Origin of the sequence: Paenarthrobacter sp. MSM-2-10-13 (genome assembly GCF_011605365.1) — a bacterium.
Taxonomy (GTDB): Bacteria; Actinomycetota; Actinomycetes; order Actinomycetales; family Micrococcaceae; genus Arthrobacter.
The window spans coordinates 57672-114361 of the sequence record NZ_JAAOXO010000013.1 but is presented as its reverse complement, the minus strand read 5'-3'; the positions used below and the strand labels follow the sequence as shown (position 1 = coordinate 114361).

At 62.7% G+C, this 56690-nt stretch carries 58 protein-coding genes (2 of these 58 cut by a window edge); 40 read left to right on the top strand and 18 right to left on the bottom strand.

Annotation, left to right across the window (positions count from 1 at the left end):
• The 4 genes in view from HAV21_RS19745 to HAV21_RS19730 are tightly spaced (at most 30 nt apart) and all read right to left on the bottom strand, a layout consistent with a single transcriptional unit that may run on beyond the window.
• Positions 1–710, bottom strand: the 5' portion of a protein-coding gene (locus HAV21_RS19745) for a Gfo/Idh/MocA family oxidoreductase (protein ID WP_166842845.1). It extends 511 nt beyond the left edge of the window; only the first 710 of its 1221 coding nucleotides appear in the window; it begins with the start codon at positions 708–710; its stop codon lies beyond the left edge, outside the window.
• Positions 711–740: 30 nt separating this feature from the next.
• Entirely contained in the window at positions 741–1640 is a 900-nt protein-coding gene (locus HAV21_RS19740; RefSeq protein WP_142939679.1) for a carbohydrate ABC transporter permease, read from the bottom strand.
• Positions 1640–2578 carry a sugar ABC transporter permease gene (locus HAV21_RS19735; RefSeq protein ID WP_142939678.1) on the bottom strand — a complete coding sequence of 313 codons (939 nt, stop codon included), beginning with the start codon at positions 2576–2578 and terminating at the stop codon, positions 1640–1642. Before HAV21_RS19735 ends, HAV21_RS19740 begins: the two co-directional genes overlap by 1 nt.
• Positions 2579–2582: 4 nt before the next feature.
• A complete protein-coding gene (locus HAV21_RS19730) occupies positions 2583–3902 on the bottom strand; it encodes an extracellular solute-binding protein (RefSeq protein ID WP_142939677.1) in 1320 nt (439 codons plus the stop codon).
• Positions 3903–4182: 280 nt separating this feature from the next.
• On the opposite strand from HAV21_RS19730, the gene HAV21_RS19725 reads away from it, so the two are divergent.
• Positions 4183–5268, top strand: coding sequence for a LacI family DNA-binding transcriptional regulator (locus HAV21_RS19725; RefSeq protein ID WP_166842844.1), 1086 nt, complete (start codon positions 4183–4185; stop codon positions 5266–5268).
• On the opposite strand, the gene HAV21_RS19720 is transcribed toward HAV21_RS19725, so the two are convergent.
• Entirely contained in the window at positions 5239–6717 is a 1479-nt protein-coding gene (locus HAV21_RS19720; protein WP_166842843.1) for a lipase maturation factor family protein, read from the bottom strand. The two genes, HAV21_RS19725 and HAV21_RS19720, sit on opposite strands and share 30 nt — an antisense overlap.
• Positions 6718–6820: 103 nt before the next feature.
• On the opposite strand from HAV21_RS19720, the gene dxr reads away from it, so the two are divergent.
• The 6 genes from dxr to HAV21_RS19690 all read left to right on the top strand — a co-directional run bounded on the left by dxr (position 6821) and on the right by HAV21_RS19690 (position 12476).
• Positions 6821–8005, top strand: coding sequence for a 1-deoxy-D-xylulose-5-phosphate reductoisomerase (gene dxr / locus HAV21_RS19715; RefSeq protein WP_166842842.1), 1185 nt, complete (start codon positions 6821–6823; stop codon positions 8003–8005).
• Positions 8006–8037: 32 nt separating this feature from the next.
• The gene (locus HAV21_RS19710) at positions 8038–9369 is read left to right on the top strand and encodes a site-2 protease family protein (RefSeq protein ID WP_166842841.1); all 1332 of its coding nucleotides are present in this window, start codon (positions 8038–8040) and stop codon (positions 9367–9369) included.
• Positions 9370–9454: 85 nt separating this feature from the next.
• The gene (locus HAV21_RS19705) at positions 9455–9748 is read left to right on the top strand and encodes a YciI family protein (protein WP_142939672.1); all 294 of its coding nucleotides are present in this window, start codon (positions 9455–9457) and stop codon (positions 9746–9748) included.
• Between the two features lie 48 nt (positions 9749–9796).
• On the top strand, positions 9797–10963 hold the full coding sequence (gene ispG, locus HAV21_RS19700; RefSeq protein ID WP_011774258.1) for a flavodoxin-dependent (E)-4-hydroxy-3-methylbut-2-enyl-diphosphate synthase: 1167 nt from the start codon (positions 9797–9799) through the stop codon (positions 10961–10963).
• Positions 10926–11804, top strand: a complete 879-nt coding sequence (locus HAV21_RS19695) for a GNAT family N-acetyltransferase (RefSeq protein ID WP_142939696.1) — start codon at positions 10926–10928, stop codon at positions 11802–11804. Before ispG ends, HAV21_RS19695 begins: the two co-directional genes overlap by 38 nt.
• A gap of 57 nt (positions 11805–11861) precedes the next feature.
• Complete coding sequence (locus HAV21_RS19690) at positions 11862–12476, top strand: hypothetical protein (protein ID WP_166842840.1); 615 nt, start codon at positions 11862–11864, stop codon at positions 12474–12476.
• A 24-nt stretch (positions 12477–12500) separates the two neighbouring features.
• Here HAV21_RS19690 and HAV21_RS19685 read toward each other — a convergent pair whose 3' ends face one another.
• Genes HAV21_RS19685 through HAV21_RS19675 form a run of 3 tightly spaced genes read right to left on the bottom strand, consistent with a single transcriptional unit; the run spans position 12501 to position 14619 of the window.
• The gene (locus tag HAV21_RS19685; protein ID WP_166842839.1) at positions 12501–13121 is read right to left on the bottom strand and encodes a TetR family transcriptional regulator; all 621 of its coding nucleotides are present in this window, start codon (positions 13119–13121) and stop codon (positions 12501–12503) included.
• Complete coding sequence (locus HAV21_RS19680) at positions 13118–13861, bottom strand: ABC transporter permease (RefSeq protein WP_208097211.1); 744 nt, start codon at positions 13859–13861, stop codon at positions 13118–13120. Before HAV21_RS19680 ends, HAV21_RS19685 begins: the two co-directional genes overlap by 4 nt.
• 8 nt (positions 13862–13869) lie before the next feature.
• Positions 13870–14619 (bottom strand): ABC transporter ATP-binding protein, encoded by a 750-nt coding sequence (locus HAV21_RS19675; RefSeq protein WP_166842837.1) that lies wholly within the window; start codon positions 14617–14619, stop codon positions 13870–13872.
• 507 nt (positions 14620–15126) lie between these two features.
• On the opposite strand from HAV21_RS19675, the gene HAV21_RS19670 reads away from it, so the two are divergent.
• Positions 15127–16938 (top strand): proline--tRNA ligase, encoded by a 1812-nt coding sequence (locus HAV21_RS19670; RefSeq protein WP_166842836.1) that lies wholly within the window; start codon positions 15127–15129, stop codon positions 16936–16938.
• The gene (locus HAV21_RS19665) at positions 16935–17732 is read left to right on the top strand and encodes a TSUP family transporter (protein WP_166842835.1); all 798 of its coding nucleotides are present in this window, start codon (positions 16935–16937) and stop codon (positions 17730–17732) included. Before HAV21_RS19670 ends, HAV21_RS19665 begins: the two co-directional genes overlap by 4 nt.
• A 17-nt stretch (positions 17733–17749) precedes the next feature.
• Here the strand turns inward: HAV21_RS19665 and HAV21_RS19660 are convergent, their stop codons facing one another.
• The 4 genes from HAV21_RS19660 to HAV21_RS19645 are packed head-to-tail and all read right to left on the bottom strand — an operon-like array spanning position 17750 to position 21537.
• Positions 17750–18526 (bottom strand): aspartate dehydrogenase domain-containing protein, encoded by a 777-nt coding sequence (locus HAV21_RS19660; protein WP_166842834.1) that lies wholly within the window; start codon positions 18524–18526, stop codon positions 17750–17752.
• 4 nt (positions 18527–18530) lie between these two features.
• Complete coding sequence (locus HAV21_RS19655; RefSeq protein ID WP_347877677.1) at positions 18531–19553, bottom strand: aminoglycoside phosphotransferase family protein; 1023 nt, start codon at positions 19551–19553, stop codon at positions 18531–18533.
• A gap of 34 nt (positions 19554–19587) precedes the next feature.
• The gene (locus HAV21_RS19650) at positions 19588–20316 is read right to left on the bottom strand and encodes a VIT family protein (RefSeq protein ID WP_166842833.1); all 729 of its coding nucleotides are present in this window, start codon (positions 20314–20316) and stop codon (positions 19588–19590) included.
• Positions 20317–20367: 51 nt separating this feature from the next.
• Complete coding sequence (locus HAV21_RS19645) at positions 20368–21537, bottom strand: ferritin-like domain-containing protein (RefSeq protein WP_166842832.1); 1170 nt, start codon at positions 21535–21537, stop codon at positions 20368–20370.
• Positions 21538–21567: 30 nt separating this feature from the next.
• Between HAV21_RS19645 and rimP the strand changes: the two genes are divergently transcribed.
• Together rimP and nusA are read left to right on the top strand one after the other, a co-directional pair.
• Positions 21568–22179, top strand: coding sequence for a ribosome maturation factor RimP (rimP, locus tag HAV21_RS19640; RefSeq protein WP_166842831.1), 612 nt, complete (start codon positions 21568–21570; stop codon positions 22177–22179).
• The gene (gene nusA / locus HAV21_RS19635) at positions 22179–23159 is read left to right on the top strand and encodes a transcription termination factor NusA (RefSeq protein ID WP_142939661.1); all 981 of its coding nucleotides are present in this window, start codon (positions 22179–22181) and stop codon (positions 23157–23159) included. The genes rimP and nusA overlap by 1 nt, the downstream gene beginning before the upstream one ends.
• 100 nt (positions 23160–23259) lie before the next feature.
• On the opposite strand, the gene HAV21_RS22380 is transcribed toward nusA, so the two are convergent.
• Positions 23260–23454 (bottom strand): hypothetical protein, encoded by a 195-nt coding sequence (locus HAV21_RS22380; RefSeq protein WP_243753398.1) that lies wholly within the window; start codon positions 23452–23454, stop codon positions 23260–23262.
• Here HAV21_RS22380 and HAV21_RS19630 point away from each other — a divergent pair.
• From HAV21_RS19630 to HAV21_RS19615, 4 genes are all read left to right on the top strand, one after another.
• Positions 23365–23697: a YlxR family protein gene (locus tag HAV21_RS19630; RefSeq protein WP_243753395.1), complete on the top strand. Its 333-nt coding sequence runs from the start codon at positions 23365–23367 to the stop codon at positions 23695–23697. The genes HAV21_RS22380 and HAV21_RS19630 overlap by 90 nt on opposite strands.
• A gap of 152 nt (positions 23698–23849) precedes the next feature.
• Complete coding sequence (gene infB / locus HAV21_RS19625; RefSeq protein WP_166842829.1) at positions 23850–26735, top strand: translation initiation factor IF-2; 2886 nt, start codon at positions 23850–23852, stop codon at positions 26733–26735.
• Positions 26736–26812: 77 nt separating this feature from the next.
• Positions 26813–27316, top strand: a complete 504-nt coding sequence (rbfA, locus tag HAV21_RS19620; RefSeq protein ID WP_024820333.1) for a 30S ribosome-binding factor RbfA — start codon at positions 26813–26815, stop codon at positions 27314–27316.
• Positions 27317–27403: 87 nt separating this feature from the next.
• Positions 27404–27886: a nucleoside deaminase gene (locus HAV21_RS19615; protein ID WP_142939658.1), complete on the top strand. Its 483-nt coding sequence runs from the start codon at positions 27404–27406 to the stop codon at positions 27884–27886.
• Positions 27887–27893: 7 nt separating this feature from the next.
• Here HAV21_RS19615 and HAV21_RS19610 read toward each other — a convergent pair whose 3' ends face one another.
• Positions 27894–29054, bottom strand: coding sequence for a pyridoxal phosphate-dependent aminotransferase (locus HAV21_RS19610; protein ID WP_208097210.1), 1161 nt, complete (start codon positions 29052–29054; stop codon positions 27894–27896).
• A 34-nt stretch (positions 29055–29088) separates the two neighbouring features.
• On the opposite strand from HAV21_RS19610, the gene truB reads away from it, so the two are divergent.
• From truB to HAV21_RS19570, 8 genes are all read left to right on the top strand, one after another.
• Positions 29089–30006 carry a tRNA pseudouridine(55) synthase TruB gene (gene truB / locus HAV21_RS19605; protein ID WP_223942221.1) on the top strand — a complete coding sequence of 306 codons (918 nt, stop codon included), beginning with the start codon at positions 29089–29091 and terminating at the stop codon, positions 30004–30006.
• A gap of 2 nt (positions 30007–30008) precedes the next feature.
• Entirely contained in the window at positions 30009–30362 is a 354-nt protein-coding gene (locus HAV21_RS19600; protein ID WP_166842826.1) for a hypothetical protein, read from the top strand.
• A gap of 20 nt (positions 30363–30382) precedes the next feature.
• The gene (locus HAV21_RS19595) at positions 30383–30817 is read left to right on the top strand and encodes a hypothetical protein (RefSeq protein ID WP_223942222.1); all 435 of its coding nucleotides are present in this window, start codon (positions 30383–30385) and stop codon (positions 30815–30817) included.
• A gap of 88 nt (positions 30818–30905) precedes the next feature.
• Positions 30906–31928, top strand: a complete 1023-nt coding sequence (locus tag HAV21_RS19590) for a bifunctional riboflavin kinase/FAD synthetase (protein WP_142939653.1) — start codon at positions 30906–30908, stop codon at positions 31926–31928.
• A 120-nt stretch (positions 31929–32048) separates the two neighbouring features.
• Positions 32049–32318 carry a 30S ribosomal protein S15 gene (gene rpsO, locus HAV21_RS19585; RefSeq protein WP_142939652.1) on the top strand — a complete coding sequence of 90 codons (270 nt, stop codon included), beginning with the start codon at positions 32049–32051 and terminating at the stop codon, positions 32316–32318.
• A gap of 243 nt (positions 32319–32561) precedes the next feature.
• Complete coding sequence (locus HAV21_RS19580) at positions 32562–34814, top strand: polyribonucleotide nucleotidyltransferase (RefSeq protein WP_011774282.1); 2253 nt, start codon at positions 32562–32564, stop codon at positions 34812–34814.
• A gap of 81 nt (positions 34815–34895) precedes the next feature.
• Positions 34896–36239 (top strand): pitrilysin family protein, encoded by a 1344-nt coding sequence (locus HAV21_RS19575; protein WP_166842825.1) that lies wholly within the window; start codon positions 34896–34898, stop codon positions 36237–36239.
• Between the two features lie 88 nt (positions 36240–36327).
• Positions 36328–36789 carry a DUF1579 family protein gene (locus HAV21_RS19570; RefSeq protein ID WP_142939650.1) on the top strand — a complete coding sequence of 154 codons (462 nt, stop codon included), beginning with the start codon at positions 36328–36330 and terminating at the stop codon, positions 36787–36789.
• Positions 36790–36819: 30 nt separating this feature from the next.
• On the opposite strand, the gene HAV21_RS19565 is transcribed toward HAV21_RS19570, so the two are convergent.
• On the bottom strand, positions 36820–37086 hold the full coding sequence (locus HAV21_RS19565) for a MoaD/ThiS family protein (RefSeq protein ID WP_142939649.1): 267 nt from the start codon (positions 37084–37086) through the stop codon (positions 36820–36822).
• 4 nt (positions 37087–37090) lie between these two features.
• Positions 37091–38230 carry a GTP 3',8-cyclase MoaA gene (moaA, locus tag HAV21_RS19560; protein ID WP_208097208.1) on the bottom strand — a complete coding sequence of 380 codons (1140 nt, stop codon included), beginning with the start codon at positions 38228–38230 and terminating at the stop codon, positions 37091–37093.
• A gap of 150 nt (positions 38231–38380) precedes the next feature.
• Between moaA and HAV21_RS19555 the strand changes: the two genes are divergently transcribed.
• Genes HAV21_RS19555 through HAV21_RS19515 form a run of 9 tightly spaced genes read left to right on the top strand, consistent with a single transcriptional unit; the run spans position 38381 to position 46053 of the window.
• Positions 38381–39181: a response regulator transcription factor gene (locus HAV21_RS19555; protein ID WP_166842824.1), complete on the top strand. Its 801-nt coding sequence runs from the start codon at positions 38381–38383 to the stop codon at positions 39179–39181.
• A complete protein-coding gene (locus tag HAV21_RS19550; protein WP_166842823.1) occupies positions 39168–40430 on the top strand; it encodes a HAMP domain-containing sensor histidine kinase in 1263 nt (420 codons plus the stop codon). The genes HAV21_RS19555 and HAV21_RS19550 overlap by 14 nt, the downstream gene beginning before the upstream one ends.
• Positions 40427–42007 carry a molybdopterin-dependent oxidoreductase gene (locus HAV21_RS19545; RefSeq protein WP_166842822.1) on the top strand — a complete coding sequence of 527 codons (1581 nt, stop codon included), beginning with the start codon at positions 40427–40429 and terminating at the stop codon, positions 42005–42007. The genes HAV21_RS19550 and HAV21_RS19545 overlap by 4 nt, the downstream gene beginning before the upstream one ends.
• A gap of 59 nt (positions 42008–42066) precedes the next feature.
• Positions 42067–43293, top strand: coding sequence for a gephyrin-like molybdotransferase Glp (gene glp / locus HAV21_RS19540; RefSeq protein ID WP_166842821.1), 1227 nt, complete (start codon positions 42067–42069; stop codon positions 43291–43293).
• Positions 43281–43811 carry a cyclic pyranopterin monophosphate synthase MoaC gene (gene moaC, locus HAV21_RS19535; RefSeq protein WP_166842820.1) on the top strand — a complete coding sequence of 177 codons (531 nt, stop codon included), beginning with the start codon at positions 43281–43283 and terminating at the stop codon, positions 43809–43811. Before glp ends, moaC begins: the two co-directional genes overlap by 13 nt.
• Positions 43808–44305 carry a MogA/MoaB family molybdenum cofactor biosynthesis protein gene (locus HAV21_RS19530; protein ID WP_166842819.1) on the top strand — a complete coding sequence of 166 codons (498 nt, stop codon included), beginning with the start codon at positions 43808–43810 and terminating at the stop codon, positions 44303–44305. Before moaC ends, HAV21_RS19530 begins: the two co-directional genes overlap by 4 nt.
• Positions 44295–44750 carry a molybdenum cofactor biosynthesis protein MoaE gene (locus HAV21_RS19525; RefSeq protein ID WP_166842818.1) on the top strand — a complete coding sequence of 152 codons (456 nt, stop codon included), beginning with the start codon at positions 44295–44297 and terminating at the stop codon, positions 44748–44750. Before HAV21_RS19530 ends, HAV21_RS19525 begins: the two co-directional genes overlap by 11 nt.
• A gap of 51 nt (positions 44751–44801) precedes the next feature.
• Positions 44802–45560 (top strand): 4-hydroxy-tetrahydrodipicolinate reductase, encoded by a 759-nt coding sequence (dapB, locus tag HAV21_RS19520; protein WP_166842817.1) that lies wholly within the window; start codon positions 44802–44804, stop codon positions 45558–45560.
• Between the two features lie 4 nt (positions 45561–45564).
• A complete protein-coding gene (locus HAV21_RS19515) occupies positions 45565–46053 on the top strand; it encodes a hypothetical protein (RefSeq protein WP_014921283.1) in 489 nt (162 codons plus the stop codon).
• Here HAV21_RS19515 and HAV21_RS19510 read toward each other — a convergent pair.
• On the bottom strand, positions 46029–47264 hold the full coding sequence (locus tag HAV21_RS19510) for a heparan-alpha-glucosaminide N-acetyltransferase domain-containing protein (RefSeq protein WP_166842816.1): 1236 nt from the start codon (positions 47262–47264) through the stop codon (positions 46029–46031). The two genes, HAV21_RS19515 and HAV21_RS19510, sit on opposite strands and share 25 nt — an antisense overlap.
• Positions 47265–47314: 50 nt before the next feature.
• On the opposite strand from HAV21_RS19510, the gene HAV21_RS19505 reads away from it, so the two are divergent.
• From HAV21_RS19505 to HAV21_RS19470, 8 genes are all read left to right on the top strand, one after another.
• Positions 47315–48298, top strand: coding sequence for a GDSL-type esterase/lipase family protein (locus HAV21_RS19505; protein ID WP_166842815.1), 984 nt, complete (start codon positions 47315–47317; stop codon positions 48296–48298).
• 112 nt (positions 48299–48410) lie between these two features.
• Complete coding sequence (locus tag HAV21_RS19500) at positions 48411–48746, top strand: hypothetical protein (RefSeq protein WP_166842814.1); 336 nt, start codon at positions 48411–48413, stop codon at positions 48744–48746.
• A gap of 202 nt (positions 48747–48948) precedes the next feature.
• Positions 48949–49881 carry a 4-hydroxy-tetrahydrodipicolinate synthase gene (dapA, locus tag HAV21_RS19495; RefSeq protein WP_142939637.1) on the top strand — a complete coding sequence of 311 codons (933 nt, stop codon included), beginning with the start codon at positions 48949–48951 and terminating at the stop codon, positions 49879–49881.
• A 6-nt stretch (positions 49882–49887) separates the two neighbouring features.
• On the top strand, positions 49888–51579 hold the full coding sequence (locus HAV21_RS19490) for a ribonuclease J (protein ID WP_142939636.1): 1692 nt from the start codon (positions 49888–49890) through the stop codon (positions 51577–51579).
• A 74-nt stretch (positions 51580–51653) separates the two neighbouring features.
• Positions 51654–54524: a DNA translocase FtsK gene (locus HAV21_RS19485; RefSeq protein WP_166842813.1), complete on the top strand. Its 2871-nt coding sequence runs from the start codon at positions 51654–51656 to the stop codon at positions 54522–54524.
• Between the two features lie 24 nt (positions 54525–54548).
• Positions 54549–55151: a CDP-diacylglycerol--glycerol-3-phosphate 3-phosphatidyltransferase gene (gene pgsA / locus HAV21_RS19480; protein ID WP_166842812.1), complete on the top strand. Its 603-nt coding sequence runs from the start codon at positions 54549–54551 to the stop codon at positions 55149–55151.
• Positions 55148–55660, top strand: a complete 513-nt coding sequence (locus HAV21_RS19475) for a nicotinamide-nucleotide amidohydrolase family protein (RefSeq protein WP_142939633.1) — start codon at positions 55148–55150, stop codon at positions 55658–55660. Before pgsA ends, HAV21_RS19475 begins: the two co-directional genes overlap by 4 nt.
• Before the next feature lie 137 nt (positions 55661–55797).
• Positions 55798–56232, top strand: coding sequence for a helix-turn-helix transcriptional regulator (locus HAV21_RS19470; protein ID WP_024820363.1), 435 nt, complete (start codon positions 55798–55800; stop codon positions 56230–56232).
• 91 nt (positions 56233–56323) lie between these two features.
• On the opposite strand, the gene HAV21_RS19465 is transcribed toward HAV21_RS19470, so the two are convergent.
• Positions 56324–56690 carry the 3' portion of a MarR family transcriptional regulator gene (locus HAV21_RS19465; protein WP_142939693.1) on the bottom strand. It continues 182 nt past the right edge of the window, so only the last 367 of its 549 coding nucleotides appear in the window; its start codon lies off the right edge, out of view; its stop codon occupies positions 56324–56326.

The window sequence follows — 56690 nt, the reverse complement described above, 5'->3', positions numbered from 1 at the left end:
TGACCGCCCAGGCCCACAAAGTCGCCGCCTACCGGGCGTTCCTTCACGAACGTCTCCAGCAGGGCGGAGACCCCGGTGATGTTCAGTCCGGTGATCCATTGCGCGGCATCGATGCTGTGCGCGCCGATGTCCCCAAGTGAACCGGACCCGGACTTGGACTTGTCCAGTCGCCAGGTCAGCGGAGCATCAGCGTCACTGAGCCAGTCCTGAAGGTACTGTGCGCGGACGTGCCGGATCTCGCCCAGGCGGCCGTCGTCCACCATTCGCTTGGCCAGTGCCAAGGCAGGGGTGCGCCGATAACTGAAGCCACACATGGATAACACGCCGCGTTCGGCCGCGGCACGGGCCACCTGTGTCATTTTTTCGGCTTCTTCCACCGAGTTGGCCAAGGGCTTCTCGCAGAGGACATGCTTGCCGGCCTCGAGCGCTGCGATCGCTATCTCCGCGTGGGTGTTGCCGGGGGTGCAGATGTCGATGAGGTCGATGTCGTCGCGCTCAATGAGGCGGCGCCAATCAGTCTCGATGGATGCCCAGCCGTATTTACTGGCTGCTGCCCGCACGCCTTCCTCGTTCCTGCCCGCCACGGCGGTCAGTTCCGGAATGAGGGGTAGGTCAAAAAATCGTGGCGCGGTACGCCAGGCGTGGGAGTGGGCGGCGCCCATGAAGGCGTAGCCCACCATGCCCACACGAAGGGGTCGGGTTTCTGTCATGGGAAGTCCTTTCTGGTTGGTGGTAGCCGGCTATTTGCTGAAGCCTGCGGTGAGGCCGCTGAGCAACTGACGGCGGGCCACCACATAAATCACCAGCAGCGGCAGCGTTGCCAGCACCACGGAGGCGAGCACGGCCGGGATGTTGACACTGAACTCGCCTTGGAAGGTCCACAGCGACAGTGGCAGAACCCTTGTGTCCGGACTTTGCGTGAGGATCAGCGGGAACAGGAATCCGTTCCACACATGGAGTGCGTTGTAGATACCAACCGTGATAACAGCGGGCTTGGTCATGGGCAACGCCAGTCGCCACATCATGGCCCAGTCAGAACAGCCGTCCAGTCGCATCGACTCAAAAAGCTCGTTGGGAACATCCCGCATGAAGTTGGAGAGAATGAGCACCGATACGGGGATGGCGAACGCTATGGAGGGCAGGATCAGTGCCAACAAAGTGTCGTACATGTGGGCCTTGGTGATCATCCAGTAGATGGGGATGATGGTTGCGTGCAGCGGAATGGCCAGGCCCAGGAGGAAGAGATTGTTGGTCCAGCTCAGGAACCGGCCCTTGCCGCGCACAATGGCGTAAGCAGCCATAAAGGCAACGAACAGCGCCGGAACAACACTGCCCACGGTGACGATGAGGCTGTTGGCGAAGTACTTTGCGAAGTCGTTCTCCAGGACAAGCTTGTAGTTGTCCAAGGTTGGCTCTACCGGTGGCAGCATCGGGTTGGACGTGAAGAATCCCGCCTGGTTCTTCAAACTGGTGATCACCACGTAGTACACGGGCACAATGATGACGGCCAGCCAGAGCCAGCCGCCCAGGCCGCCCAGGAAGTTTGGCCGCGAACGGCCAATTTTTGGGGGCCGACGGCGGGTGGTCACCTTTTCGGGGACCGCTGCCGGGGCTGTGGGGAGTTGGGTGGTGGAAGCCATTACGCACCTTCCAGTTGGCTGGCGTTGCGGTTCTTGCCGCCGAGTCGTTGCAGGAGCAGTGCCAGGGCCAGGCCGATAACAACGAGGATGACTCCCAAGGCGCTCGCCGCTCCCATGTCATTCGCTTTGAAGCCGGTGAGGTACATGTGCAGCGGCAGGAGCCTGGTGGAGTAACCGGGCCCACCGGCTGTCAGCACGAAGACCAAGTCGAAGTAGGCCAGGGAACCCACCACCATGAGCGTGGAGGACGTGATCATGGTGTACTTCAGCTGCGGCAACGTGATGTTGAAGAACTGCTGGACACGGCCGGCGCCGTCAATTTGCGCAGCTTCGTACAGTGAAGCGGGAATCTGTCGCACGCCGCCTTGGTAGATCAGGGTGTGGAAGGGCACGAACTGCCAGGCGATCACGAAAACCACTACGAACAGCACCAGATCAGAGTTGCCCAGCCAGTCCTGGGCAAGGAAGGGCAGGCCCAGGCCGGGGCCGAGGCCGAAGTTGGGGTCCAGCAGCGCTTTGAAAGCGATGGCTACGGCTGCCGAAGAGAGCAGCAGCGGCACGAAGTACAGGACGGCCAGTGCGGCGCGATACTTCTGGCTTGCAGCTGTGAAGACGCCGAGCAGCAGACTGATGGGTGCCTGGACTATGAAGGAGAAAAACATGATCTTGGCCGTCACCAGCAACGCGTTGCCCGTCACAGGATCGGCCAGGACGGTGTTCCAGCTGGACAGTCCGTCCAGTTTGATTTCGCCCAGGCCGTCCCAGCGGGTGAAGCTCAGGAACAGTACTCCCAGAAGCGGGAGGATGGCGAAGAGCATGAAAAATGCCAGGGCGGGGACGGCGAGCCACCCCGACGGACCCTTTTCAAGGGTCCGTCGGGTACCCGGGGTGCCTCCTGCGACTAACTCCCGTGGTGGAGTGGTGGTAGTTGCGGACACCGTATTACTTCCCGATCGTCGCGTTCATGGTGGATGCGAACTGCTCAGGGGTGATCTTCTTCAGGAAAATCTGGTCCAGGTTGGCCAGCATGGCGTCTCCTTGTGCGGGGCTGAGTGCCTGATCCCAGGAGAGCGTGAAGTCCGGGGCATCCTTGGCCATGCCGTACACGTAAGTCAGGAAGTCTTTGTCAGGTGACGCCGCGAGCTTGTCTTCAATGCCGGTGACCACAGGTACTGCTCCTGAGTTGATCAGGCCCTGGACGTTTTCTTCGTTGAACATTCCGTCCTTGACGTACTCCAGCGCGGTTTTCTTTTGCTCTTCCGTGGCCTTGGAAGAGACGGACCAGAAGTTGGACGGGTTTCCCACAACGTTCGCCGGGTCACCCTTGCCGCCCTCAACAGTGGGGAAGGGGGTGTATCCGAGCTTTCCGCTCGAAACGAAGTCGGCCGCGTCCTTCTTCATGCCTTGGTAGATCCAGCTGCCCTGCAGGATCATGGCGGCCTTGCCCGTGTACAGCAGGGCCTGGTCTGCGTTGCTGTCAGCGGCAATGGAGGAGAAGCCGTTGATGAAGCCGCCGGCATCCACCAGTTCCTGGATCTTGGTCAGCGCCTCGATCACTGCCGGGTCTGACCAGGCGTCCGGCTTGTTGGCTGCAATGTTTGCAAAGACTTCAGGACCGCCGATCCGGTCCACCAGGTATTCAAGCCACATCAGATCCGGCCATTTGGACTGACCACCCAGGGAAAAGGGTGCCACGCCGGCATCCTTGAACTTGGGGACCAACGCCATCAGCTCGTCCCAGGTCTTGGGCGGTTCTGCCCCGATCTTCTCGAAGACTTCCTTGTTGTAGTAGAGCACTACGGGCTGGACCTTGTTGTTGGGGAGCGCGTAGGTCTTGCCGTCGATCACGCCGCTCTCGAGGATGGAGGGAAGGTAGCGGCTTTGGACGTCAGGGTTCTCTTTGAGGAATCCGGTCAGGTCGTCCACTTGGCCGGCATCGACGTAGGACTTGAGGACACCGCCGCCCCACCCGTAAACGAGCGTGGGGCCCTGGCCGGCGCCCACAGCGGTGCGGACCTTGGTCTTGTATGCATCGTTGGCGAAGAAGTCGAGCTTGATGGCGGAGTCGGGGTGCGACTTGTTCCACGAGTCCACGGATGCCTGGAACACAGGCTGGTCACCACCGGTCAGTCCCCACATGGTTGCCGAGTCCGCGGAGGCTCCTGTCCCGGCCGGACCTGAGGATCCGCAGGCGACCAGGGAGATTGACAATGCGGCTGCAGAAACGGCCATTCCGGCGGTGCGCAACTTGAGATTATTCATGTGCAGTTTCCATTCGTCCTTCGGGCTCGACGCTGATCGCCCGGTTGTGCGTGTAAAAGCCGCACTTCGCGGGTCTGAGGATCAACTTCGATCACCAGCACCAGCAACTTTTCGAAATGTTTCGGAAGTCCTTTCCGAAGTGCCCACCAAACTTAGCGGTGACGCACATCACCGTCAAGGCCTGCTGGACAATCAATTCGTTGTGCTGGCTGACGGTTTGACGAGTGCGCCCCTCCCGATGCAGACTGTGAGCAACCGAAACTTTTCGAAAGCGGTACCTGTGAGCTCAGAAGTCCGACCCTCCAAGCTGACCCTTTCTGCAGTAGCGCAGGAGGTCGGAGTGTCAGTTCCCACCGTGTCCAAAGTGGTCAACGGGCGTGGAGACGTGGCCCAAGGCACCCGGGCCCGTGTCCTGGCAGCCCTGCAACGTACCGGATACAAATCACCCCTTCAGCGCAAGGGCAACCCCGTCCAGCGGACCGTCGAGGCGGTGTTCGATTCTCTGAACTCGGCCTACAACATGGAAGTCCTCAAGGGGATCATGGAGCAGGCCAACGTTTCGGACATGGAAGTAATCCTCTCCGTCACCGGACTGCAGGCAGCACCGCCGCTGGGCCCTGAGGAACGCGCGCAGCGCATGGTCGATGAAGGCCGCAGCGGCATGATCGTGGTGACCTCGGCGTTCGGAGCCGCGCAGCTGGAAGCCTTCCAGAGACGCCAGATTCCCATCGTGGTGATCGACCCCCTGAATCCGCCACCTGCTGACCTGTTCAGCGTGGGCTCCAGCAACTGGGCAGGAGGGAAAGCCGCCGCCACGCACCTCTTGGAACTCGGGCATCGACGCATTGCCTACATCGGGGGTCCCGCCACCGCCGAATGCAGCCAGGCCAGGCTCCACGGCTACATGGCCGCACTGATGGCCGAAGGCATCACCGTTGAACATGAATATGTTTCCGCGGGCCCGTTCCGGCCCGAGACCGGAGCGGCGGCTTTCAAGTCCCTGGTGGCCCTGGAAGATCCGCCCACGGCAGTCTTTGCCGCAAGCGACAGTATTGCCATGGGCGTTCTGGCCGAGGCGCGGAGGCAGGACATCCGAATCCCCGAGGAAATGAGCCTCGTTGGGTTCGACGGAACCTATCAGGCGGAAGAATCCACGCCCCCACTGACCTCGGTGAGCCAGCCACTGCAGGAAATAGGGCGTTCCGCGCTGAACTTCATCCTTCGCCAAATGCACGGTGAAGAGATTGACTCCAGGCGCGTGGAACTCGCAACCCACCTGGTGGTTCGTGAATCCACGGCGTCGCCCCGGGAACCAGCCTCACCCCGGGAACCAGCCTCATCCGGAAAGCCGGCGTCCCGGTCTTAACTGCACCGGCGGAACGGCGTCATACAGCAGCACCCGGACCCAACGTTCGCCCGTCCCGCGGAACTCTGCACGGCTGGCGAAACGGTACAGGTAGCTGCGCGCCCGCACCCAACGGGGGCGTTCGCCGTCGAACGGGTCTTGTCGAAGCAGCCTAAGCGTAGCCTTGTCAGCTTCCAGCAGCCGGTCCAGGAAAGCATAAAACCATTCCTCATGGACGGTCCTCAGCGGCAGGAACCACATGAGCCAATCCAGGCGCAGATGGTACGGCGCCCATTGCCGGGGGAGTCGACGAACATCGCCGGGCTTGCCCTTGAATCCATACTCCAACCATCGCTCATCGGGCGCGTGGGGATCCTCGTCCAAGGTTCCCTCAACCACGATCTCAATGCGCTGCTTGGTCACCGTCCCGAAAGCACCATAGGCGTTGACCAGGCGCCAACGGTTAAAGCTGGCATTCATCAATTGCTGGCTGGAGAAGAGGTTGAGGAGCGGGCGGTAGCTGAACACCACCAGCAGAACGGTGACAAGTACGACGACGACGAGCCACCACGCCGGGGTATCGGCACTTGCGTGCCACTCAAGGGGGATGAACGGAAAAACCGCATGGGCCACCGGGTCGCTGACGGCGGCGAACGCCAGGACGATCGCCGCCCAGTTCAGCCAGGCGAAATTACCGGTGCCCACCAGCCACAGCTGCGTCACGATGATGATGCCCGCTGCGATGCTGGCCAGCGGTTGAGGGGCGAAGAGGAAGAACGGCACCACCAGCTGCGCACCATGATTGCCCACCACTTCCACCTTGTGCAGCGGACGCGGCAGGAGATGTGCCTGCCTGCTGAGCGGGCCGGGCATCGGCTGTGTCTGGTGGTGATAGAACATCGCCGTCATGTCCCGCCACTCACGGCCGCCGCGGATCTTGATCATGCCGGCCCCGAACTCAAGCCGAAACACCAGCCACAAAATGAGAATGAGGATGGTTGCCGGTGGGGGAGTCTGGTCCGAACCAAGGAAGGCCACCGTGAAACCGGCCTCAAGAAGAAGGATCTCCCAACCAAAACCATAGAACGTCTGGCCAACGTTCACGATTGACATGTAGAGGAACCACAACGTGAGAAAGGCCAGCATGGGCAGCCAGGGCGGCCCCGTTTGTGGCAGGCCAATGACTAGCAGAATGGACACGCCAATACCCGTCCAGCACACAGCCCGGAGAAGCGGGTCGGAGTAGCGCCACCGGAACAGGGTAGGCCGGCCAAGGCGACGGGCCATAGCCAGGAAGGCCGGTACCGGCAACAGTCCGCGCTCGCCGAGGAGCGCCGGGAACTGGTTCACCGTGGAGAAGAAGGCAATGGCATAAAGCGCCGCTGTGCCACGCTGCAACACCTGCCGGGCAAATTCATAGTCCCGCGCATCAAAATAGTCCCGCGCATCAAACCAGGAGAACCACTCCACGATTCCACGGTACGCAGCGGACGGCACTGGTCAAGCGGCATCGATTTTCCACATACGCCGCCATCCGTTCGCGGGCCCCGGCAGTGGCAGGGATACTTAAGTCATGCAGCCGCGCAAGATCGTCATCCTCGGGTCCACCGGTTCCATCGGCACACAAGCGATTGACGTCGTCGATGCCGCACCACACCGTTTCGAAGTGGTGGCACTAAGCGCGGGCGGCGGGAACCTCGAACTCATTGCACAACAGGCGGTCCACACCAGGGCCCAAGCCGTGGGAATCGCCAAGGGAGATCCGGAAGTCCTTCGGCGGTTGATTGACGCCGCGGCCGCGGCTGAGGGCGTGCGGAATTTCGCTCCGGAGGTCTTTGCCGGACCGGACGCATCCACCCGGATCGCCGCCATTGAGTGCGACGTCGTCCTCAACGGCATTACCGGTTCCATCGGGTTGGCGCCCACTTTGGCCGCGCTGGCTACAGGAGCCACACTGGCTCTGGCCAATAAGGAGTCGCTGATCGTCGGCGGCGCCCTGGTCAAAGCTGCCGCTGGCCCCGGCCAGATCGTTCCCGTTGATTCTGAACACTCAGCCATCGCCCAGTGCCTGCGCTCGGGCACTGACCAGGAAGTTGAAAAGCTGATCCTGACGGCATCCGGTGGCCCGTTCCGAGGCCGCACGCGGGAGCAACTTCACAACGTCACGCCGCAGGAGGCCCTTGCCCACCCCACCTGGGACATGGGCCTCATGGTCACCACAAACTCGGCCAGCCTGGTCAACAAGGGCCTGGAAGTCATTGAGGCACACCTGTTATTCGATGTCCCGCTGGACAGGATCGACGTTGTGGTCCACCCCCAGTCGGTGGTGCATTCCATGGTCCAGTTCGTGGATGGCTCCATCATCGCCCAGGCATCACCTCCGGACATGCGGCTGCCGATCGCGCTGGGACTGGGTTGGCCGGACCGTGTCCCGCAGGCTGCACGCGCTTGCGACTGGACCCAGGCCACCAGTTGGACCTTCGAGCCCTTGGATACCGTGGCATTCCCGGCCGTGGACCTCGCCAAGGACGCAGCTAAGCAGGGCAGCACGTTCCCGGCCGTGTTCAATGCCGCCAATGAGGAAGCAGTGGAGGCCTTCCACGCCGGACGAATCCGCTTCACCGACATTGTGGATACCGTCGAATCCGTCCTCAGCGAACATTCAGGCTCTTCCGAGCTAACGGTGGAGTCGGTGCTGGATGCTGAGAGGTGGGCACGCGCCCGAACCCTTGATCGTTTAGCCAGCAGCGCCCTCTAGCTCACAACCCTTACGGAAGCAGTCCCACCGGCATGAGTCCTGTCCTTCTCTTCATCCTCGGAGTCGTCTTCGTCGCCATCGGCGTGGCCGTTTCCATCGCGCTGCACGAGGTAGGCCACCTGGTGCCCGCAAAGCTCTTCAAAGTGCGCGTCACCAAGTACATGATCGGTTTTGGACCAACGCTGTGGTCCAGGAAAAAAGGCGAAACAGAGTACGGCTTCAAGGCGCTTCCGCTGGGTGGCTACGTCTCCATGATCGGCATGTACCCGCCGAACAAGGAAGACGGCACCGTACGCCCCTCTAGTACCGGCATGTTCCAGACCCTCGCCACCGAGGCGCGTTCAATGGCGCACGAGGAAGTGGGTCCCGGGGACGAGAAGCGCGTCTTCTACAAGCTCCCCGTCTGGAAAAAGATCATCGTCATGCTCGGCGGACCGGCCATGAACATGCTGATCGGCTTGATACTTCTGGCAGTCCTGCTCATGGGCTTCGGAACAGCCCAGGCAACCACCACCATCGCTGACGTTTCCAAATGCCAGGTTGCCGCGGGGGAGACCGTGGTCCCCGATTCGGCGGATTGCAAACTGACCCCAGCCGCAGCCGCGGGCCTGCAGCCAAATGACACCATCACTTCCTTCGACGGAAAAACCGTCACCAGCTGGGACGAGCTCACCAGCTGGATCCGGGCCTCCGCCGGCAAGGAAGTTCCTGTCATTGTGACGCGCAACGGGACGTCAGTGGAGACCACGGTGACTCCGGTTCTCTCGTCCCGGCCCGTGGTGGGCCCCGATGGGCGGCAGGCACAGGACGCCAACGGAGTTTTGCAGTACCAGGAAGTCGGCTTCCTGGGTATCGGAGCCCAAAGCGCTTTGGTTCCCCAACCGGCGTCGGCCGTTCTGCCCATGGCAGGGGAGAACATCAAACAGATTTCCGGTGTGATCTTCAACCTGCCGGCCAGGGTGGTGGGGGTGGCGAAAGCAGCCTTCAGCGAGGAGCCCCGTGACCCAAACGGGCCTATCAGCGTGGTGGGCGTCGGCAGGGTTGCCGGCGAGGTAGCGGCCATGGAACAAGTACCCATGCAGGCACGGATCGGCACCCTGATCGGGTTGCTCGCAGGACTCAACTTCGCGTTGGCCATCTTCAACCTCATCCCGCTCCTGCCGCTCGACGGCGGCCATGTCGCTGGCGCCTTGTACGAAGGCGCGCGCCGCCAACTGGCCAAACTGCGTGGCAAACCGGATCCGGGAGCCTTCGACATCGCGAAACTCCTGCCGGTGACCTATGTGGTGGCGGCGTTGCTCATGGCCATGGGGGCGCTCTTGATCTATGCCGACATCGTTAAGCCCGTGAACATTTTCGGCTGAGCTGTGAACAATGCGGACAGATCTGTGAACAATGCAGGCAAAGCTGTGAACATATTCTGCGCAACCGGCGGGATAGGCTAGCTCCATGACTGTTTTCGCTGTTGAGTACGTATACGTCGCCGATTCAGGCGCCCTCCGCGACGAAGCCCGCCCAGCACACCGTGCTTGGCTCGGGGAACTGGCCGAGCAAGGCAAACTTCTTGCCAGTGGCCCCTATGGTGACGGCGCCGGCGCCCTGCTGATCTTCAAGTCGGCCGACGAAGCCGAACTCAATGACCTCCTCAAGCAGGATCCGTTCGCTGAAGCCGGCGTCATCGCCGGCATCCGCACCACGGAATGGGCGCCAATCATCGGTGTCCTGGCTGCCCACGCGTCCTAGCCCGGACGTCCTCCACCACAACGATTCACCCCAACCCAAGGAGTCCACGTGACCTCGGTCAGCCTGGGAATGCCAGCAGCCCCACCCCCCGTCCTTGCCCCCCGCCGGAAGACCCGGCAGATCAAGGTAGGGTCCGTTGGCGTCGGATCTGACTCGCCCATCAGCGTTCAGTCCATGACAACTACCCCCACCACGGATATCAACGCCACCCTCCAGCAGATCGCTGAACTGACGGCTTCCGGATGCGACATCGTACGCGTTGCCTGCCCGTCTGCCGACGACGCCGAGGCGCTGCCCATCATCGCCCGTAAGTCCCAGATTCCCGTGATCGCGGACATCCACTTCCAGCCGAAGTATGTCTTTGCCGCAATCGAGGCCGGCTGCGCAGCAGTCCGGGTCAACCCGGGCAACATCCGCAAGTTCGATGACCAGGTCAAAGAGATCGCTGCTGCGGCCCGTGACCATGGAACATCCATCCGGATCGGCGTCAACGCAGGCTCCCTCGAACCCGGCATCATGAAGAAGTACGGCAAGGCCACCCCGGAGGCTTTGGTTGAGTCCGCTGTGTGGGAAGCTTCCCTCTTCGAAGAGCACGGTTTCCACGACTTCAAGATTTCCGTCAAGCACAACGACCCCGTGATCATGGTGGCTGCGTACGAGATGCTCGCGGAAAAGGGCGACTGGCCCCTGCACCTCGGTGTGACCGAGGCCGGTCCGGCATTCCAGGGCACCATCAAGTCGGCCACGGCCTTCGGTGCGCTCCTGTCGCGCGGCATTGGTGACACCATCCGTGTTTCCCTCTCGGCTCCGCCGGTGGAGGAAATCAAGGTGGGCAACCAGATCCTGCAATCCCTGAACCTGCGCCCGCGCAAGCTCGAGATCGTCTCCTGCCCGTCCTGTGGCCGCGCCCAGGTGGATGTGTACACGCTGGCCGAACAGGTGACCGCAGGGTTGGAAGGCATGGAGATTCCGCTGCGCGTTGCCGTGATGGGTTGCGTCGTCAATGGACCCGGCGAAGCCCGTGAAGCGGACCTCGGTGTGGCCTCCGGAAACGGCAAGGGCCAGATTTTCGTGAAGGGCGAAGTCATTAAGACTGTGCCTGAGAGCGAAATTGTTGAGACACTGATCGAAGAGGCCATGCGCATCGCCGAAGAGATGGGGGAGGCCGATGGCGAAGATGCTGTCAAGGGTAGCCCCGTGGTTAGCGTCTCGTAACGAGAACGGCTTGGGAGTCAGGGTGCTCGGCAGTGCCGACACCCTGGCCCTTCGCGCGCTTGCAAGCGAGGATGCGGTGGCCAACGTATTTATCCTCGCGCACTTGGAAAGTACCGGTTCAGCGGCGCCCACCAGCGGCGGTGCCAGCATTTTCGGAGTTTTCGAAGGCCAAACGCTCCTCGGTGCGTGTTGGGCCGGCGCCAATCTTGTCCCCGTGCAGCTCGATCCCGGCCTCGCAGGGTATGTGGCCACGGCTGCCCACGAAACGGGGCGCCGTTACGCGTCCATTTTCGGGCCCGCGGAAACCGTGATGGCCCTCTATGCGCGATTCGAGCAACTGGGCCATAGCGCCCACGAGGTACGCGCCCAGCAACCTTTGCTCACCATCTCAGGTCCTCCCGTTATCGTCGCCAACCCGGCCCTGGCCTTCGGCACCATGGCGGACTTTGATCGCATCCTGCCGGCGTGCGCGGCCATGTTCGAAGAAGAAGTGGGTTACTCTCCCTTCCTTGGAGGGCAGGAGTTCTACAGCAGGCGCGTTGCTGGACTCATTCGGGAGGGCCACTCGCTGGTCCACATTGATGCCAACGGCACTGTGGTCTTCAAAGCCGAGCTGGGGGCGGTCACGCGGGAGGTCACCCAGGTCCAAGGCGTATGGATGAATCCCGAGCTGCGGGGCCGCGGCCACAGCGGGGGCTACATGGCCGCCGTCGTAAATCTCTCCAGAACCTTCGCGCCCGTGACGAGCCTCTACGTCAATGACTACAACACCAAAGCCCGGGCCACCTATGAGCGGGTGGGCTTCGAACAAGTGGGGACCTTCGCCACCGTGCTTTTCTAAAGTCGATGGGGAATCCAGTATTCTTGTCCATGTTGGCGACCGCCAGCACCGGAACACTTGACTCCTACGCCCACTGCGGCAAAGCAGTACACCTCGGCTGAACTTACAGACCTGGTCAAGCAGATCAAGCCAGCTGATGGCTCGGAACTGACTGTTACCGCCATTGACGACCTCGCTGCCCAAGCGAATCCGCTCAAGGAACTCATGGGTTCCATGAACATCGAACCGGCCGAGTGCAAGGATCTGGCCATGTCCGGCGCCTCGCAGTCCATTGAAGGCTCCACCGGCGCCACCGGGGCGAAGGTTGATACCGCAACCGGAAGCGTCTCCAGCGTAGCGTTGGTGTCCGGCGTTCCGGCGGAAACCCTGCAGAAGAGCCTCGAGGGGAGTGAGTCCCAGATCACCACGTGCTCCTCCATGAAGATGACCATGGGCGGCACAGCCTTGAGCATGAAAACCGAGAAGCTTGATGGGGTTGGTTCGGTCCCCGGCACTGTGGGACTTAAAACCACCATGACCCTCCCCGGTGGCCAGGCGCAGTCCACCGTGATGGCTTTCGCCGTCAAGGGCGGCGTGCTGATTTCCGCTACGGCATCGGGCCAGAACGGCGGCACAGACGGGGCAGCTGAGGCCGGCACCCTGATGGACCAGGCCGCGGCACTGGTCAAGTAGCCCTCACAGGCGCCAAGGACATCGTCAGGTGGTGGCTCCCGGGCCGTCCAGCTCTCCCGTAAGGTAGCGCTGGATGGTGGGGGCCACCATCTTTATGACGTCCTCCTGCGCTGCGCCGGCCAGCGGCTCAAGTTTGATGACGTAGCGGACCAGCACCAGGCCGATGACCTGGCTGGCCACCAGGTTGCTTCGGAGGCGCCGTTCTTCCGGCGTGCCCGGCAAGCCTGCAACCACCCGGGACAAGATGACCCGGTTGACCATCTCGCGCATGAGCGCCGTCTTGGACTTGGAGCCCAGGGTTCCCCGGACGTAGGCCACCAATCCGTGCTGAGCGGGGCTTTCCCACAACCGCAGTACAGCCCGGACAATCGCCTCCGCCCTCACTGCAGGGTCCAGGGTTTCGACGCCGGCAAGAACCTCCGCGGGGTCGGCGGGCAATTCCACGCTGGCGGCAAAGAGCTCATCCTTGCCCCCGAAGAAGTGGTGCACCATGGCCGGATCCACGGATGACTCGCGGGCTACTTGCCGCAGGCTTGTCCCTTCGAAGCCTTGCTCGGCAAACAGTCTCCGTGCGGCGGTGAGGATGGCTTCGCGTGAATGGTCTCCTGAGCTGCGGCGGCCCCTGCGCGCCTGGGGGACGCTCATCGGGTTTGTCGTCGGAGGGTCAGTGATGCCAGGACCAGAACTCCCAGAACAATCCCGCCCATGATCAGGGCGTCTTGCCACATGGTGGCTGTTGCGTCCGCATGCCCCGCAACCTCCTTCAACGCATCCACGGAGAAGGTGAGCGGCAGAACACCGGATATTGCTTCGAGGACCTCGTTCATGTCCTCCCGCGCCACGAACAGGCCGCACAACAGGATCTGCGGGACCACCACCACCGGCATGAACTGCACGGCTTGGAACTCGGTGCGGGCAAAGGCAGAACACAGGAGTCCGAGGGCGACGCCCAGGACGGCGTTGATGACGGCAATCATCACCACCAGGCCGGGGCTTCCCTTGATATCGAGGTCAAAAACCCAGTAGGCCACAGCTGTCGCCACCAGGGACTGCAGGGCCGCCATGATGGAGAAGGCCAGACCATAACCGAAGAGTAGGTCGGCCTTGTGGATGGGGGTGGTCAAGAGGCGCTCCAGAGTCCCGGAGGTGCGTTCCCTAAGCATGGTGATCGATGTGACCAGAAACATGACCACAAAGGGGAAGATGGCCAACATCATCAGCCCGACGCGGTCAAAGGTTCTGGGGAACCCCGGGGGGAGCGTTTCGTTTTCGAAGAGGAAATAGACGGCGGTCAGCAGTAGTGCAGGGACCACGAGGATCAGTGCAACGCTCCGGTGATCGTGCCGCAACTGCCCCAGGACCCGGAGGGTGGTGGCGAGGGTCATGCGGACATTCATGACGACACCTGACGTTCTTGCCGGTCGCGGTTAGCGGCTCTGATGATGGTGAGGAACGCCCGCTCCAGATCTTCGCTCTGTCCACGTTCGGCCAGTTCGGCGGGAGTTAGCTGGGCCAGGAGGAGGCCATCACGCAGGAGCAGAAGCGAGGAGCAGTGGGAGGCTTCCTCCATCACGTGACTGGAGACCAGCAGGGTTGTTCCGGCAGCCGCCATGGCCGCAAAGCGCTCCCATAGCTCGGCCCTCAGTACAGGGTCGAGCCCGACAGTGGGCTCATCCAGAACCAACAGTTTCGGGTGGGCCACCAAGGCGCATGCCAGGGAGACCCGGCTGAATTGCCCGCCGGATAGGTCAGCTGCCTTGTGGCGGGCAAGTGGTTCGAGCCCGACGGCGGCAATTGCCTCCGCGGTGTCCGCGGCGGTAGCGCCGTGCATGGCGCCAAAGTAGCGCACGTTCGCGTGCACGCTGAGGTCCGGGTAGACGCTGGCACCCTGGGTGACGTATCCGACGTCGTGCCTGAGCGATGCGCTGCCTGCGGGCCTGCCGAGGACGGTCACGGTTCCCTGGGTGATCCGTTGGACTCCGACGATTGCCCGCATGAGTGTTGTCTTGCCGCTGCCGGAAGGGCCCAGGAGTCCTGTGATCCGGCCGGCGTCAACGGTAAAGTCCAGGCCCTTGATGATCTTGCTGCGGGCGCGGTTTATATGAAGCCCCGTTGCCTTTATGGCTGCTGTAAGGGGTGTCATGCGAGCCTCCGATTGGGCACACTTAATTCATCGGATGATGAATTAAACGTAGAACCGGTGGGCAGGGCGGTCAAGGGCACTGCGTGGCGCTGTGGCCCGCCTTGAAAATGTGTCTACGATCACATAGGTTTTTCCCAAGCCGTGTCGTTGGGGTGCGGGTGGTACAGGGGGAATCATGATCAAGACCTTGACGGGCGCCATCGGCGGCCAAGCCATCCGTGAGCTCGGCAGTGACCAATGCTTCCCAGCCGCAGCTGATCCCGTTCCGCTGGAGGGGACGGCGATCTAGTCCCAGGACAGAGTCTGCGGCCGGCCGGCCGCTGAGCCACGCCATCGCAGGATGACCAGCCGGTTGCGGCCAGGGGCTTCCACACGCGACGGCGTGGCTCTTCTGTGTGCAAGCGCGCCGGACGCCAATCCAGGCCTGTTCAAGTGGCCGCGCAGTCAGCCGGTAGATTAGTAGACAGTTGTTTTTGCCACATCTGCCATAGAAACGGATACGTACCCGTGGTCCTTCGCCTTTCCCAGCTGTTCCTGCGCACCCTGCGTGAAGATCCCGTCGACGCCGAGGTCGCCAGCCACAAGCTCCTGGTCCGCGCCGGCTACATCCGCCGCGCCGCGCCCGGTATCTACACGTGGTTGCCGCTGGGGCTGAGCGTCCTGCGCAAGGTGGAGGACATCATCCGCCAGGAAATGTCCGCGATCGGAGCACAGGAAGTCCACTTCCCGGCTCTGCTACCCCGCGAACCCTACGAGGCCACCAACCGCTGGACCGAATATGGCGACGGCCTGTTCCGCCTCCAGGACCGTAAGGGGGCGGACTACCTTCTGGCCCCCACGCATGAGGAAATGTTCACGCTCCTGGTCAAGGACCTGTACTCCTCATACAAGGACCTGCCGTTGAGCCTGTACCAGATCCAGAACAAGTACCGTGATGAAGCACGTCCCAGGGCGGGCCTCCTCCGTGGGCGCGAGTTCATCATGAAGGACTCTTACTCCTTCGACATCGATGACGCCGGCCTGGATGCCAGCTACGCCGCACACCGCGCGGCCTACCTGAAGATCTTTGAGCGCCTCGGCTTGGAAGTCATTCCCGTAGCAGCCACGGCGGGCGCCATGGGTGGTTCCAAGAGTGAGGAATTCCTGTTCCCCACCGAGATCGGCGAGGACACGTTCGTGCGCTCGGCCGGCGGCTACTACGCCAACGTCGAAGCCGTGACCACGGTTGTCCCGGACGAGGTCGACTTCAGCAACGCTCCGGCCGCACAGGTCCTGGACACGCCGAACACTCCCACCATCGAGACTCTGGTGGAGGCCGCCAACCAGCTGGCTCCGCGCAGCGAGTCCGACGGCGGCGCATGGACTGCCGCTGACACGCTCAAGAATGTTGTCCTCGCCGTCACGCTGCCCACGGGGGAGCGCCAGATCGTGGTGATCGGCGTTCCAGGAGACCGCGGAGTGGACCTCAAGCGCGTGGAAGCCAACATTGGCTCCCACCTGCCCATCGCCGGTGAAATCGGCCTCGAGGCCGCCAACGAAGAGGACCTCAAGAAGCTGCCGTGGCTGGTCAAGGGTTACATCGGACCCGGCCTGTCCCTCGACGAGCCCGTTCTGGGCCTGGAAGGATCCTCCAAGGTTCTCTTCCTTGTGGATCCCCGCGTCGTCTCCGGCACCAGCTGGGTTACCGGTGCCAACGCTGATGGCAAGCACGTCTTTGGGCTGGTAGCGGGTCGTGATTTCGCGTGGGACGGCGTTATCGAAAGCACCGATGTCCGTGCGGGCGACCCCGCCCCGGACGGTTCAGGACCGCTGGAAACTGCGCGGGGCATCGAAATGGGCCACATCTTCCAGCTCGGCCGCAAGTACGCTGAGGCCTTGGACCTGAAGGTCCTGGACCAGAACGGCAAGCAGCAGGTTGTCACCATGGGCTCCTACGGCGTTGGCGTAACGCGTGCCGTCGCAGCGTTGGCTGAAGCCAACCATGACGACCGTGGTCTCGTGTGGCCGCGCTCGGTGGCTCCGGCCGATGTTCACGTCGTGGCTGTCGGTCGCGGCGATGAGATCTTCGAAGCAGCAGAAAAGCTTTCCCTTGAACTCGAAGCTGCAGGCCTGGACGTCATTTTCGATGACCGTCCCAAGGTTTCGCCCGGTGTGAAGTTCGGCGACGCCGAACTGGTGGGCGTCCCCATCATCCTGGCCGTTGGCCGAGGGCTCGTGGACGGTGTGGTTGAGATCAAGGACCGCCGCAGTGGCGAAGCCGAGAATATCGCGGTGGACAAGGCCGTGGACTACGTGGTCAACGCTGTACGAACCCGGTGATTTCCGGCTTCGAATCGATCCAGCTCACCACCCTCATCCTGATTGTGGTGGCTGGATTCGCAGCAGGCTGGGTGGACGCCGTAGTCGGGGGCGGGGGACTGATCCAGCTCCCCGCCCTGCTGCTGGTTCCAGGTATCACGCCCGTCCAGGCTTTGGCCACGAACAAAATGGGGTCCATTTTCGGGACCACCACCAGCGCGGTCACGTATTATCGCCGCGTCGGGCCGGATCTGAAGACCGCAATTCCCATGGCGGTGATCGCGCTGGCTGGGAGTTTCGGCGGGGCCATTCTCGCTGCCTCCCTGCCTGCCAGCGTTTTCAAGCCCATCATCGTGTTGGCGCTGATCGCAGTCGCCATCTTCACAGCCCTGCGTCCCAGCGCCGGTGAACTGACCGCCCTGCGCCACGACGGCCATAAGCATTACGTGGTGGCGTGCATGATCGGTGCCGTGATCGGCTTTTACGACGGCCTGATCGGTCCGGGTACGGGCTCGTTCCTGGTCATAGCGCTCGTTTCGGCCATGGGTTATGCGTTCCTGGAAGCCAGCGCCAAAGCGAAGATCGTCAACATGGCCACCAATGCCGGCGCGCTGATTTTCTTCCTCCCCCACGGCTCCCTGCTGTGGGGCGTAGGCCTCATCCTTGGCCTGGCCAATATGGCAGGCGGCTACCTCGGTGCCAGGACCGCTGTGGCCAAGGGAAGTAAGTTTGTGCGCCTTGTCTTCCTGATCGTGGTGGCTGCGCTGATCATCAAACTTGGCATTGACGTCTGGAACGAGAACTTCGCAGGGTAGGGCCGGCGCGGCCTAAGTCAGATAAAACTGCCGTTGGCGTTGGCAAGCGTCCTCAAACCGCGGACGACGGCGTGCGGCACCAAAGCGCTCGACGCCGGGTTGCCGAGGGAAGCCTGGTTGGTGACACGTGTATCGAAGAGCCCCAGGCTCGTCTCGGCCAGGACATGGTGGGTTGTCTGCTTGGCTGCGGGGTCAGCAATCAACACAGCTTCCACCACATCCCAGTCACCGGCTGCCAGCGCCAACGCGGACACCACGTTGGTTGACTTGGGGAAGGCCTTGATCAGCTCGGCCGGTCCGCCCCTCAGGAGTTCAACCGGCCCGGTGGCTTCCAGGAGTGATTCTTTCGTTTCCCCGTCCATCCATGGCTGGATCAAAGCAGCAGGAAGTTTTCGCGATTCCACGGTGATGCGATAAATGGTTCCGCCCGCGGAGGCCGCTGTGATCGCATCCAGGCCGCCCAGCGCACCGGTTGTCAGGAACGTTCGGCCTGGACCGTCGTCGAGCAGTGTTTTCCTCAGCAAGGCCTCACATAAGGCTCCGATCGAGGTGACCAGAAAGTCCTTCCCGGCCGAAATACTCCGCGGACCGAACTCGGCGACTGCTGCAACGCCGGCGCACTCCACCACCACGTCAGCTACGTCCATGGCTTCTTCGAAGCTGAAACCTGTCCTGGGTTTCCCGTGGGGAACAACACCGGCGAGTTCGATGCCTGGGGCGGTCCCGGCGTCGAGCAGTTCCGCCACCCGCGATCCAATGGCGCCCGAACCAATGAGAGCAACTTTCAGGACCACGGTGTCAGGCTGCTTCGCCGGGGTCGGGGAGATCGTGTGCCCGGGGAAGGGCGTCGAGCCTGTGGCCGGCCAGGGTGCTTGCGACCCACAGGGAACGGGCAAGATCACCGGAGTGCCGCGGTTTTGCTGCATACCATAAAGCGTTCTGCACCTCACGGGCTATGCTCCATTGCCGTGCAACGTCAGGATCCAATCCAGCGGCACGGCTGAAGTCCTGGCACCGCTCCAGCAGCCCGGCCTCCGGATCCGTCCGGGGAAGATCGCGGATGCGGTTCCACAGGATCGGGGCGACGGCGAACTCGGCCTCCCCAATCTGTGGTTGCGGATCAATAGCCAGATAGTCGCCGCGCAGGGACAGCTTTTCGGCGCTGGTAGTGGCAAGAATATTCATGAAATGCAGGTCAGTGTGCACGAGGACATCCTTGCCTGAACGGCGCCCTACGGCCCCGCGCGTCTGGCAGACCTCCAATGCCGCTTCCAGCAACCATCGAGGGAAGGGACGGTCCAGGCGGTCCCATTCGGCAGGCAGTTCATCGCTCCATCGCTCGGCGGTTGCGGCGACGTGGTCCAAAACCCGCCACTCCACCCTTCCGTCCGGTTGGATCGAGAGCTCGCGCATAATGGCCCCCCATGCGTCCCTGGCTTCGTCCAGAGGGGCGTCCTGGAGCCAACGGGAGGCGTCCAGGCGTTCGAGCAGCATGGTGCAACTGGCATCGTCCGAGGCCAGGAGGCGGACAGCGCCCCGGCCGTTCCACAGGGCCAGTGCATAGCGCTCCACCAGTGCTTCTTCGTGGGGATAAGCGATCTTCAGCGCTGCGGGGGTGGAGCCCTGAAGGACTGGCACCACCAAGGCTCCGTGGCCATTCCAAGGCTCATCGCCTGGCACCAAATCCACTGAGAGCCCCCAACGGTCCAACGCCTCGGAGATGAGCCCCGGGAGGCTTGCGAGCCAATCCCTGCCCGCGGAGTCGCGGTTGTACCGGGCGTGGAGGTCGCCCGGTATGGGAATCATCGCGTGAAGGTTCACGGCAACAGCCTAACTCCGCACTGCCACGCGTCCCTTAGAAAACGCCGCTGGCCCCCAACAGGGTTCCGATGGAGAACGTGGCAGCCAGCGCGAGGGCCCCGCCCAGCACCACCCGGACCGCTGCACGGAAGCGGGAAGCACCGCCGAGCCACGCACCAACCGCGCCAGTGATCGCCAAGGCAAGCAGGACTGCGACGAACGTTAGGGGAACCCGCATCCCCGGTGGCGGCAGCAAGATGGCCAGCATGGGAAGAATCGCTCCCAAAGTGAACGCTACGGCCGAGGCAAAGGCTGCGTTCCAAGGGCTGACGATGTCATCTTCATGGATATTGAGCTCGGCCGAGAGGTGTGCGGCCAAGGCGTCGTGCTCGGTCAGCTCCTGTGCAACGGTCCGGGCGGTCTCTGCACTGAGCCCTTTGGACTCGTAGATCGCGGCCAACTCGTTGAGCTCATCTTCCGGCTGCTCCGCCAGCTCACGTTTTTCTTTTTCGATGAGGGCTTTCTGGGTGTCACTTTGGCTGCTGACGGACACGTACTCGCCCAAAGCCATGGAGATGGCGCCACCCACCAGGCCAGCGGCGCCCGCGGAGAGAATCAGGCCGGTGTTGGTGGTGGCACCGGCAACGCCCACCACGATTGCCGCGACGGACACGATTCCGTCATTGGCGCCCAGGACGCCCGCCCGCAGCCAGTTCAGCCGATGTGCCAGATCGTCACGGTGCGGTTCATTCTCGTGCGTGGTGGCAGTTTCTGTGGAAGCCATGCATCAAGCCAAGCACCGGCAGGCTGTCCTGACCAGCATGGCTAGGCTCGCCTATCCGCCCTGGGAAGCTGGCGTGCTAGTGGGCGTAGGCAAGGAAGGCAGTTCGCCGGCGTCGAGCATGAGTCCCGGCAGCGCAGGCAGCTGCGCGCCCCAAGCGAGGCTCCTGCGGGCGGCTGCCACCAGGTTGTCCAGGGCCCATGTGCGGGTCTCGCCCGTGGACAGGGCAGCAAGGTCACCGAATCGAGGCAGCGAGGCAAGCTCTACCGAGCCAAGGAATGTAGCGGGATCCTGAGTGAAAGTATCCGGCAGCCGGTAGCCCGCCTCGCCCGTGGGTGCATCCGCGCAGTTGGCGCTGGTGACTGCTTCAGCCTCCCGGAGGAGCGCTTGGTGAACTTGCAAGTGCTTGGCAGCGGCCGCCGACTTCGTCTCGTCCAGCCTCTTCAAGGCCACTTGGTATACGTAGATCGCCTCCTGCTGTGAGCGAACAACCGCAGCCAGGGCTGTGTCGGTGGTCGCGGACATCGGCTCCGGGGTGGGGTTTGCTGAGGGGCATGAGGCAGCCAAAGGTGTCGCCGTGGGGGCCTTGGTCTCCGACGCCCGTGTCTGCTCCGGCAGGGGCAACTGCCATGCGGCAGCCAACTTTTCGGCCTGCAGCACCTGCGCGGTTCCGACGGCGGCGAGCAGCCGGGCGATCCCGCCGTCGGCCTTGCGCGCGTCGTCCAAGCGCTTCCAGCCGCTGCCGGCCAGCCCGGCCAGGAAGGATGCACGGCTGCTTTGTTCCGCTGCAGCCGAGGACTGACGGGGTGAGGGGGCTGCCCCTGACAGGGTGGCACTGGATGTCGTTCCGCGAGGGTCGAATAAGGCCTGAGCGTGGGTTGTCAGCAAAGTCACAGCGCTGCCGGACATGGGCTTTCCGGCCTCGGGAGCCGCGGACTTCGCCAGCGTCGTGGCCGATTCCCGCAGCAGCAGCGTGTCCTCCAACGCCGTCAAACGTGCTGTTTCGGTGAACGAGACAGCCGGGGGAGTGCCGGAATCACGCGGAAGAAGGACCATTCCGGTGCCTGCAACAAGCAGTGCCACCACGGCAACCAGTAAAACCCGGCCCCAAGGTGGTGTTCGTCGTTTTTCGCTTGTTTCCCCGTTCACAACAGACCATGGTGTCACGTGGATGAGGAAGTCCGTGCACCATGTTCCCGGGAAAATCGTTAGGCTAGTAGTCACAACAACATCTATCGGGAGGCGGCGGGCAACGTGAGTGACTCGGAAGCCACGACTTCAACAGACCGTTCTGAATCGAACTCAACGGCCACCATCCACAACCCGGAAGAGAGCAGGCTTAGGGCGCTGCTTGAACCGGCTGTCCTTGCCAACAGGCTCTACCTCGAGGATGTTTCCATCCACGTTGCCGGTTCACACCGCACGGTCCACGTCGTGGTGGACCTTCCCCAGGAAGAGACCGGAGGCGTCAGCCTTGACGCCATCGCAGAGGTCTCACGCGGACTGTCCGATATTCTGGACAACGATCCCCATGACGACGGCCGTCCCTACGACCTTGAGGTTTCATCCCCTGGAGTAAGCCGTCCTTTGACCGAACCGCGTCACTGGCACCGCGCCCGCGGCCGTATGGTCAGGGTCAACGTCATCCAGGGAGAAAACCTTCTGGGCCGCATTACCTCCGTGGGGGAAGATGCTGTGACGCTCATCCCCGAGCACGAGGTCAAGAAGGGCATGAAGCCCAAGCAGGGCGAACCCATCACTATTCCTTTCGACAGGATCCGCCAAGGAAAAGTCGAGATTGAATTCAGCCACCTCCACGAGGCTGCGCTGGAAGACGAGCACAACGGACCTTCCGAGGAGGCCTAATGGATATTGACATGAGCGCACTGAGACTCCTGGAGCGTGAGCGTGAAATCCCGCTGGATCTCCTGATTCCCACCATCGAACAAGCGCTGCTGGTGGCGTACCACAAGACGCCCGGCGCCTTCGAAAAGGCCCGTGCCGAGTTGGACCGCAAGAGCGGTCACGTGACCATTTGGGCTACGGAAATCGACGACGACGGTGAGCCCATCGGCGAGTTCGAAGACACCCCTGCCGGTTTTGGCCGCATCGCCGCCAGCACGGCCCGCCAGATCATTCTGCAGCGTCTTCGCGACGTGGAAGACGACAACGTGCTGGGCGAGTTCAAAGGCCGTGAAGGCGAACTTGTGGCCGGCATGATCCAGCAGGGCAACAACCCGCACATGATTCAGGTCAACCTCGGATCCGTGGAAGCATTGCTGCCCCCGCCCGAGCAAGTCCCCGGTGAGAAGTACCTCCACGGAAGCCGCTTGCGTGCTTTTGTGGTGGACGTCCACCGCGGCGCCAAGGGTCCGTCCATCACTTTGTCCCGTTCGCACCCCGGGCTGGTCCGCAAGTTGTTCGAAATGGAAGTTCCGGAAATTGCGGATCACTCTGTGGAGATCGTCGCACTGGCCCGTGAAGCCGGCCACCGTACCAAGATCGCGGTCAAGGCCAACACTGCCGGCATCAACGCCAAGGGTGCATGCATCGGCGAAATGGGTTCCCGCGTCCGGGCAGTCATGACCGAACTCAACGACGAAAAGATCGACATCGTTGACTTCAGCGACGACCCCGCAACCTTCATTGCCAACTCCTTGTCGCCGTCGCGAGTGAATTCCGTCACTATCACGGACGAAGCAACCCGCTCGGCCCGCGTAGTAGTGCCCGACTACCAGCTTTCCCTGGCGATCGGCAAAGAGGGCCAGAACGCGCGGCTCGCAGCCAAGCTGACTGGCTGGCGCATCGATATCATCTCCGATGCCGCTCCCGCTAAGGCTGACTAGCTCTTGAACCGGCGGTTGTGCCGCCCGTTTAGCGCCGCGCTGGCGGCATCCTTGGTTTCGGGAGACCGGGGCAGGGGGGCTAGACTAGATGGAACCGGGCTTACGTCCGGTATCCACGCGCTTTGGCGTGCCTCAGCTGCATGCGCAGGACCGGGGCCCGTCGGGTGCCAGTAGCGTAAGGCAGGTTGGACACGTCGTGGCTGAACTGCTTGAACATGGCCATGGGCCTGTTCGCACGTGCATCGGATGCCGGAAGCAAGGCTCCCGGTCCGAGCTTGTCCGGCTGGTCGCCCAAGGCAGCGGTTCTTCCGCAGTCCTGGTCGACGTTCGACGCCGGATGGCTGGCAGGGGTGCATGGCTTCACCCCAGCGAAAAGTGCTTGACATTGGCAATCAAGCGGCGAGCTTTCGGAAGGGCCCTTGCGGGTGCTTCCGATGCAGGCGCCGTGGAACGATACCTGATGTCCGGTGCGCCCCTTGTGGAGGCCCAGGCCGCCGCAGGAAAACCGTCCAAACCTGAAAGCGGGTCAGAAAACTGATGGAAACCCGATGAGTTCCCAGCGATGAGTGCGTAACGATGACAACTTTGTTGCGCTCTGCAATGGGCCTTTCAATCGCGCAAGCGGCGAAGGCCCGCAGTAAGAAGTAGACGGTTCGTGCCTGGCTCGGTGCGGACCGAGACAGGAGAAATGTGGCCAAGGTCCGCGTACATGAGCTCGCCAAAGAGCTCGGTATTACTTCCAAAGATGCAGTAACCAAACTGCAGGAATTGGGCGAATTCGTTCGCTCCGCCTCGTCAACAATTGAGGCCCCCGTCGTGAAGAAGCTTCGCGACGCATACCCGGGTGCCGGCGCTGCCAAGGCCGCCGCTCCCGCAGCAGCTCCGGCGGCAAACCGCCCAGCAGCATCCCGTCCGGCCGCTCCGGCACCGGGTCCTGCAGCTCCGAAGGCTCCGGCCCCGGCACCTGCAGCCCCCGCTCCGGCAGCCCCTGCGGCTGCTGCACCGGCAGCTCCTGCAACACCGTCAGCACCTGCCCCGGCAGCACCTGCAGCTCCTGCTGCGTCCACTCCGGTTTCGGCCAAGCCCGGCGCCCGTCCTGCCCCCAAGGCAGAGACTCCGGCTCCGGCACGTCAAGGTGGCCAGGCTCCGCGTCCCGGCGGTCCCCGTCCGGGCAACAACCCGTTCGCTACGTCCCAGGGCATGCCCCGCGGCCGTGGTGGCGACGGAGACCGTCCGCCGCGTCCGGGCAACAACCCGTTCGCACCGTCCCAGGGCATGCCCCGAGGCGAACGCCGTAACGACGGCGAACGCCCCGGCGGTCCCCGTCCCGCAGCTGGTACGGGTGGACCCCGTCCCGCAGCAGGTACCGGTGGTCCCCGTCCGGGCGCTCCGCGTCCCGGTGCACCCCGTCCGGGCGCTCCGCGTCCCGCTGGCGGTCCCGGTGCAGGAAACCGTCCTACTCCGGGCATGATGCCCAACCGCACTGAGCGTCCGGCTCCCGGTGGCGCAGGCCGTCCGGGTGGCGCAGGCCGTCCCGGTGGCGGACCCGGTCGTCCCGGTGGCGCACCTGGTGCAGGTACCGGTGGCGGCGCTCCCGCCGGCGGTGGCTTCGGCAAGGGTGGCCGCGGTCGCGGTGGCACCCAGGGTGCCTTCGGCAAGGGCGGCGCCGGTCGTGGCAAGCAGCGCAAGTCCAAGCGTGCAAAGCGCCAGGAACTGGAGCAGATGAGTGCTCCGTCGCTGGGCGGCGTATCGGTACCCCGCGGTGATGGCGAGACCATCATCCGCCTGCGTCGTGGCTCGTCCATCACGGACTTTGCCGAGAAGATCGATGCAAACCCCGCGTCGCTGGTGACCGTGCTGTTCCACCTCGGTGAAATGGCAACGGCTACGCAGTCCCTCGACGAAGACACCTTTGGCCTGCTTGGCGCCGAACTTGGCTACAAGCTCCAGGTTGTTTCCCCTGAGGATGAAGAGCGCGAGCTGCTGGATCAGTTCGACATCAACATCCAGGACGAACTCGACGCCGAAGGTGACGACGTTCTCGAGGCCCGCGCACCGGTTGTTACCGTCATGGGCCACGTTGACCACGGTAAGACCCGCCTGTTGGACGCCATCCGCAACTCGAACGTTGTGGCCGGCGAGCACGGTGGCATCACCCAGCACATCGGTGCTTACCAGATCAGCCACGTCCACGAGGGCACGGCCCGCGACATCACCTTCATTGACACCCCCGGTCACGAGGCCTTCACGGCCATGCGTGCACGTGGTGCCAAGGTCACTGACATCGCGATCCTGGTTGTTGCAGCCGACGACGGCGTTATGCCGCAGACGGTGGAAGCACTCAACCACGCCCAGGCAGCCAACGTGCCGATCGTCGTCGCAGTGAACAAGATCGACAAGGAAGGCGCCAACCCTGACAAGGTCAAGGGCCAGCTGACCGAGTACGGCCTGGTTCCGGAAGAATACGGTGGCGACACCATGTTCGTTGAGGTCTCTGCCCGCCAGAACCTCAACATCGACGAACTGATCGACGCCGTCCTGCTGACGGCCGACGCTGCCTTGGACCTGCGCGCCAACCCGGACAAGGACGCTCGAGGCATTGCCATCGAAGCGAACCTGGACAAGGGCCGCGGTGCTGTTGCAACCGTCCTGGTTCAGTCCGGAACCTTGGCAGTGGGCGACACGATCGTTGCCGGTACGGCTCACGGCCGCGTCCGCGCCATGTTCGACGAGAACGGCGAGGCACTCGATGTCGCACTGCCGTCCCGCCCGGTTCAGGTCCTCGGCCTGTCCAACGTGCCGCGTGCAGGTGACACCTTCCTGGTGACCCCTGACGAGCGTACGGCCCGCCAGATCGCTGAGAAGCGTGAAGCTGCCGACCGCAACGCCGCACTGGCCAAGCGCCGCAAGCGCATCAGCCTGGAAGACTTTGACCAGGCCGTTGCCGAAGGCAAGATCGACACCCTCAACCTCATCCTCAAGGGTGACGTATCCGGTGCTGTTGAAGCCCTTGAAGACGCCTTGCTCAAGATCGACGTCGGAGACGACGACGTTCAGCTTCGTGTCATCCACCGCGGTGTGGGTGCCATCACGCAGAACGACGTCAACCTGGCCACGGTTGACAACGCCATCATCATTGGCTTCAACGTCAAGCCGGCCGAGCGTGTTGCTGAACTGGCCGATCGTGAAGGCGTGGACATGCGCTTCTACTCGGTCATCTACGCAGCAATCGATGACATCGAGATGGCTCTCAAGGGCATGCTCAAGCCGGAATACGAAGAGGTCCAGCTCGGTACCGCCGAGGTTCGCGAAGTCTTCCGTTCTTCCAAGTTCGGAAACATCGCCGGTTCGATCGTCCGCACTGGCATCATCCGCCGTAACTCCAAGGCACGTGTCAGCCGCGACGGCAAGGTCATCGGTGACAACCTCACCGTTGAGACGCTCAAGCGCTTCAAGGATGACGCCACCGAAGTCCGTACCGACTTCGAGTGTGGTATCGGTCTTGGCTCCTTCAATGACATCACTGAAGGCGACATCATCGAGACCTTCGAAATGCGCGAAAAGCCGCGTAACTAGGTTCCGTATGGGACGGGTCCGTCGGGTAACCCCGGCGGACCCGTTCCGTTCCCGTTTCTACTTTCCAGGAGGAAGTCATGGCTGATCCCGCACGCGCCGCCAAGCTGGCACAGCGGATAAAGGTGGTTGTTGCTGAGGCCCTCGGACGCCGGGTCAAGGATCCGCGCGTCGAGTCCATAACGGTCACTGACGCCCGCGTCACCAATGACCTTCAGCACGCCACCATCTACTACACCGTTTTCGGTGATGATGTAGCCCAGGCAGATGCCGCCAGGGCATTGGAGAAGGCCAAGGGTGTGCTGCGGCAGGAAGTGGGCCGCAACATCACTGTTCGCCTGACTCCCACCCTTGAGTTCGTGGCTGATCAGATTCCGGTCAATGCCTCCAATCTTGAGGAGCTGCTCCGTGAAGCCAAGCGTCGCGACGCTGAGGTAGCCGCGTTGGCTGCCAGCGCCAAGCACGCAGGCGAAGCAGACCCCTACAAGGGCGATGCTCCGGAGGACATCGACGAGGACGACTTCGACGAAGAGGACACAGACCTCTCCGGCGACAACGAGCTCGACGAAGACTCCAACCGCTAGACCACTCTTCGAGTTTTTGTACAGCTAATGCCCTTAAGAAGCCTTCTTAGGGGCATTTGCTGTACAAAAACTCGTTAGGATCAGTGCATGTCGGCGCACAGTCCCCAGCAACGTGATGAATACCTGAACCTGGCCATCCAGCTGGCCGTGCGTAACGTTTCCGACGGCGGCGGCCCTTTCGGTGCCGTTGTGGTCACCCCGGACGGAACTGTCCATAAGGGAGTGAACCGGGTAACGCTGGACCACGATCCCACGGCACATGCCGAAGTGGTGGCCATTCGACGCGCCGCAGCAGCTACCAAGAGCTTCGACCTGAAGGGTTCCGTTCTCTACACAAGCTGCGAGCCATGCCCGCTCTGCTTGTCCGCCACGCTCTGGGCCAGGATCGGGCGTGTGTATTTCGCGGCCGATCGGCACGGTGCGGCCAGGGCCGGCTTCGACGACGCCGTGTTCTATGAGTACTTTGCCGGCACCCGGCCGGAGCTGCTGCCGGTGGAGCATGCCGAACTGGCCACCTCCGATGAGCCGTTTGACGCCTGGCGGAACCACGCGCGCCGCACTGCCTACTGACGACCCGCTACAACTGGACCTTGGCCGGGAGGCGGGTGACGCCGTCGAACAGGTCCTGCTGCCCGCCGCACAGGGCAATCCTGATCCAGCCCTCGCCGATCGAACCGAACGCCGTACCCGGAGCGAAGGACACGCCGAACTCCGCGAGGAACGCCCGCACCCAGGACCTGACGTCCCCGCCGCTCACATGGGAAACATCAGCCCAAAGATAGAAGGCCCCCTGGGCGCCAAGGAACGGAATTCCCTTCTCCGCCAGCACCGCCGACGCCGCATCCCGGTTGCTCCGGTAATGGTCGCGAGCCTGCGAAACGTAGTCCTGCGGCCCCGTCAGCGCGGCCAAAGCTGCGTACTGCGAAGGAGACGCGACGCAGGACACGATTGATTCCATCACGTTGTTCATTTTTTGCTCCAAACCCGGAGGACAGATCAGCGCCCCGATCCGGAGGCCAGTCAGTCCGTAGGTCTTGGACAAGGTCAGGGACGTGAAGACCCGGGCTTCGCCGGGGACATCGCTGTCGAAGCGGGCGGGACTCACATGGGGCACATCAAAAGTGAAGGCTTCATAGCACTCGTCCGAGATGATCCAGAGGTCGTGCCGGACTGCCAGTTCCACCAGCTCGCGCGTGGCTTTCTCACTGATCACGGCGCCCAGGGGATTGGACGGGGAGTTCAGCACCATCACGCGGGTCCGTGGCGTGATCAGGGCCTCGATGTCCTCAATGTGCGGCTGGAAGTCGTTCTGTGGATACAACGGATACTGCACAGGCACGGCGTGCAGCAGCCGGCTGGTCATGGCGAAGGTGGGGTAGCCGGGGTTGGGAATCAGGATCTCGTCACCGGGGGAGAGGAGAAGGCTCATGGCAAAGTGCAGTCCCTGCTGGGCGCCGTCCACCACATAGACCCGCTCCGCACCAATAGTGACCTCTTGTTGCTCCCGGAAGCGAGCGGCGAAGGCCTCGCGGAGGGCAGGGATCCCGGCGTTGGGTGTGTAGTTGGTCTCATCCCGGTCCAGGCAGGCAATGCCGGCGTTCAGGACGTGGCGGGGGAGGGCAAAGCCCGGCTCGCCGATGCTGAGGACGATAGCTCCGGGGGTGGACCAGGCAGCTTCGGTGATCTCACGGATCTGGTTCACGGGGACGTCGCGGACGTGTGCGGCAAGCTCAGGCATGGGAGCCATCCTAGCCACCCATATACTGGTAAGCGTGCTTTCTGGACTGGTAATCGTTGACAAACCGCAGGGATGGACCAGCCATGATGTGGTTGGCCGGATGCGGCGGCTGGCCGGCACCCGAAAAGTGGGGCATGCGGGCACGCTGGATCCCATGGCAACCGGTGTGCTGGTGCTGGGCATTAACAAGGCGACGCGTCTTCTGACCTACATCGTGGGCACCTCCAAGACGTATACGGCCACCATCCGGCTGGGCGAAACCACCATCACTGACGACGCCGAGGGCGAGGTCACGGAGGCCCGCAGCGCAGCGGCCATTACCGACGATGCCATAGCTGCCGGCGTCGCTGCCCTCACCGGGCCCATTCAACAGGTTCCGAGCAGCGTGAGTGCCATCAAAGTCAACGGCGAACGCTCCTATGCCCGCGTTCGCTCGGGTGAAGAGGTCAAGCTCGCGGCCCGCCCGGTCACCATCCACCGCTTTGATGTCCACTCCATCACCAGGATCGACGGCGGCCGGGTAGTCGACGTCGAGGTCACCGTGGAGTGCTCCTCCGGAACGTACATCAGGGCGTTGGCCCGGGACCTCGGCGGTGCCTTGGGCGTCGGGGGACACCTCACAGCCTTGCGGAGGACCCAGGTTGGCCCATACTCCCTGGACCAGGCCCGCACGTTGGAGCAGCTGGCAGAAGAGCTTGAGGTTCTGGAGATGTCCTTGGCGGCACGTGCACTCATGCCCAACCGGGAGCTCAGCGAGGACGAAACCACCGAAATTTCCTTCGGCCGCCGCATCGCTGCCGGTCCGGGAGCAGGAACGCCCGACGCCGCCACGGCCGAAAAGCCTGCCGCAGCCTTCGCGCCGTCGGGAGAGCTGGTGGCGTTGCTTGCAGATACAGGCAACTTCGCGAAACCCGTGCTGGTCTTTGCGCCGGGAACCGGGCAGGCAAAGTAACCATGGACGGATACTTTTACGCCATCCTGATCGTCGGATTGGTGTCCACGTTCATGTGCATCGTGGCTGGTTTGATGAAGAAGGCCCCGAACGACCCCACCATCTTTTCCGTACTCGCCGTTGAGCTGGTTCTGGTGGTGTATCTGGTGGGCTCGATCGTCAGGGTGGCCATGGGCGAACAGATGGCCGGTGAAGCCTGGGAGTTCTGGGGCTACCTCATTGTTGCCATGATGATTCCCTTGGGAGCCGTCTATTGGGCCATCCTTGAACGAACCCGCTGGAGCAACTTTGTCCTGGCAGCAGTGGGCGTTACTGCCCTGGTGATGGCCGCCCGCATGAATCAGATCTGGTACTGACCTTGAAGAAAGAACACAACGTGACTGGAACCGAGACCAACCCGGCCAACCGGCAGCCGCAGCGGAAGGACACCCGGAACACCGGCCCTGGACGCCTGCTGATCGCGGTCTACGCAATATTTGCGTTGTCGGCCACAGCTCGTGCCGGTTACCAGATCGCCACCAAGTTCGCCGAAGCTCCCTTGGCGCATATCTTGTCGGCGTTCGCCGCCGTCGTCTACATTGTGGCGACTGTCTCGCTTGCCAAGCCGGGCCGCACTTGGTTCAAGGTTTCCCTGGCTGCTGTGCTCACTGAGCTTGTGGGTGTGCTGGTGGTAGGAGCGATCAGCCTCTTTGATCCAATTGCTTTCCCGCATGACACCGTGTGGTCCCTGTTCGGACGTGGATACGGCTTTGTTCCGCTGGTCCTGCCGATCCTGGGCCTTTTGTGGCTCAACAAACGCCGACCGTCCTGAGTCAAACACCCTAGCGGGTAACCTTAGATTGTTCCGGCGCCGGGAGGTTGCCGGGCAGAACGAACATCTGCAGTAAAAGGCGAGGTTGATGGTCCACATCTGGAACGATCCCACTGAAGTCCCCAAGGACTTCGGACCTACTGTCGTTACCATCGGGAACTTTGACGGCGTGCATCGGGGTCATCAGCATGTTCTGTCGCAAGTGACCGACACAGCCAAGCGGCACAACATCCCCTCGGTTGCCGTGACCTTCGATCCCCATCCCGCTCAGGTCCACAGGCCGGATTCTGCTCCTGAACTGATCATGGGGCTCCGGGACAAACTGGACGCCCTGGGCGACACCGGGGTGGACGCTGTGTTGGTGATGAAGTACACCCTCGACCTCGCCGCCATGACGCCCTTGGAGTTTGTCCGTGAAATCCTGGTTGAGGGACTCCACGCCGCGCACGTCGTTGTTGGTCACGACCTCCGCTTCGGCGCCGGCAATTCCGGCGACGTTCTCACTATGCAGGAACTGGGCGACCAGCTCGGTTTCGGGGTGCAGGTTGTCCATGAATACGGCGCAGGAGGCTTCCCGGTCCATGACGACGGCGATGCCGACCGCCGCTGTTCCTCCACCTGGGTGAGGGAGGCCTTGAGCGAAGGCGATGTAGTTACAGCTGCCGCGGTGTTGGGCCGCCCCCACCGCATGCGCGGTGAAGTGGTGCACGGAGCGGCCCGGGGACGGGATCTCGGCTTTCCGACGGCAAACCTTTCCCATGATTCCACCGGATACGTACCAGCTGACGGCATTTACGCGGGGTGGCTGATCGACCAAGCCGGCACGCGCTGGCCCGCCGCAATCTCCGTTGGTTCGAACCCCACCTTCGACGGCGTCAGCCGGCAGGTGGAAGCGCACGTGATCGACCGCCCCGAAGAGAACGTGGAAGACTTCGACCTCTACGGGCAGAATGTTGCCGTCGAATTTACGCAGCGCCTGCGCGGCATGGTGGCCTACCGTGGGCCGGAGGCTTTGGTCGAACAAATGTGCCTCGACGTAGCCCAGGCGCACGAACTGTTGACCCGGCGCCAGGGGCATTTCGACAACACTGCTGACGTGCCGGTAAACTGATCAGTGGATCCGGCTGCAGTCCGTGGCGGCTGGACCTGTTTTTGTGTGCGGCAACGTACCAGGGACAACCCGTCAGCGAGGCGCTGTTGCGGGAGGCACGGCACAACTCTAGGAGTTCACGTGGCACTTGACGCCGCTGTAAAGCAGTCCATCATCAAGGAATACGCAACCACTGAAGGCGACACCGGTTCACCCGAGGTCCAGGTTGCAGTCCTGACTCAGCGGATCAAAGATCTGACTGAGCACATGAAGGAGCACAAGCACGACTTCCACACCCAGCGCGGTCTGCTGGCCATGGTTGGTCGTCGCAAGCGCATGCTTACCTACCTGAAGAACACTGACATCGCCCGCTACCGTGCGCTCATCGAGCGTCTCGGCCTGCGCCGCTAGTCTGACTTAGGGGCGGCCCGGTCCCCAGCGGAACGGGCCGCCTTTTTCACCAACAACTAAAAACAGGAATCAACCGCATCGCGCATTCGCGGTCCTCGGTAGTGATTCCCGGGAACATCATCTGTGACGATGCCAACGCCCGTGGATCTCGATCGATGACCGGGTGTAGTACAGGCCAGGAAAAAAGAAGAGGCCTGGGTTGATGCGGCGGACTTCCGCTAACAGAAACGGAGGTGACTCTCTATGGAGGGTCCCGAAATCCAGTTCTCCGAAGCCATTATCGACAACGGCCGTTTTGGCAAGCGCGTCATTCGCTTCGAAACCGGCCGCCTTGCCAAGCAGGCAGCTGGCGCCTCGATGGTCTACATCGACGAAGACACCGCACTGCTCTCGGCAACCACGGCAGGCAAGCAGCCGCGCGAAGGTTTCGACTTCTTCCCGCTGACGGTTGACGTCGAGGAGCGCATGTACGCTGCCGGCCGTATCCCGGGCTCGTTCTTCCGCCGCGAAGGACGCCCGTCCACCGAAGCCATCCTGGCTTGCCGCCTCATGGACCGCCCGCTGCGCCCCGCCTTCGTGAAGGGCCTGCGCAACGAGGTCCAGATCGTGGTGACCGTTCTGGCCATCAACCCCGATGAGCTCTACGACGTCGTCGCCATCAACGCGTCCTCGATGTCCACGCAGCTTTCCGGCCTCCCGTTCTCCGGCCCGATCGGTGGCGTCCGCGTCGCCCTCATCGCCGACGAACAGGGTTCGCAGTGGGTCGCTTTCCCCAAGCACTCTCAGCTCGAGAACGCCGTGTTCAACATGGTTGTTGCCGGCCGCATTGCAGGTGACGACGTCGCCATCATGATGGTTGAAGCCGAAGCCACGGACAACTCCTGGAACCTCATCAAGGAACAGGGCGCAACCGCTCCTACCGAAGAGGTTGTTTCCGAGGGCCTCGAGGCTGCCAAGCCGTTCATCAAGGCACTCTGTGAAGCACAGGCTGACCTGGCAGCACGCGCTGCCAAGCCCACGGTTGAGTTCCCGGTCTTCCTGGATTACCAGGACGACGTCTACGCCGCTGTTGAAGCCGCTGCTGCTGACAAGCTGGCCGCTGTCTTCCAGATCGCTGACAAGCAGGACCGCGACAACGCCTCGGACGAGCTCAAGGACGAAGTCCTGGGTGCACTTGCCGGCCAGTTCGAGGGCCGCGAGAAAGAACTGTCCGCAGCTTTCCGCTCGGTCACCAAGCACGTTGTGCGCCAGCGAATCCTCAAGGACCAGGTCCGCATCGACGGCCGTGGCCTGACGGACATCCGCCAGCTGACTGCCGAGGTAGAGGTTCTGCCCCGCGTTCACGGTTCTGCAATCTTCGAGCGCGGCGAAACCCAGATCATGGGCGTCACCACGTTGAACATGCTCAAGATGGAGCAGCAGATCGACTCGTTGTCGCCGGTAACGCGCAAGCGCTACATGCACAACTACAACTTCCCGCCGTACTCCACCGGTGAAACCGGCCGCGTCGGTTCCCCGAAGCGCCGCGAAATCGGCCACGGTGCCTTGGCAGAGCGCGCTCTGGTGCCGGTTCTGCCCACCCGTGAAGAGTTCCCCTACGCGATCCGCCAGGTATCCGAGGCCCTCGGTTCCAACGGTTCGACCTCCATGGGTTCCGTCTGTGCTTCCACACTCTCCATGCTTAACGCAGGTGTGCCGCTGAAGGCAGCTGTTGCCGGTATCGCCATGGGCCTGGTTTCCGACCAGGTTGACGGCCAGACCCGCTACGCAGCCCTGACTGACATCCTCGGCGCCGAAGACGCTTTCGGTGACATGGACTTCAAGGTGGCAGGTACTTCCGAGTTCGTCACAGCTATCCAGCTGGACACCAAGCTCGACGGCATCCCCGCTTCCGTGCTGGCAGCAGCACTGAAGCAGGCCCGCGAAGCCCGCCTCCACATCCTCGAGGTCATCAACGCAGCGATCGACACCCCGGACGAGCTCTCCGAGTTCGCGCCGCGCGTTATCGCCGTCAAGATCCCCGTGGACAAGATCGGCGAGGTCATCGGCCCCAAGGGCAAGATGATCAACCAGATCCAGGAAGACACGGGCGCGGACATCTCAATCGAGGATGACGGCACTGTCTACATCGGCGCCACCAACGGACCGTCTGCCGACGCAGCACGCTCCGCCATCAACGCCATCGCCAACCCGCAGGTACCGGAAATCGGTGAGCGCTACCTGGGTACGGTCGTCAAGACCACCACCTTCGGCGCTTTCGTTTCCCTCACCCCGGGCAAGGACGGCCTGCTGCACATCTCCGAGCTCCGCAAGCTGGCCAATGGCAAGCGCGTGGACAACGTGGATGACGTCGTCTCCGTGGGCCAGAAGGTCCAGGTCGAGATCACCAAGATCGATGACCGCGGAAAGCTTTCCCTCTCCCCGGTTGTTGCCGAGGAAGAAGGAGCAGCCTCAGAGGACGCTCCGGCCGAGGCCGCTGAAGAGTCCGCAGAGTAGTCTGTAAGCAGTACACCCGGCAGGGCCGGTGGGCTTGAAAAAGCTCCACCGGCCCTTCCGGCCTTAACCTGAAAGGCCTTAATGACTGTCGTACCCTTGCCACTGGAACAGACCCTTCCCGGCGGCGAATTGATCCATGGTGCCGAGGGCGGTTCCGTCGTGCGGCGCTCGGTCCTGCCCGGCGGCGTGCGCGTCCTCACCGAGGCAATGCCCGGTCAGCGTTCGGCCACCATAGGGTTCTGGGTGGCAGTGGGTTCGCGTGATGAAGCGGACGGCCAGCATGGTTCCACACACTTTCTTGAGCACCTGTTGTTCAAGGGCACCAAACGGCGCACAGCCTTGGAAATCGCGTCCGCCTTCGACGAGGTGGGCGGTGAATCAAACGCGGCCACAGCCAAGGAAAGCACCTGCTACTTCGCCAGGGTCCTGGATACAGACCTCCCCATGGCCATCGACGTCATCGCGGACATGATCACCGGTGCGGTCTTGGATCCTGCCGAATTGGAGCAGGAACGCGACGTCATCCTTGAGGAGATCGCCATGGACAGCGACGACCCCACGGACGTCGCCCATGAGAAGTTCGTGGCCGCTGTCCTGGGCAACCACGCGCTGGCACGGCCTATCGGGGGAACGCCGGATGCTATTAGAGCCGTGGCAAGGGATTCGGTGTGGGCGCACTACCAGCGCTACTACCGACCGGAGGAACTGGTCATCACCGCAGCCGGCGGACTGGATCACGACGTCGTCTGCCAGCTGGTTGTGGATGCCCTGACAGCTGCTGGATGGCAGCTGGACGCCGACGCCGCGCCGGTAGACCGCCGGGGCACGGACCGTGCCGTCATCACGGGCACGGCCGGACTGCACGTAGTAAAGCGTCCTGTGGAGCAAGCCAATATCATCATGGGTTGCCCAACGATCGTTGCCACCGATGACCGCCGGTTTGTCATGAGCGTGCTCAATGCCGTACTGGGCGGAGGCATGTCCTCACGCCTGTTCCAGGAAATTCGTGAAAAGCGCGGCCTGGTGTACTCCACCTACTCTTTCACTGCCGCGTATGCGGACGCTGGCTACTTCGGAATGTATGCCGGCTGCACGCCTTCCAAGGTCCGCCAGGTGTTGGAACTCCTGGGCCTTGAGCTGGACAAGCTCGCCAAGGAAGGTATCACCGAGGAAGAGCTCCGGAAGGCTGTGGGGCAGCTTAGCGGCGGGATTGTCCTCGCGCTCGAAGACACGGGCTCCCGGATGTCGCGTCTTGGCCGGGCGGAATTGGTGTCCGGGGAGTTCCAGGACATCGACGAGACCCTGGCCCGCATCAAGGCCGTCACCGTGGAGGATGTCCAGGACCTCGCCCGTGAACTCGCAGCGGCGCCCCGGACCATCACTGTTGTTGGTCCCTTTGAGGAAACCGAAACTTTCGGGCTCTAGGTTCCCGTCCGGAACCTCTGGACTCCCGCACTGTAAACAGGGCAGCATGATCACACGATGATGCTGCCCTGACTACTTTGGAGCCCTGATGGATGCGCCCTCAAGCGGCCAAGCCGCGGAGATGCTGCGGGATTTCCTTGGTCATTGGCGCGGCATTACGGAGATCGCAGCGTCTCCTTGGGGAACTGCTCGGACTGCAGAAGCCGAGGCGGTGTTTACCAAGGCTGCGGGCGGATATGCCGTGGTTCAGAGCTATAGGCACCGCGAAGCCGACGGCACGCATTTCGAAGGTCATGGCATGTTCACTGTTGACCGGGACCACGGCGACACGCTGTGGTACTACGTGGACAGCATGGGACGGCCACCGGCGAGCCCGGTCCGTGGGACATGGAATGCAGGCACGTTGACCCTGGACCGGCGGACAGCCGACGGCGTAGCCCGGCACACATTCCGCGTGGACGATGGCGTCCTGGTGCACACCGCAGACTTGAGGCTTGAAGGATCCGCTGAGTTCAGCCCGTTGTTGAAGAGCGTGTTCCGGAAAGCGTGAACCCGCGCAGCGCTGGCGCCCTGTGCGGTCCTAGCCTCCGGCGAACGGCGGCAATACGTCGATGACGTCGTCGCTTCCCAAGGGAGCTGTACGGTCGCGGACGGCCACCTCGTTGCGAAGGAAACTGCTGCGTGCCACGATCCTGGCGAGCGGCGGCGTGCCTTCGGGGGGAAGCGGACGTTCGACGGCGAGGGCAGCTTCCAGCAGCGCCTCCAGGCTGGTTCCTTCCGGGAGGGAGTGAAGTTCTTCTTCCACCCCGGCGGCCGCGCGTGCGGCAGCGAAGTAACGGACAAGCAAAGGTTCAGCCTCCGATTGCGCTCATGCTGCGGTCCGGCTGGACGAAGTCCGCTGCGCCGAGACCTGTGTGGTCCATGCCGTGGGCTTTGGGTTTGACCCACATGGCGTCCTGCCACCGCGACGCCAATTGGTCATCCGTGGCACCTTCACGAAGGAAGCCCAACAGGTCGAATTCTTCGCGGGAGAAAAGACAGCTCATGATCTTGCCCTCCGCGGTGATGCGGGTACGGCGGCAGTCGGAGCAGAACGGCTCAGTGACTGATGCGATGATGCCGACTGTACCGAGGACCGGCCCTGTGGCGACGCCCGTTGCCGCGTCCCGGCGTCGTACTTCAAACCGTTCGGCCGGTGCGCCGTCCCGCTCGCGGGGGTCGTTGTCCAGCACGAAGTCTCGGGAGAGCAGTCCACGAATCTCGGCGGCCGTGATCATGTTGCGTCGGGTCCAGCCGTGGTCCGCGTCCAAGGGCATTTGTTCGATGAAGCGGAGTTCGTAGCCGCGGCCCAGGGCCCATTCCAGAAGATCCGGCGACTCGGCGTCGTTGATGCCGCGCATCAGCACAGCGTTCAGTTTTACCGGGCCCAACCCGGCCGCCCAAGCGGCATCCACGCCGGCCAGGACGCGATCCAGGAAGGGGCGACGGGTAAGTTTGGTGAAGGTCTCCTCATGGAGGGAATCGAGCGAGACATTGATCCGGGTAAGGCCCGCGGCTTTCAGTGCTGCGGCCTTCTTATCCAGTCCCACGCCATTGGTGGTCATGGAGATGGGGAGGTCCGGGTGGTCCGCGCGGATGCCGGCAATGATGTCCACCAAGTCGGCGCGGACCAGGGGCTCGCCACCAGTCAGGCGGAGTTCCCGCACGCCCAGGGAGTTGACGCCGACACGGACGATTCGGACTATCTCGTCCCTGGTCATCACTGCCTGTTTCGAGAGCCATTCCAGTCCCTCGGCAGGCATGCAGTAGGTGCAGCGCAGGTTGCACTTGTCCGTCAAGGAAAGGCGCATATCCGTTGCGCGGCGGCCATAACGATCCCACAGCCCGGTGGGCGTGCCGGCTGGACGTGGTGGCGGAACTGCAACGCCGCTTTCCGGGCTGCCTGCCGCGCCGCCCGGAGGGGGCACCGGCATGCCTAGCTGAACACTCATAAATTCAGGCTACGCCACCGTGGCTGGATCAGTGACACCCGTTACAGTCGCAGAGTCCTTAACCCACACAGTTCTTACGGATTCCAAACGCTTGTGCACTTTGGGCCAGGAACGCGTGCCGGCCACCGTCAGCAAACCTATGCTGAAAGCGTGACCACAAATGCGGCATCAGCAGCGGAGCCGGGGAATCGTCGGATCCTCCTGGTGGAGGATGAACAGACCATTGCCGACGTCGTCCGTGACTACCTGCTCAAAGCCGGTTTCCAGGTGGACATGGCGGGGGATGGTTTCACCGCACTCGACCTTGCAGCCACGCGGCAACCCGATCTTGTCATCCTGGATCGTATGCTGCCAGGACTGGACGGCGTGGAGGTGTGCCGCCGGCTTCGTCTAAGCATGAGCGTTCCCGTCATCATGGTCACAGCCTTGGGAACCGAAGATGACCGGATTTTGGGCCTGGAGATGGGCGCGGATGACTACGTCACCAAACCCTTTTCCCCGCGTGAACTGGTCCTCCGGGTGAAGTCGGTACTGCGCCGGAGTATCAAGGAGTTCACTCCGGAACCGCCGGTGGAAGCCGCAGGACTGGAACTGGATCCTGCCTCCCGGACCGTGACGCACCACGGAGTTCCGCTGGCTCTGACGGTCCGTGAATTCGACCTCCTGGCTTTCCTGATGCGAAGGCCCAACCAGGTCTTCAGCCGGGAAGAACTCATCAAGGCCGTATGGGGCTGGGACTTCGGTGATCTGTCTACCGTCACCGTCCACGTCCGGCGCCTACGGGAGAAGATAGAAGCCAACCCCACCAAACCCGAACTGCTTAAGACAGTTTGGGGCGTTGGCTACCGCTTCGATGGCAAGCGGTCTGAGACCGAAACTGTGCGGCCCGACGTGTCAGGGCCAGACGTGTCGGGGCCCAACGTTTCAGGGGGTGACCATGGAAGGCAGTGAGCTGTGGATCATCCTGGCATGGGTCCTGTTCTGGGCTGTGGTCATTGGGGCCGCCACGTGGGCGCTTCTCAGGCTGCTCCGCCGGGCCTCGGTACTCGCCCAGATCTGCCTGGTGGTGGTTGCCACTGTAGCTGTGCTGGTGGCAGGAATGGTCAGTGCCTTCAACGCGATGTTCATTTCCGCGCGGGACCTTGAGGTCATGTGGTACATCCTGGCCACTGCCTCAGCCGTCGCCGTGGCTCTGTCACTGATGCTCGGTGCCGGCGTCTCACGCAATGCGGCCCACCTTGTTGACGCTGCCCGACGCCTTGGTCGTGGCGAAACACTGGAACATACCGTGGCCGAGGGTCGGGGGAGCGCTCCCGCCATGACATCCGAACTCGCCGAATTGGCCCAGGAACTTGAGGCCAGCAGCCGCAGCCTGGCCGAATCGCGGGAACGCGAAGCTGCTATTGAGGCCGCCCGCCGGGAGCTGGTGTCATGGATATCCCATGACCTCCGTACACCATTGGCCAGCATGCGCGCCATGACCGAGGCCCTTGAAGACGGTATGGCATCAGATGTGCAGGGCTATTACCGGAAGATCATCGGGCAGACAGAGCAGATGACGGCCATGGTCAACGACCTCCTGGAGCTGTCCAAGATTCAGGCCGGCACCCTCCGCCTGCGTGCCGAACCGCTGGACTTGTACGACCTCGTCAGCGACGCGATCTCTGACCTGGCGCCGCTAGCCGCCAGGAAAGGCATCAGGCTCGACGGCGGCGGTGACCGTGAGTGCATGGCCGTCGCCGACGGACCAAGCCTCGCCCGGGCCGTGCGGAACATACTTCTCAACGCCATCATCTACAGCGAACCCGGCAGCGACGTCCACATCAGCGTCGGCGGCGAACGCGTTGGAGGTTCCGGCGGGAACGCCGTGATCGCTGTGGAGGACCAGTGCGGCGGCATCCCGGACGAGGACCTTCCGCACCTGTTCGAAACGGGATGGCAGAAAGACCCCGCCCGTCGCACTACGGAAGAGATGCAAGGCAGCTACAGCGGGGCAGGCATCGGCCTGAGCATGGTGGCTGGCATCGTCAAGGCGCATGGGGGAGCGGTCACCGTGGATAACGTCGACGGCGGTTGCCGCTTTGCGCTGTCACTTCCGGCCAAGGCGCCCTCATCGGAATCGCGGATGCCGTCCATGACATCAATGACTCCCACCCATCAACCCATCGCCAGAGAACACCGCCATGGAGGCATCTCATGAGTACGCTCGCACCCGGTACCACCCAGCAGCGAGGCACCATGGGCAGGCCCGCGCTGTGGGCGGCAGCCGCCGGCGTAGCAGCCGGCGCCGCGGGGATCGCGGCGGGCGAACTGGCTGCCGGTCTCCTGAGCCCCCTGGTATCGCCTGTTACAGCCCTCGGTGGTGCGGTGATCGATGCCGTACCGCCCGGGGTCAAGGATCTGGCGGTGCAGTTGTTCGGTACTGCAGACAAGATCGTGCTGGTGGCCTGCATTGTGAGCGTCGCAGGAATTCTGGCGGCGCTTGCTGGCATCCTGGAACGTCGCCGCACCGGCTGGGGCCTGGCACTGGCTGGACTGGCGGGCGCAGCCGGACTGACCGCCGTCGTGACCCGAGCCCAAGCGAGCCCCCAAGCGGCCCTTGCACCGATCGTTGCCGCCATTGTCACCATGCTGCTGCTGCGAACGCTCATACGTCGGCTCGCAACCTGGGTTCCCTCCGAAGAAACCCCCGGCCGTGAGGAGGCACCACTGGCTCGGCGGAGCTTTCTGAACGCCTTGGCTGGAACCTCACTCGCCGCCGTCGTGGCCGGAACAGTGACCACTGTCCTCACCAGGGCTACAGCAGTGGCGTCAGGTTTCCGCGGTTCCATGACGCTCCCGGAACCCGCCACGCCGGCGCAAGCCATTCCCGCAGGTGCGTCCCTTCCCGTGGATGGCATCAGCCCCCTGGTCACCCCGAACGCGGATTTCTACAGGATCGACACCGCCTTGACGGTGCCGGCCATCGATCCTCCTGCCTGGAAACTGAAGGTCACCGGAATGGTGGAACGCGAAGTTGAAATGGACTTCGCCACCCTCCTGGCCAAGCCCATGACAGAACGCCACATCACCATCGCCTGCGTGTCCAACAATGTAGGTGGCGACCTCATCGGCAATGCCCTCTGGCTGGGCTGGCCCGTACGGGAACTCCTGGCCATGGCAGGACCCAAGGCCGGCGCGGACATGGTCCTCTCCACCAGTAACGACGGCTGGACGGCCAGCACTCCCTTGGAGGCCCTCAATGATGACCGTGACGCGCTCCTGGCCGTAGGCATGAACGGAGAGCCGCTCCCGCTGGAACACGGATTCCCCGTGCGGATGATCGTGCCGGGACTTTATGGCTTCGTCTCGGCCACCAAATGGCTCACTGAACTCAAGGTCACACGCTTCGCCGACGACACCGCGTACTGGACGCCCCGTGGTTGGAGCGATCGAGGTCCCATCAAGACGCAATCGCGCATCGATGTACCCCGCAGCGGCCGGAGCGTCCAAGCAGGCAAGGTGCAGTTCGGCGGCGTAGCCTGGGCCCAGCACAGGGGAGTCAACCGCGTAGAGCTCCGCGTCAACCGCGGACCATGGCAGCAGGCAGCGCTGGCCAGCCCGATCTCCTCAGACACCTGGTATCAGTGGCAGTTGGGCCTCGATCTCACGCCAGGGGACTACGAAGTGCAGGTCCGGGCAACCGATTCCACCGGTGTTCCTCAGACTGAAGACAAAGCGCCGGTAGCCCCGGATGGTGCCACCGGCTATCACACCATCAACGTCAAAGTGGGCTGAGGCCCTAGTCTGGGTACGTCCGGAGGTTTCGCCGGAAGCCAGCGTGTCCACACAGGAGGATGTCCGTGCCCAGATCTGTTGCAGCCCACCGCCAGGCAGTGGTGGAACTGCTGACCGGTGTCCTAGCCGACAAAGGGCACCTCCGCATGCCATTACTGGAGGCACTGGGTAGGGCGCTCGCCGTCGACGTCCACGCGCCACTGTCACTGCCCCCGTTCGCCAACTCCCAAATGGACGGATTCGCCGTCCGCTCAGCAGATATCCCCGACGGCGGTGCGGAGCTCCGGGTAGCGGAGCCGGTTCCGGCAGGTGCCGCGCCGGCAGCTCTCAAGCCCGGCTTTGCCGCCCCCATCATGACCGGAGCCGTGATCCCCGAGGGGGCCGACGCCGTCGTGCCCATTGAAAAGGCCACGCCGAACACTTTCCCGGACCCTGCAGCGGGCGAGGCTACCGTGGTCCTGCCTTCAGTCGCCTCCGGCACCTACGTCCGGGACAGCGGCAGCGACATCGGCAAGGGTGCGCTGGCGTTGGCCGCCAGTACGCGGATGGGGCCTGCACAATTGGGCTTGCTGGCCGCCTTGGGCCTGACAACCGTTCAGGTCCGCCAACCCTGCCGTGTCCTCCTGGTCACCACCGGAGATGAGGTAGTGGAGCCGGGGTCCGAACTCACAGCAGGCAAGATCTTCGATTCCAACGGGACACTGCTCGAAGCGTCCATGCGACAGGCCGGCCTGGACGTGGTCCGCACCGGGATTTCCGAAGACGATCCCTCCAAACTGCTGGCGGTCCTTCGTCGTCATACCGGGCCGGCGGAGGACCGGGTAGATCTCATCGTCACCACCGGGGGAGTGAGCAAGGGCGCCTACGAGGTAGTCCGGCAAGCCATGGCGAACCAGCCGGTGGAATTCCAGCCGGTCGCCATGCAGCCAGGCGGACCGCAAGGATTGGGCACCTTTGAGGGCGTGCCCTTCCTGGGCTTTCCGGGGAACCCGGTCAGTTGCCTGGTCTCCTTCGAAATGTTTCTCCGGCCCGCCCTTTCGCAGGTACAGGGAACCCCTGCCCCGAGGCCGGTGGTCAGGGCACGCCTGAGCGAATCGCTGACCTCCCCGGAAGGAAAACACCAGGTTCGCCGCGGAACCATGGGCACCGATGGCACGGTCCGGATGGAAGGTGGCGCAGGTTCCCACCTGGTCCATGCCCTGGCCCGGGCAAACGCCCTGGTGCAGATCCCCGGCGACGTCACGGAACTCGCCGAAGGGGACGAAGTGGAAGTATGGATGCTGTGAACCACACTCCCGAAAATTCCGGTGGCCTGACCCACCTCAGGCAGGACGGCACCGCGCAGATGGTGGACGTCTCCCAAAAAGCCGTCACTACTCGTGTTGCGACTGCCACGGCCACTGTCCGCAGCACGCCCGCGGTGCTGGCCCTGCTGGGTGCCGGCGAGCTGCCCAAGGGCGATGCCCTCGCCGTGGCGCGCGTCGCAGGGATCATGGCGGCAAAGAAGACCCCCGATCTGATTCCGTTGTGCCATCCATTGCCGATCTCCAAGGTCACCGTGGACTTTGAGCTGGACACCGACTCGATTGGCATCCTGGCAACGGTCAAGACCAAAGGCGTGACCGGCGTCGAAATGGAAGCCTTGACGGCGGCCTCGGTGGCGGCCTTGAGCGTCTACGACATGATCAAGGCCGTGGACAAGCATGCAGTGCTGACCGATATACGGGTCTTGGCCAAGAGCGGCGGAAAAAGCGGGGACTGGAACGTCTCTGGAGTATCAATGCCACGTGAGGCCGGCGCGTGAGTGCGTGCGAGCCGAACACGCTGCGGAAAGCCGGCATCGTGATCGCGTCAACCCGCGCGGCCGCTGGAGTCTACGCCGATGAGACAGGTCCGATCATCCTCGATTGGCTCAGCGAGCACGGCTTCGATACGTTCCCCACCATGGTGGTGCCGGACGGTGAGCCTGTTGGAGCTGCCCTAAGGGCTCTCCTGACCCAGGATCCAGCCGTAGTGATCACCAGCGGCGGCACGGGCCTTAGCCCGGATGACCGCACACCGGAAATGACGCTGCCGCTGCTTGAGCGCGAGATTCCGGGCATCATGGAAGGCATTCGCCGCGCCGGCGCTGCCAAAACCCCCATGGCCATGCTCAGCCGTGGCCACGCCGGAACAGTAGGGAAGACGTTTATCATCAACCTGCCTGGATCCCCGAAAGGCGTCATGGACGGCTTGGCTGTCCTGGACCCTGTGATCGGGCACCTTTGTGAACAGTTGGAAGGAAATCATGGGCACTGAAACAAACTTTGAAGTGGTCAGCGCCGTTCTCAGCGCCGAGCCGATTTCCGTGGACCAAGCCATCAAGGCGGTCGAATCGGATACCGCGGGAGCCGTTGTCAGCTTCAGTGGCGTCGTCCGAAACCACGACAGCGGCAAGGCTGTGGACCGGCTGAGCTACAGCGCGCATCCCACAGCCCAGCAGGTGATGTCAGAGGTCGTGGCGCAGCTGGTGGCAGAGCACTCCGGAGAAGCTGCACAGCCGGTTCGGATCTGGGCAGCCCACAGGATCGGCATGTTGGAGATCGGGGACCCCGCGCTGGTATGTGCGGTGGCTGCTGCCCACCGCGGCCAGGCGTTCGCTGTGTGTGCCGAGCTTGTGGACCGGGTCAAAGAGCAGGTCCCCATTTGGAAGGAACAGTTCTTCACTGATGGCACTGTGGAATGGGTCGGGGCAGGGGAGTAGGCCCGAGTCACGGTTCCTCCCGGGCTCCGACCCGGCGGTAGGGTTAACGGCATGACCGAACAACTTGCTGTTGCAGTGCTGGGTGCCCACGGGCGTATGGGAATGGAAGCCGTCAAGGCTGTTGAGGCAGCCGGAGACATGAAGCTGGTGGCCGCTTTGGGCCGCGGCGATTCCTTGGAGAAACTGCTCGACGCCGGTGCACAGTATGTTGTTGACCTCACCGTTCCGGACACCACGGAGGCCAACGTCCGGTTCGCCGTAGAGCACGGCATCCACGCAGTTGTGGGTACCACCGGCTGGGACGCCCACCGGCTCGATTCCTTGCGGAGCCTCTTGGAGCAAAAGCCGGACACCGGTGTTCTGATCGCCCCGAACTTCGCCCTTGGTTCCGTGCTCGCGTCCGCCTTCGCGGCGAAGGCTTCGCAATACTTCGAGTCCGTGGAAATCATCGAACTGCACCACCCCAACAAGGTTGATGCTCCCTCCGGCACCGCTGTGCGCACAGCGCAGCTGATCGCTGAAGCGCGCCAGGATGCCGGTGTCCCGGCGAGCCCTGACGCCACGGAAACATCACTGGACGGTGCAAGAGGCTGCGACGTGGACGGGGTTCGAGTCCACAGCGTGCGCCTGCGCGGTTTGGTGGCTCACCAGGAAGTGCTTTTCGGTGGTCCCGGTGAGCAGCTGACGTTGCGCCACGACTCCTTCGACCGAGCCTCCTTCATGCCCGGAGTCCTTCTGGGGCTTCGTAAAGTTGCAGCCAACCCCGGCCTTACCGTGGGCTTGGATGGCTACCTGGACTTGGGTCTCTAAAGCCATGGGTAATTTCTGGACGTCCCTGAAGAAGAACCGCACCAAAATCTGGGTAGGTGCCATCACCTTACTGTTGGTCCTATACCTGGTGGTTTCGGTGCAACGCTCCTTCCTGTTGCTCGGTGACCCCAATCTGGTTGCCAAGGGAATCGGGGCCGCTTACTTGGTCCTGCCGGTTGTTGGCGCGTGGGCACTCATCCGCGAGCTGCTTTTCGGTGCGCGCACCGAGCAGATGGCCAAGGTCCTGGAAGCCGAGGGCGGTTTGCCCGTTGATGACCTTCCGCGCACCCCGGGCGGGCGCATTGTCCGAGCGGCCGCTGACGCAGAGTTTGAGAAGTACCGCGCCGAAGCAGAAGCCGCACCCGAGGACTGGCGGTCCTGGTTCCGATTGAGCTGCGCGTACGATGCCTCCGGGGACCGCAAACGTGCCCGCGCGTCCATGCGCGATGCCGTGAAACTCTTCCGCTCTCAGCCCACTGCCGCAGGCCGGTGACTGCCAAGGCGTGATGCGGTGTGGGCTACCCATTCCAATGGTCCGCGGTGCTGCAGCACCGCGAAACAAACGCCAATCGCAACGGCAGTGAGGGCTTGGGCCCAGTACATCCCTTCGTCCGTCCACCCCGAAGGCAAAGGCTGGTTGGTGAAGGCGGACACCACCCAGACGTGGGCAGAGTAGAGGCTCAGGGTCATGGCACCCGGCCCGCTCAGCAGGACCAGGAAATTGATCCTGATCCGCTCCGCCAACGTGCCAAGCAGCAGGAACAACCCCACTACGGCCGCAGCAACGCCGCCGCTGTGCAGCAGGTCCAAGGTGGTCCCGGCATGCGGGGCTGCCGTTGCCAGCCACCACCAGGAGCCGGTCTGTTCCAAGCCGGTAACGTTCACCTGAAGCATGCTTTCCAAGGGATAGCCCCTGGTGACAGGGAGGGCTGACAAGGCAGTGCGGCCACCCCATGCCTCCATGGCCAGGATCCCGACGACTTTCGCCACGCCGGCCACCGCGATCCCGCACATCACCAGCAGCAATTGGATCCTCGCGGTGGTCAGCGCCAAACGGCCTATCACCAGTCCGATCAACAAGTAGGAGATCCACTGGAACACAGGGTAATAGCCGGTGAAAAAGAGGTCGGCGAGGAGGCGTGCAGGAGTCCCGAAATCCTCCCAATTGGGGTTATGGCCCAACGTCAGGGGAGGTGCGGCGTCCAGCAGCAGCGGCCAGACCAGAAACGCAAGCAGCGGAGAGAAAAAGACCCAGCCGAGGGCCCAGAAGCAAAGTGCCTTGAGTCGGAGGCCCAGAAACGGCAGGATGCACAGGAAAAGGACGGCGTAGTGAACCAGGATCACTGCGACGTTGACGTCAAGGCCTCCCAACATCAGGCCGACGACGGCAATCACCAAGGCGCGCATGGCAACTCCTCGCCGGGCAGCCCACAATTCCGTGCCGCTGCGGGGCTCCTGTTTGCCCGTACTGAGCGCCAGCCCGATGCCGGCGAGGACTGCGAACAGCGCCGCCGACCTGCCTGAGAACACCAATCCCACAAAGGTCGGTTCCCACTGCGGGGACGGTCCGAACGTGGGCATCAAGTGCGTGGCCATCATTCCCAGCAAAGCCGCGCCTCTTGCGGCATCGATTCCCGAGAGCCGAGAGGAGACCGTGCGTTTGCCGGGGGCATTTCGCGGAGGCGCCGTCTCTTGCGAAGTCATTCAGCGATCGTCTCATAATCAACCGCGCGCTGGCGGTAGAGTTCCATGCCATGGAATCTGTGAACGCCCAGTGGGCCGGAGCTTTCGAGGTCGTTCACGACTCCGATGGATGGCAGCAGTTCAGACGCCTTGATTCGGCGCTGTTCATGCCCCCAGCCACGAATGGGCTGGAGGAGCGTGCCAGGATGTGCGCCGGAATCCACGCGACGTGGACGGCAACGTCGGGGCATGTGGTGATTGAAGCCGAAGGTCCGGAGGACGGATCTCCCTTCGACGTCCTGGTAAATGGAGTTCTCCGGCATCGGGTCCCTGGGGCTGGACGTGTCAGTCATGACCTTGACCTTGATAATATGCCGCCTCACTCCAGAGTCCAGTTGTGGCTGCCGCACTATGGTTTCCTGAGGGTGCTGGAGGTTTCCCTGAAAGGTCAGGACGTGAAGGTTGCCGCGGAAACGGGTAGGAGGTGGATCGCCTACGGAAGTTCCATCACCCAATGCCGGACGGCAAATGGTCCCTCCGAGGCGTGGCCGGCGTTGGTGGCCAGGGAACTCGGCTGGCGATTGCAGTCCTTGGGCTTCGGGGGCGAATGTCAGCTGGACCCCGCGGTCGAGAGCACGATCTCGCAACTTCCGGCAGATATCATTTCCCTGTGCCTGGGCATCAACAGTTACAACGTCGCCGCCTTCTCGGGAAGGACGTTCGCAAGCCAGGTCCTGGGGTTTGTCAGCAATGTTCGTCGGGCACACCCTGGCGTGCCCATTGCGGTCATTTCTCCTGTGTTGTCGGTTCCCCGGGAAAATGTGCCCAACTCTGCAGGCTGGACGCTGGCTGACTACAGGAAAGCAGTAGCCGACGTCGTCCGGACGGTCCGAGAACGCGGGGATGCAAACGTTCACCTGCTCGACGGTGCCAGCGTCTTCGCGATGGAGGAAGCCGTTGCTTTGATGCCCGATACGTTGCATCCCAACAACGAGGGCTACCGGCTGATGGCTGAGCGGCTGGGGCCGCGCCTGGCCGCAGTAGCCACCGGCTGAGCCGTTTTGCTGGAGTGAGTGCTCATCAAACGCACGTCACTGTTGGGGTTTGTGGCCACAACTGTAAAACGAAGCTCTTGTGTTCGAATATATGTTCGAATAATATGGCTGCATGAACGATGCTCCCAAGCCGCCAGAAGGTATTCAAGGACCCATGAAAGCGATGAGCCCCGGGGTCGTCGATTTCCTGTTCAGGCAGCTCGTGGCCGGCGAGCCTCCGGAAGACACCCAGTGGCGGCGTGAAGGTACTGTCCTGGCTGAGCAGCAACCGGGGGCCGAGCTCGCCCGACGCCTGTCCGAGACGGATTTGGCTTCACTGACGCCCCTGGAACTCTTCGAGTACGTTCGCGCCTCGCAGCGCCTGGTGGCTTGGGCGGAGCAACTTAAGGAGCGGGCCGTTGCTCGGTATTGCGCAGAAGAGCCAACGCGGGCGCCTAAGCCAGCATGACTGGAAGGTGCCACTCCCGGCGGCGCGGGAGTCGCACCTGCACGGAAGCTATCTTGCCGCGTTTGGAGCCCCCGCGCCTCGATCACTACAGGTAGCCGCGCACTACAGGTAGCCGCGGTTATTGAGGACCATCGCGGTTAATGGGGACCATTAGGCGGGATCCATTCTTCCAACAAGCCCGTCACAGGGTAACGTTTTTTATATGTCTGACTTGCGCGCTAACGTTCCCGCCCTTGGTACCCTGCTGACCGCCATGGTCACCCCGTTCACTGAGGACGGCAAGGTGGATTATGACCAAGCCGCGGCACTGGCGGAAAAGCTTGTTCAGGATGGTTGCGATGGACTCGTGGTCACCGGCACCACTGGAGAAACCTCAACCCTGACAGACGACGAGAATCTCGGCATGTTCCGGGCGGTCAAAGAGGCCGTTGGCGGCAAGGCTGCCATCATTGCCGGCACCGGCACTAACGACACCGCCCACTCGGTGCACCTCTCGCAGCGTGCGGCTGAACTGGGCGTTGATGGTCTCCTGATCGTCACCCCGTACTACAACAAGCCCAGCCAGGCGGGCGTTCGCGCACACTTTGAGACGATTGCCTCTGCCACTGACCTGCCCGTTATGCTCTACGACATTCCGGGCCGTTCCTCCATTGCGATCGCTCCGGAGACCATGATCGCGCTGGCGAAGCACCAGAACATTGTGGCCGTCAAGGACGCCAAGGCCGACTTCGCCGCCGCGACACGCGTCATGGCTGAGACGGACCTGCTCTTCTACTCCGGCGATGACGGATTGACGCTGCAGTGGATGGCCCTCGGAGCCGTCGGCCTGGTGGGCGTTACCACGCATGTAGCCACGCGCCGCTTCCGTGAGCTGATCGACGCCGTCAACGCCAACGACCTCGCCAAGGCCAGGGCCATTAATTTTGAACTGGAACCCGTCATACGTGCAACCATGACGCGGGTCCAAGGCGCAGTAGCCGCCAAACAGATTCTCAAGTGGCAGGGAGTCCTGCCCAACTCGGTTGTCCGTTTGCCCCTCGTGGAGCCGGACGTGGCCGAGATCGACATCATCCGCGGGGATTTGGCGGAAGCCGGAATGGACTTCGACGTCCAGGACGGTTCCGCCGGAAAGTAGCAAAACATGACCCAAACCGCCCTTCCCGGACTGGTTACTCCGCCCAAACTGCCCAAAGGCACGCTACGGATTGTCCCGCTCGGTGGACTGGGAGAGATTGGCCGCAACATGGCGGTCTTCGAAATCGATGGCAAACTGCTGATCGTTGATTGCGGTGTGCTCTTCCCCGAGGAGACCCAGCCGGGCGTCGACTTGATCCTGCCTGACTTCTCGTACATCGAAGACCGGCTGCAGGACGTGGTGGGCGTTGTGCTGACTCACGGCCACGAGGACCATATTGGCGCCGTTCCCTACCTCCTGCGCCTCAAAGCCGATATCCCGCTGATCGGATCCCAGCTGACTCTTGCGTTGGTGGAAGCCAAGCTTCAGGAACACCGGATCAAGCCGTACACGCTGACCGTCACTGAAGGGCAGGTGGAACAGTTCGGCCCGTTCGAGTGCGAGTTCGTTGCAGTCAACCACTCCATTCCGGACGCTTTGGCAGTCTTCATCCGCACCGAGGGCGGCACTGTGCTTCACACGGGCGATTTCAAGATGGATCAATTGCCGCTGGATGGCCGTATCACCGATCTTCGGCACTTCGCGCGCCTTGGTGAAGAGGGTGTGGACCTCTTTATGGCAGACTCCACCAACGCGGACGTGCCGGGCTTCACCACTGCCGAGAAGGAAATCGGCCCCACGCTGGACCGGCTGTTCGGCCAGGCCAAGAAGCGCATCATCGTGGCTTCGTTCTCGTCCCACGTTCACCGTGTCCAGCAAGTTCTGGATGCGGCCGCCAAACATGGCCGCAAGGTGGCCTTCGTTGGCCGTTCAATGGTCCGCAACATGGCTATCGCCGCCAAACTCGGGTACCTCGACGTCCCGCAAGGCATCCTGGTGGACATCAAGAACATCGACACCATGCCGGATGACCGCGTGGTCCTCATGTCCACAGGCTCGCAGGGTGAGCCGATGGCAGCGCTTTCCCGCATGGCCAACGGTGACCACCGTGTGATTGTTGGCAAGGGCGATACCGTCATCCTTGCCTCCAGCCTCATCCCGGGCAATGAGAACGCCGTGTTCCGTATCATCAACGGCCTCCTGAAACTCGGCGCCGATGTGATCCACAAGGGCACAGCCAAGGTTCACGTATCCGGGCACGCTGCCGCTGGGGAACTGCTCTACTGCTACAACATCCTTGAGCCCCTCAATGCGATGCCCGTCCACGGTGAAACACGCCATTTGATTGCCAACGGCAATATTGCTGCCGAGTCCGGAGTTCCTTCGGACAGCATCATCCTGAGCGACAACGGCACGGTGATTGACCTCAAGGACCACATGGCGAACATCGTCGGCCAAGTAGAGGTCGGGTTCGTCTACGTGGACGGCTCCAGCGTGGGCGAAATCACCGACGCCGATCTCAAGGACCGACGAGTCCTGGGGGACGAGGGCTTCATTTCCATCATCACGGTCATCAGCCGCACTACTGGCAAGATCGTGTCCGGCCCTGAGATTCACGCCCGTGGGGTTGCCGAGGATGACTCAGTGTTCGACGAGATCATTCCCAAGATCAACGCCGCGCTCGAAGAAGCTGTGCTTAACCACGCAGATCACACCAACCATCAGTTGCAGCAGGTGGTCCGCAGGATCATCGGTACGTGGGTCAACCGGAAGCTTCGCCGCCGCCCCATGATTATCCCGGTAATCCTGGAAGCGTAGCCAGCCAGCAACATGAATGCCAAGGGGGCCTGAAATCCGCGGATTTCAGGCCCCCTTGGGGTAGCGTGGCACTTATGGCGACCCGTACTACCTCCACGCCACGAGGCAGCTCCAGCAGCAAACCCGGCGGCACAGGCCGGAGCACTGCCGCATCCAAAACCAGCGCAGCCGGCGCCAAAAGCGGGCGTGGCAGCACTGCCCGCACCAAGCAAGCGGCCGCCGTCGAGCCCCAAGCGCCGCTGCCCCTGCGCATGCTGTCAGGTTTCTGGCAGGGGGTCGGCCACGTTGTCGGCGCCGGGGTTCGGCGAATCGGCTATGACGTCAGCGATCTCGACCCCGCAGACCGCAGGGACGGCGCGGCACTTTTCAATTTGGTGTTGGGCATCACCATCGCCACCTTTGCGTGGTGGGGTCTGACCGGCTGGCTTCCGGACATGGTCTACAGCGTCGTCAACGGCACCTTTGGATGGATGTCCCTCCTTCTGCCCTTGATGTTGTTCGTCTGTGCTTTCCGCCTCTTCCGCAAGCCCCAGGACGGACGCGGCAATAACCGTGTGGGCATCGGCTTCATGATCATGACGCTGGCAGGCTCCGGTTTGGCCCATGTCATTGGCGGCTTGCCCACTGTTGCAGACGGTTTTGACGGCTTGCGCAAAGCCGGCGGAATGCTGGGTTTCCTCGCAGCGGCTCCTTTGGCTGCAATCCATGTGGCTGTCCCGATTGTTCTCTTCGGATTGCTGGCGTTTGTCTCCCTGTTGATCGTCACAGCCACGCCGTTTGGTGCCATCCCATCCCGCATCCGGGGCGCCTACGAGCACCTCATGGGCGTCGACCTCATGGACGGCTCCGGTAAGGACGCCCATGACCGCAGCTACCTCTATGAAAACGAGGCTGCCGCCAAGCCCAGGAAGAAGAAGCGCATGCGCTTCTTCGGCAAGGACGAGGAAACAGATACCAGCTTGGAAGGTTACGTCGGGGACGAGGCCTTCGAGCACGCCATAGTGGACGACGACGAAGATCCGGAGACGTCTGCGCCGCGGGTTCCGCCGGGCGTGCGTCGTCCAACACAGGCGGAGATCGCCGTCGGGAAGATCAAGGCAGCCCAAGGCCTGGGCGGTGCCACGCCAGGTATCGACAACCCCACCGAGGCCATCCCGATACTTACGCCGGAGATGACCGCGCCTGTGGCTCCGGTTGCGCAGGTTCCCGCAAAGCCCGCAGGTGCGCCCCTCCCTCAGGCGCCCATCCCACAACGCACCGAGCAACTGTCCTTGGCCGGCGACGTCACCTACACCTTGCCGGCCTCGGACTACCTGACACCGGGCTCCATCCCGAAGGAACGCACGGAAGCCAACGACGCCGTCGTCGCCGCCCTGACGGATACCCTCACGCAGTTCAACGTGGAGGCTGCGGTGACCGGCTTCAGCCGTGGTCCCACGGTGACCCGCTATGAGATCGAGCTGTCACCTGGTACCAAGGTGGAGCGCGTCACCGCTTTGTCAAAGAACATTTCCTATGCCGTGGCGTCCAGCGACGTACGAATTTTGAGCCCTATCCCCGGCAAGTCAGCCATCGGCATCGAGATCCCCAACACGGACCGCGAAACGGTGTCCCTGGGCGACGTCCTGCGCAGCCAGAACGCCCGCCGCACGGACCACCCCATGGTGATGGGTGTGGGCAAGGACGTCGAGGGCGGCTACGTCGTGGCCAACCTCGCCAAGATGCCCCACCTGTTGGTGGCCGGTGCCACGGGCGCCGGTAAATCCAGTTTCGTCAACTCCATGATCACTTCCATCCTGATGCGTGCAACGCCGGATGAGGTCCGCATGGTCATGGTGGATCCCAAGCGCGTGGAACTCACGGCCTACGAAGGCGTCCCGCACCTGATCACGCCCATCATCACCAATCCCAAAAAAGCTGCCGAGGCACTGCAGTGGGTTGTTCGCGAGATGGACGCCCGCTACGACGACCTCGCCAACTACGGTTATAAGCACATTGACGACTTCAACAAGGCGGTCAGGGCAGGCAAAGTAGTCCCTCCTGTGGACTCCAAGCGCATCATTAAGCCTTACCCCTATCTGCTGGTGATCGTGGACGAGCTCGCCGACCTCATGATGGTGGCCCCACGCGACGTCGAAGACTCGATTGTCCGCATCACCCAACTGGCCCGTGCGGCCGGCATCCACTTGGTGCTCGCAACCCAGCGACCCTCCGTCGATGTCGTGACCGGCTTGATCAAAGCCAATGTGCCGTCCCGAATGGCCTTCGCGACGTCGTCCGTCACGGACTCCCGCGTGGTCCTGGACCAGCCTGGCGCCGAGAAGCTCATTGGCCAAGGTGACGCGCTGTTCCTGCCGATGGGTGCATCCAAGGCAATGCGTGTCCAGGGTGCCTGGGTGACGGAATCAGAGATTCATAAAGTGGTGGAACACGTCAAGGGGCAGCTGCAGGCTGTCTACCGCGATGACGTCGCCGCCGAGGCACCGAAGAAGCAGATCGACGACGACATCGGAGATGATCTCGAGGTCCTGCTTCAGGCAACGGAACTTGTGGTGACCACGCAGTTCGGTTCAACGTCCATGCTCCAGCGGAAGCTTCGTGTGGGCTTTGCCAAGGCCGGCCGCCTCATGGACCTCCTGGAATCCCGCGGGGTGGTGGGCCCTTCCGAGGGCTCCAAGGCGCGCGACGTCCTGGTAAAGCCTGACGACCTCGCTGCCGTTCTTGCCGCGATGAAGGGTCAGGAGTCACCCGCTGCGCCGGACGCCCACACAGCGGCACTGAGCGATAACGCGAACTCGAACATCGCCGTCGGCGGTTATGCCGAAGACCTTGTTCAAGCGGACCTGGACAACCGAACGCAGGCCGTCGAATATTACGACGGCGCGGATGTCCCGAACGATGACGAAGAGGGCGGCGAGGACGCCTGGTCGCTCACTGGAAGATAGCCCTCAAGAGGGTAGCCTTGTGGGGTGACTAAAGCCGAGGGTGATAACGCGACTTCCAGCAGCTCCGATGTCTGGAACCTGCCCAACATCCTCACCATGCTCCGCATCGCCCTGGTTCCGTTCTTCGTATGGTTTCTTCTGGCCGACGACGGCGAGTACGGAATCTGGCGGTGGGCGGCCGTTGTGACCTTCGCTGTTGCCATCTATACGGACAAGCTCGACGGCGACATCGCCCGGGCGCGTGGCCTGATCACTAATTTCGGCAAGATCGCCGACCCCATAGCCGACAAGCTGCTGATCGGTTCGGCGCTGGTACTCCTGTCCATCCTGGGGGACTTGCCGTGGTGGGTGACCATCCTCATCCTTGTGCGGGAGTGGGGAATTACAGCCCTTCGCTTCGTTGTTATCCGATACGGCGTGATGCCGGCTTCCCGGGGCGGCAAGCTGAAAACAGTCGTTCAAACCGTGGCCATCTTCCTCTACATCCTTCCGCTGAAGGCTATCGCACCGTGGCTGGGTGACGTCGCCTTCTGGGTCATGATGGTGGCTCTCGCCATCACGCTGTGGACCGGAGTGGAATATGTGGTCCAAGCACTGAAGCTGCGGGCGGCCGGACGGCGCGCATGAGGCCCCCTGAAGGCGTATCCGCAGCCGCCCAGACCTCCACGGCAGCCGTTGCCATAGCAATCGGGAACAAACTCACCGTAGCTACGGCTGAGTCTCTGACAGCCGGAATGGTTGCCGCCACGCTGGCCAATACTCCGGGCGCGTCCGGGATGCTGCAAGGCGGGGTGGTTGCCTACCAAAACTCGGTGAAGGCCGGTGTCCTGGGTGTTTCGCAGGAACTGCTTGCAGCGGTGGGCTCCGTTGACGGGCAAGTGGCCGAAGCAATGGCCGATGGCGTCCGGCGGGTCTGCGGGGCCGACCTCGGAATTTCCACCACGGGTGTGGCGGGACCTGATCCGCACGATGGTAAAGCAGTAGGCACCGTGTTCATCGGCATTGCCGGAGAATCCGGTACCGAGTCGTTTGAATATAGTTTTTCGGGGGACAGGCATTCCATCAGGGAACAGGCCTGTGAGGCCGCGTTGGCGCGTCTGCTTGCTGCGCTGAGTGACGTTGGTTACCGTTCGTAAAGTAGTCGGGAACAAAAACTGATTGCCAATAGTTGTGTCATTGTGTCGCTTCGGAAGAGCCGGGGCGCCTAGGATGTAAAAACCAACCCGGTCCGCCAGCCAGCGAACCGGATGACTGAGGGAGCAAGGCGATACAGATGGTAAAGCAGCCCGTATCCGTGAACGGCGTTGTCCGCTGGAAGGATGTGGGCTTGGCTGATCAGACACAGAGCGAACAGAAGGAGCGCAAAATGGTTGTACTACGCCACGAGATCGGTGATGTACTGCGCGATGTCCGCCAGCGTCAGGGCCGCACCCTCCGCGAGGTTTCGCACAGCGCCCGCGTTTCACTCGGTTACTTGAGTGAAGTTGAACGCGGCCAAAAGGAGGCTTCTTCCGAGCTCCTGTCTTCTATCTGCACAGCCCTGGATGTTCCGTTGTCCCACATGCTTCGCGAAGTCAGCGATCGCGTGGCCGTCGCAGAAGGTGTCGCAGTTCCGGACACTGTTCCGCAGGAATTCTCCCAGCGTTACGGACGCGATCTGGACCTCACGGACGACTTCCCGCAGGGAATGCTCTCCGGAGCCCGGTAAACGTTCCGTCAGAAATATGGAAAAGGTCCCCAGCCTCAGGCTGGGGACCTTTTTCGTTGAGATCGCGGGATGTGCTTGAACGAGCGAACTGCTACGCGGCCCCGGTTTTGTCCTCGACGTCGAGTCCTGGTTCCTTTACATTGAGGGCGCCATCGCCGTAAATGGCGTTGAGGCGGCCCATGTAGTCAGCCAATATCTGGACATCCTCCAACGGCCATTCGCCGAGTCGTTCCCGGAATACCTGCCTCCGCGCATCCTGAACCTGGTGCATCTTCTCTTCGCCCTTGTCCGTCAGCCGGATGGATTGGGCCCTACCGTCCTGGGGGTCGGCCTCCTTATAGACGAGCCCGATGCTCTCAAGGAACGCGATCTGACGGCTCACGGAAGGCTTGCCAACCCCAATGCAGGTAGCAAGGTCCGTGAGCCGGATGGGACCCTCCCTGCGGATGATGGTCAGG

Coding starts and splice junctions, on each gene's coding strand:
- HAV21_RS19740 (WP_142939679.1), bottom strand. CDS start 1,640: ATGGCTTCCACCACCCAACTCCCCACAGCCCCGGCAGCGGTCCCCGAA.
- HAV21_RS19730 (WP_142939677.1), bottom strand. CDS start 3,902: ATGAATAATCTCAAGTTGCGCACCGCCGGAATGGCCGTTTCTGCAGCC.
- dxr (WP_166842842.1), top strand. CDS start 6,821: ATGCAGCCGCGCAAGATCGTCATCCTCGGGTCCACCGGTTCCATCGGC.
- HAV21_RS19710 (WP_166842841.1), top strand. CDS start 8,038: ATGAGTCCTGTCCTTCTCTTCATCCTCGGAGTCGTCTTCGTCGCCATC.
- HAV21_RS19705 (WP_142939672.1), top strand. CDS start 9,455: ATGACTGTTTTCGCTGTTGAGTACGTATACGTCGCCGATTCAGGCGCC.
- HAV21_RS19695 (WP_142939696.1), top strand. CDS start 10,926: ATGCTGTCAAGGGTAGCCCCGTGGTTAGCGTCTCGTAACGAGAACGGC.
- HAV21_RS19685 (WP_166842839.1), bottom strand. CDS start 13,121: ATGAGCGTCCCCCAGGCGCGCAGGGGCCGCCGCAGCTCAGGAGACCAT.
- HAV21_RS19680 (WP_208097211.1), bottom strand. CDS start 13,861: ATGACCCTCGCCACCACCCTCCGGGTCCTGGGGCAGTTGCGGCACGAT.
- HAV21_RS19675 (WP_166842837.1), bottom strand. CDS start 14,619: ATGACACCCCTTACAGCAGCCATAAAGGCAACGGGGCTTCATATAAAC.
- HAV21_RS19650 (WP_166842833.1), bottom strand. CDS start 20,316: ATGGCTTCCACAGAAACTGCCACCACGCACGAGAATGAACCGCACCGT.
- nusA (WP_142939661.1), top strand. CDS start 22,179: ATGGATATTGACATGAGCGCACTGAGACTCCTGGAGCGTGAGCGTGAA.
- rbfA (WP_024820333.1), top strand. CDS start 26,813: ATGGCTGATCCCGCACGCGCCGCCAAGCTGGCACAGCGGATAAAGGTG.
- HAV21_RS19615 (WP_142939658.1), top strand. CDS start 27,404: ATGTCGGCGCACAGTCCCCAGCAACGTGATGAATACCTGAACCTGGCC.
- HAV21_RS19610 (WP_208097210.1), bottom strand. CDS start 29,054: ATGCCTGAGCTTGCCGCACACGTCCGCGACGTCCCCGTGAACCAGATC.
- HAV21_RS19600 (WP_166842826.1), top strand. CDS start 30,009: ATGGACGGATACTTTTACGCCATCCTGATCGTCGGATTGGTGTCCACG.
- HAV21_RS19590 (WP_142939653.1), top strand. CDS start 30,906: ATGGTCCACATCTGGAACGATCCCACTGAAGTCCCCAAGGACTTCGGA.
- HAV21_RS19580 (WP_011774282.1), top strand. CDS start 32,562: ATGGAGGGTCCCGAAATCCAGTTCTCCGAAGCCATTATCGACAACGGC.
- HAV21_RS19575 (WP_166842825.1), top strand. CDS start 34,896: ATGACTGTCGTACCCTTGCCACTGGAACAGACCCTTCCCGGCGGCGAA.
- HAV21_RS19570 (WP_142939650.1), top strand. CDS start 36,328: ATGGATGCGCCCTCAAGCGGCCAAGCCGCGGAGATGCTGCGGGATTTC.
- moaA (WP_208097208.1), bottom strand. CDS start 38,230: ATGAGTGTTCAGCTAGGCATGCCGGTGCCCCCTCCGGGCGGCGCGGCA.
- HAV21_RS19550 (WP_166842823.1), top strand. CDS start 39,168: ATGGAAGGCAGTGAGCTGTGGATCATCCTGGCATGGGTCCTGTTCTGG.
- HAV21_RS19545 (WP_166842822.1), top strand. CDS start 40,427: ATGAGTACGCTCGCACCCGGTACCACCCAGCAGCGAGGCACCATGGGC.
- glp (WP_166842821.1), top strand. CDS start 42,067: ATGTCCGTGCCCAGATCTGTTGCAGCCCACCGCCAGGCAGTGGTGGAA.
- moaC (WP_166842820.1), top strand. CDS start 43,281: ATGGATGCTGTGAACCACACTCCCGAAAATTCCGGTGGCCTGACCCAC.
- HAV21_RS19525 (WP_166842818.1), top strand. CDS start 44,295: ATGGGCACTGAAACAAACTTTGAAGTGGTCAGCGCCGTTCTCAGCGCC.
- dapB (WP_166842817.1), top strand. CDS start 44,802: ATGACCGAACAACTTGCTGTTGCAGTGCTGGGTGCCCACGGGCGTATG.
- HAV21_RS19515 (WP_014921283.1), top strand. CDS start 45,565: ATGGGTAATTTCTGGACGTCCCTGAAGAAGAACCGCACCAAAATCTGG.
- HAV21_RS19510 (WP_166842816.1), bottom strand. CDS start 47,264: ATGACTTCGCAAGAGACGGCGCCTCCGCGAAATGCCCCCGGCAAACGC.
- HAV21_RS19505 (WP_166842815.1), top strand. CDS start 47,315: ATGGAATCTGTGAACGCCCAGTGGGCCGGAGCTTTCGAGGTCGTTCAC.
- HAV21_RS19500 (WP_166842814.1), top strand. CDS start 48,411: ATGAACGATGCTCCCAAGCCGCCAGAAGGTATTCAAGGACCCATGAAA.
- dapA (WP_142939637.1), top strand. CDS start 48,949: ATGTCTGACTTGCGCGCTAACGTTCCCGCCCTTGGTACCCTGCTGACC.
- HAV21_RS19490 (WP_142939636.1), top strand. CDS start 49,888: ATGACCCAAACCGCCCTTCCCGGACTGGTTACTCCGCCCAAACTGCCC.
- HAV21_RS19485 (WP_166842813.1), top strand. CDS start 51,654: ATGGCGACCCGTACTACCTCCACGCCACGAGGCAGCTCCAGCAGCAAA.
- HAV21_RS19475 (WP_142939633.1), top strand. CDS start 55,148: ATGAGGCCCCCTGAAGGCGTATCCGCAGCCGCCCAGACCTCCACGGCA.
- HAV21_RS19470 (WP_024820363.1), top strand. CDS start 55,798: ATGGTAAAGCAGCCCGTATCCGTGAACGGCGTTGTCCGCTGGAAGGAT.